Source organism: Paracoccus sp. DMF-8 (genome assembly GCF_029309835.1).
Taxonomy (GTDB): Bacteria; Pseudomonadota; Alphaproteobacteria; order Rhodobacterales; family Rhodobacteraceae; genus Paracoccus.
The window spans coordinates 403,755-459,225 of sequence record NZ_JARJHL010000003.1; the positions used below are offsets into that span (position 1 = coordinate 403,755).

General features: G+C 63.8%; 58 protein-coding genes and 7 pseudogenes (2 of these 65 only partly in view). 33 read left to right on the forward strand and 32 right to left on the reverse strand.

Annotated elements, in window-relative coordinates; translation table 11 throughout:
- Window positions 1–79: the final stretch of an ATP-binding cassette domain-containing protein gene (locus PE067_RS02615; RefSeq protein WP_276187704.1), read on the forward strand. Its footprint begins 677 nt before the window's first position; only the last 79 of its 756 coding nucleotides appear in the window; its start codon lies off the left edge, out of view; its stop codon occupies window positions 77–79.
- A gap of 33 nt (window positions 80–112) precedes the next feature.
- Here PE067_RS02615 and PE067_RS02620 read toward each other — a convergent pair whose 3' ends face one another.
- From PE067_RS02620 to PE067_RS02675, 11 genes and pseudogenes are all read right to left on the reverse strand, one after another.
- The gene (locus tag PE067_RS02620) at window positions 113–997 is read right to left on the reverse strand and encodes a ParB/RepB/Spo0J family partition protein (protein ID WP_276187705.1); all 885 of its coding nucleotides are present in this window, start codon (window positions 995–997) and stop codon (window positions 113–115) included.
- A 13-nt stretch (window positions 998–1,010) separates the two neighbouring features.
- A pseudogene (locus tag PE067_RS02625) lies at window positions 1,011–1,790 on the reverse strand (ParA family protein).
- Window positions 1,783–2,346 (reverse strand): 16S rRNA (guanine(527)-N(7))-methyltransferase RsmG, encoded by a 564-nt coding sequence (rsmG, locus tag PE067_RS02630; RefSeq protein WP_276187706.1) that lies wholly within the window; start codon window positions 2,344–2,346, stop codon window positions 1,783–1,785. Before rsmG ends, PE067_RS02625 begins: the two are co-directional and overlap by 8 nt.
- A gap of 20 nt (window positions 2,347–2,366) precedes the next feature.
- Window positions 2,367–2,867, reverse strand: a complete 501-nt coding sequence (locus PE067_RS02635; protein ID WP_276187707.1) for a hypothetical protein — start codon at window positions 2,865–2,867, stop codon at window positions 2,367–2,369.
- A 102-nt stretch (window positions 2,868–2,969) separates the two neighbouring features.
- Entirely contained in the window at window positions 2,970–3,212 is a 243-nt protein-coding gene (locus PE067_RS02645; protein ID WP_346429648.1) for an FAD-dependent oxidoreductase, read from the reverse strand.
- Window positions 3,152–3,694, reverse strand: a pseudogene (locus PE067_RS02650) (FAD-dependent oxidoreductase); the annotation flags it as partial. The pseudogene PE067_RS02650 and the gene PE067_RS02645, both read right to left, overlap by 61 nt.
- Window positions 3,630–3,872: an FAD-dependent oxidoreductase gene (locus PE067_RS02655; protein WP_276187708.1), complete on the reverse strand. Its 243-nt coding sequence runs from the start codon at window positions 3,870–3,872 to the stop codon at window positions 3,630–3,632. The gene PE067_RS02655 and the pseudogene PE067_RS02650, both read right to left, overlap by 65 nt.
- On the reverse strand, window positions 3,844–4,251 hold the full coding sequence (locus tag PE067_RS02660; protein WP_276187709.1) for an FAD-dependent oxidoreductase: 408 nt from the start codon (window positions 4,249–4,251) through the stop codon (window positions 3,844–3,846). Before PE067_RS02660 ends, PE067_RS02655 begins: the two co-directional genes overlap by 29 nt.
- A 12-nt stretch (window positions 4,252–4,263) precedes the next feature.
- A complete protein-coding gene (gene mnmE, locus PE067_RS02665) occupies window positions 4,264–5,520 on the reverse strand; it encodes a tRNA uridine-5-carboxymethylaminomethyl(34) synthesis GTPase MnmE (RefSeq protein WP_276187710.1) in 1,257 nt (418 codons plus the stop codon).
- Between the two features lie 11 nt (window positions 5,521–5,531).
- Complete coding sequence (gene rho, locus PE067_RS02670) at window positions 5,532–6,803, reverse strand: transcription termination factor Rho (protein ID WP_276187711.1); 1,272 nt, start codon at window positions 6,801–6,803, stop codon at window positions 5,532–5,534.
- A 128-nt stretch (window positions 6,804–6,931) separates the two neighbouring features.
- Window positions 6,932–7,384 (reverse strand): CopD family protein, encoded by a 453-nt coding sequence (locus PE067_RS02675; protein ID WP_276187712.1) that lies wholly within the window; start codon window positions 7,382–7,384, stop codon window positions 6,932–6,934.
- 511 nt (window positions 7,385–7,895) lie between these two features.
- On the opposite strand from PE067_RS02675, the gene PE067_RS02680 reads away from it, so the two are divergent.
- The 5 genes from PE067_RS02680 (at window position 7,896) to PE067_RS02700 (ending at window position 13,164) form a co-directional block, all read left to right on the forward strand.
- Window positions 7,896–9,134, forward strand: a complete 1,239-nt coding sequence (locus tag PE067_RS02680; protein WP_276187713.1) for an aromatic ring-hydroxylating dioxygenase subunit alpha — start codon at window positions 7,896–7,898, stop codon at window positions 9,132–9,134.
- Window positions 9,134–10,210 (forward strand): hybrid-cluster NAD(P)-dependent oxidoreductase, encoded by a 1,077-nt coding sequence (locus PE067_RS02685; RefSeq protein ID WP_276187714.1) that lies wholly within the window; start codon window positions 9,134–9,136, stop codon window positions 10,208–10,210. The genes PE067_RS02680 and PE067_RS02685 overlap by 1 nt, the downstream gene beginning before the upstream one ends.
- Window positions 10,211–10,535: 325 nt before the next feature.
- Window positions 10,536–11,588, forward strand: coding sequence for an aldo/keto reductase (locus PE067_RS02690; protein ID WP_276187715.1), 1,053 nt, complete (start codon window positions 10,536–10,538; stop codon window positions 11,586–11,588).
- A 95-nt stretch (window positions 11,589–11,683) separates the two neighbouring features.
- Window positions 11,684–12,652, forward strand: a complete 969-nt coding sequence (locus tag PE067_RS02695) for a nitronate monooxygenase family protein (protein ID WP_276187716.1) — start codon at window positions 11,684–11,686, stop codon at window positions 12,650–12,652.
- A 155-nt stretch (window positions 12,653–12,807) separates the two neighbouring features.
- Window positions 12,808–13,164, forward strand: a complete 357-nt coding sequence (locus tag PE067_RS02700; RefSeq protein ID WP_276187717.1) for a cupin domain-containing protein — start codon at window positions 12,808–12,810, stop codon at window positions 13,162–13,164.
- Here PE067_RS02700 and PE067_RS02705 read toward each other — a convergent pair.
- The 3 genes from PE067_RS02705 to PE067_RS02715 form a co-directional block, all read right to left on the reverse strand.
- Window positions 13,161–13,601: a thioesterase family protein gene (locus tag PE067_RS02705; RefSeq protein WP_276187718.1), complete on the reverse strand. Its 441-nt coding sequence runs from the start codon at window positions 13,599–13,601 to the stop codon at window positions 13,161–13,163. The genes PE067_RS02700 and PE067_RS02705 overlap by 4 nt on opposite strands.
- Window positions 13,598–14,698 (reverse strand): N-acetylglucosamine-6-phosphate deacetylase, encoded by a 1,101-nt coding sequence (locus tag PE067_RS02710; protein ID WP_276187719.1) that lies wholly within the window; start codon window positions 14,696–14,698, stop codon window positions 13,598–13,600. The genes PE067_RS02705 and PE067_RS02710 overlap by 4 nt, the downstream gene beginning before the upstream one ends.
- A gap of 61 nt (window positions 14,699–14,759) precedes the next feature.
- Window positions 14,760–15,560, reverse strand: coding sequence for a response regulator (locus tag PE067_RS02715; RefSeq protein WP_276187720.1), 801 nt, complete (start codon window positions 15,558–15,560; stop codon window positions 14,760–14,762).
- A gap of 27 nt (window positions 15,561–15,587) precedes the next feature.
- On the opposite strand from PE067_RS02715, the gene PE067_RS02720 reads away from it, so the two are divergent.
- Genes PE067_RS02720 through PE067_RS02730 form a run of 3 tightly spaced genes read left to right on the forward strand, consistent with a single transcriptional unit; the run spans window position 15,588 to window position 18,197 of the window.
- Complete coding sequence (locus PE067_RS02720) at window positions 15,588–15,806, forward strand: NepR family anti-sigma factor (protein WP_276187721.1); 219 nt, start codon at window positions 15,588–15,590, stop codon at window positions 15,804–15,806.
- Between the two features lie 32 nt (window positions 15,807–15,838).
- Window positions 15,839–16,399 (forward strand): RNA polymerase sigma factor, encoded by a 561-nt coding sequence (locus tag PE067_RS02725; protein ID WP_276187722.1) that lies wholly within the window; start codon window positions 15,839–15,841, stop codon window positions 16,397–16,399.
- Between the two features lie 4 nt (window positions 16,400–16,403).
- Window positions 16,404–18,197 (forward strand): sensor histidine kinase, encoded by a 1,794-nt coding sequence (locus PE067_RS02730; protein ID WP_276187723.1) that lies wholly within the window; start codon window positions 16,404–16,406, stop codon window positions 18,195–18,197.
- Here PE067_RS02730 and PE067_RS02735 read toward each other — a convergent pair.
- The 5 genes and pseudogenes from PE067_RS02735 to PE067_RS02755 form a co-directional block, all read right to left on the reverse strand.
- Window positions 18,194–19,228 (reverse strand): YihY/virulence factor BrkB family protein, encoded by a 1,035-nt coding sequence (locus tag PE067_RS02735; protein WP_346429641.1) that lies wholly within the window; start codon window positions 19,226–19,228, stop codon window positions 18,194–18,196. The genes PE067_RS02730 and PE067_RS02735 overlap by 4 nt on opposite strands.
- A pseudogene (gene dnaQ / locus PE067_RS02740) lies at window positions 19,140–19,876 on the reverse strand (DNA polymerase III subunit epsilon). Before dnaQ ends, PE067_RS02735 begins: the two are co-directional and overlap by 89 nt.
- Window positions 19,857–20,464 (reverse strand): annotated as a pseudogene (coaE, locus tag PE067_RS02745) (dephospho-CoA kinase). Before coaE ends, dnaQ begins: the two co-directional pseudogenes overlap by 20 nt.
- Window positions 20,465–20,474: 10 nt before the next feature.
- On the reverse strand, window positions 20,475–21,335 hold the full coding sequence (locus tag PE067_RS02750; protein ID WP_276187724.1) for a shikimate dehydrogenase: 861 nt from the start codon (window positions 21,333–21,335) through the stop codon (window positions 20,475–20,477).
- Between the two features lie 64 nt (window positions 21,336–21,399).
- On the reverse strand, window positions 21,400–21,846 hold the full coding sequence (locus PE067_RS02755; RefSeq protein WP_276187725.1) for an Rrf2 family transcriptional regulator: 447 nt from the start codon (window positions 21,844–21,846) through the stop codon (window positions 21,400–21,402).
- 221 nt (window positions 21,847–22,067) lie between these two features.
- Between PE067_RS02755 and PE067_RS02760 the strand changes: the two genes are divergently transcribed.
- From PE067_RS02760 to PE067_RS02790, 7 genes and pseudogenes are all read left to right on the forward strand, one after another.
- Entirely contained in the window at window positions 22,068–23,285 is a 1,218-nt protein-coding gene (locus PE067_RS02760) for an NAD-dependent epimerase/dehydratase family protein (RefSeq protein WP_276187726.1), read from the forward strand.
- Window positions 23,282–24,118: a glycosyltransferase gene (locus tag PE067_RS02765; RefSeq protein WP_276187727.1), complete on the forward strand. Its 837-nt coding sequence runs from the start codon at window positions 23,282–23,284 to the stop codon at window positions 24,116–24,118. Before PE067_RS02760 ends, PE067_RS02765 begins: the two co-directional genes overlap by 4 nt.
- Window positions 24,115–24,948: an SDR family oxidoreductase gene (locus PE067_RS02770; protein WP_276187728.1), complete on the forward strand. Its 834-nt coding sequence runs from the start codon at window positions 24,115–24,117 to the stop codon at window positions 24,946–24,948. The genes PE067_RS02765 and PE067_RS02770 overlap by 4 nt, the downstream gene beginning before the upstream one ends.
- Window positions 24,945–25,401 (forward strand): annotated as a pseudogene (locus PE067_RS02775) (GAF domain-containing protein). The gene PE067_RS02770 and the pseudogene PE067_RS02775 overlap by 4 nt, the downstream one beginning before the upstream one ends.
- Entirely contained in the window at window positions 25,379–25,774 is a 396-nt protein-coding gene (locus PE067_RS02780; protein WP_276187729.1) for a GFA family protein, read from the forward strand. The pseudogene PE067_RS02775 and the gene PE067_RS02780 overlap by 23 nt, the downstream one beginning before the upstream one ends.
- 61 nt (window positions 25,775–25,835) lie before the next feature.
- Window positions 25,836–26,462, forward strand: coding sequence for a LysE family translocator (locus tag PE067_RS02785; RefSeq protein ID WP_276187730.1), 627 nt, complete (start codon window positions 25,836–25,838; stop codon window positions 26,460–26,462).
- The gene (locus tag PE067_RS02790) at window positions 26,459–27,106 is read left to right on the forward strand and encodes a pseudouridine synthase (RefSeq protein WP_276187731.1); all 648 of its coding nucleotides are present in this window, start codon (window positions 26,459–26,461) and stop codon (window positions 27,104–27,106) included. The genes PE067_RS02785 and PE067_RS02790 overlap by 4 nt, the downstream gene beginning before the upstream one ends.
- Here the strand turns inward: PE067_RS02790 and truB are convergent.
- From truB to rbfA, 3 genes are read right to left on the reverse strand one after another with little or no spacing between them, the layout of a single operon-like run.
- Window positions 27,103–27,996: a tRNA pseudouridine(55) synthase TruB gene (gene truB, locus PE067_RS02795; RefSeq protein WP_276187732.1), complete on the reverse strand. Its 894-nt coding sequence runs from the start codon at window positions 27,994–27,996 to the stop codon at window positions 27,103–27,105. The genes PE067_RS02790 and truB overlap by 4 nt on opposite strands.
- Window positions 27,996–28,712 (reverse strand): phosphodiester glycosidase family protein, encoded by a 717-nt coding sequence (locus PE067_RS02800; protein ID WP_276187824.1) that lies wholly within the window; start codon window positions 28,710–28,712, stop codon window positions 27,996–27,998. The genes truB and PE067_RS02800 overlap by 1 nt, the downstream gene beginning before the upstream one ends.
- A gap of 31 nt (window positions 28,713–28,743) precedes the next feature.
- Window positions 28,744–29,175 carry a 30S ribosome-binding factor RbfA gene (rbfA, locus tag PE067_RS02805; RefSeq protein WP_276187733.1) on the reverse strand — a complete coding sequence of 144 codons (432 nt, stop codon included), beginning with the start codon at window positions 29,173–29,175 and terminating at the stop codon, window positions 28,744–28,746.
- 69 nt (window positions 29,176–29,244) lie between these two features.
- Here rbfA and dapB point away from each other — a divergent pair, with 69 nt between their 5' ends.
- From dapB to PE067_RS02820, 3 genes are all read left to right on the forward strand, one after another.
- Window positions 29,245–30,051 carry a 4-hydroxy-tetrahydrodipicolinate reductase gene (gene dapB, locus PE067_RS02810; protein ID WP_276187734.1) on the forward strand — a complete coding sequence of 269 codons (807 nt, stop codon included), beginning with the start codon at window positions 29,245–29,247 and terminating at the stop codon, window positions 30,049–30,051.
- Between the two features lie 72 nt (window positions 30,052–30,123).
- Window positions 30,124–30,636, forward strand: coding sequence for an MgtC/SapB family protein (locus PE067_RS02815; protein WP_276187735.1), 513 nt, complete (start codon window positions 30,124–30,126; stop codon window positions 30,634–30,636).
- Between the two features lie 72 nt (window positions 30,637–30,708).
- On the forward strand, window positions 30,709–31,281 hold the full coding sequence (locus tag PE067_RS02820) for a cytochrome b (protein ID WP_276187736.1): 573 nt from the start codon (window positions 30,709–30,711) through the stop codon (window positions 31,279–31,281).
- A 72-nt stretch (window positions 31,282–31,353) separates the two neighbouring features.
- On the opposite strand, the gene PE067_RS02825 is transcribed toward PE067_RS02820, so the two are convergent.
- The 4 genes from PE067_RS02825 to PE067_RS02840 form a co-directional block, all read right to left on the reverse strand.
- Window positions 31,354–31,551, reverse strand: coding sequence for a hypothetical protein (locus PE067_RS02825; RefSeq protein WP_276187737.1), 198 nt, complete (start codon window positions 31,549–31,551; stop codon window positions 31,354–31,356).
- Between the two features lie 15 nt (window positions 31,552–31,566).
- Window positions 31,567–31,848 carry a hypothetical protein gene (locus tag PE067_RS02830; protein WP_276187738.1) on the reverse strand — a complete coding sequence of 94 codons (282 nt, stop codon included), beginning with the start codon at window positions 31,846–31,848 and terminating at the stop codon, window positions 31,567–31,569.
- Window positions 31,849–31,966: 118 nt separating this feature from the next.
- On the reverse strand, window positions 31,967–33,214 hold the full coding sequence (locus tag PE067_RS02835; protein ID WP_276187739.1) for a urate hydroxylase PuuD: 1,248 nt from the start codon (window positions 33,212–33,214) through the stop codon (window positions 31,967–31,969).
- A gap of 168 nt (window positions 33,215–33,382) precedes the next feature.
- Entirely contained in the window at window positions 33,383–34,684 is a 1,302-nt protein-coding gene (locus tag PE067_RS02840) for an NCS2 family permease (protein WP_276187740.1), read from the reverse strand.
- A gap of 172 nt (window positions 34,685–34,856) precedes the next feature.
- On the opposite strand from PE067_RS02840, the gene tsaE reads away from it, so the two are divergent.
- From tsaE to trxA, 5 genes and pseudogenes are all read left to right on the forward strand, one after another.
- Window positions 34,857–36,131, forward strand: a complete 1,275-nt coding sequence (gene tsaE / locus PE067_RS02845) for a tRNA (adenosine(37)-N6)-threonylcarbamoyltransferase complex ATPase subunit type 1 TsaE (RefSeq protein WP_276187741.1) — start codon at window positions 34,857–34,859, stop codon at window positions 36,129–36,131.
- A gap of 101 nt (window positions 36,132–36,232) precedes the next feature.
- A complete protein-coding gene (locus PE067_RS02850) occupies window positions 36,233–36,916 on the forward strand; it encodes a nucleotidyltransferase family protein (RefSeq protein ID WP_276187825.1) in 684 nt (227 codons plus the stop codon).
- The gene (gene addB, locus PE067_RS02855) at window positions 36,909–39,845 is read left to right on the forward strand and encodes a double-strand break repair protein AddB (protein WP_276187742.1); all 2,937 of its coding nucleotides are present in this window, start codon (window positions 36,909–36,911) and stop codon (window positions 39,843–39,845) included. Before PE067_RS02850 ends, addB begins: the two co-directional genes overlap by 8 nt.
- Window positions 39,835–43,222: pseudogene (gene addA, locus PE067_RS02860) on the forward strand (double-strand break repair helicase AddA). The gene addB and the pseudogene addA overlap by 11 nt, the downstream one beginning before the upstream one ends.
- Before the next feature lie 61 nt (window positions 43,223–43,283).
- On the forward strand, window positions 43,284–43,604 hold the full coding sequence (gene trxA / locus PE067_RS02865) for a thioredoxin (RefSeq protein ID WP_276187743.1): 321 nt from the start codon (window positions 43,284–43,286) through the stop codon (window positions 43,602–43,604).
- A gap of 11 nt (window positions 43,605–43,615) precedes the next feature.
- On the opposite strand, the gene PE067_RS02870 is transcribed toward trxA, so the two are convergent.
- Window positions 43,616–44,536, reverse strand: a complete 921-nt coding sequence (locus PE067_RS02870) for a hypothetical protein (protein ID WP_276187744.1) — start codon at window positions 44,534–44,536, stop codon at window positions 43,616–43,618.
- 81 nt (window positions 44,537–44,617) lie between these two features.
- Between PE067_RS02870 and hslV the strand changes: the two are divergent.
- The 4 genes and pseudogenes from hslV (at window position 44,618) to PE067_RS02890 (ending at window position 47,457) form a co-directional block, all read left to right on the forward strand.
- A pseudogene (hslV, locus tag PE067_RS02875) lies at window positions 44,618–45,174 on the forward strand (ATP-dependent protease subunit HslV).
- A 7-nt stretch (window positions 45,175–45,181) separates the two neighbouring features.
- Window positions 45,182–45,916 (forward strand): hypothetical protein, encoded by a 735-nt coding sequence (locus PE067_RS02880; protein ID WP_276187745.1) that lies wholly within the window; start codon window positions 45,182–45,184, stop codon window positions 45,914–45,916.
- On the forward strand, window positions 45,913–47,217 hold the full coding sequence (gene hslU, locus PE067_RS02885; RefSeq protein WP_276187746.1) for an ATP-dependent protease ATPase subunit HslU: 1,305 nt from the start codon (window positions 45,913–45,915) through the stop codon (window positions 47,215–47,217). Before PE067_RS02880 ends, hslU begins: the two co-directional genes overlap by 4 nt.
- A gap of 63 nt (window positions 47,218–47,280) precedes the next feature.
- Window positions 47,281–47,457, forward strand: a complete 177-nt coding sequence (locus tag PE067_RS02890) for a PLDc N-terminal domain-containing protein (RefSeq protein ID WP_276187747.1) — start codon at window positions 47,281–47,283, stop codon at window positions 47,455–47,457.
- Here PE067_RS02890 and PE067_RS02895 read toward each other — a convergent pair.
- Window positions 47,454–48,119 (reverse strand): Smr/MutS family protein, encoded by a 666-nt coding sequence (locus PE067_RS02895; RefSeq protein WP_276187748.1) that lies wholly within the window; start codon window positions 48,117–48,119, stop codon window positions 47,454–47,456. The two genes, PE067_RS02890 and PE067_RS02895, sit on opposite strands and share 4 nt — an antisense overlap.
- Window positions 48,120–48,122: 3 nt before the next feature.
- Window positions 48,123–48,782 carry a Tim44/TimA family putative adaptor protein gene (locus tag PE067_RS02900; RefSeq protein WP_276187749.1) on the reverse strand — a complete coding sequence of 220 codons (660 nt, stop codon included), beginning with the start codon at window positions 48,780–48,782 and terminating at the stop codon, window positions 48,123–48,125.
- 108 nt (window positions 48,783–48,890) lie between these two features.
- Between PE067_RS02900 and PE067_RS02905 the strand changes: the two genes are divergently transcribed.
- The 3 genes from PE067_RS02905 to PE067_RS02915 all read left to right on the forward strand — a co-directional run bounded on the left by PE067_RS02905 (window position 48,891) and on the right by PE067_RS02915 (window position 50,734).
- A complete protein-coding gene (locus tag PE067_RS02905; RefSeq protein WP_276187750.1) occupies window positions 48,891–49,442 on the forward strand; it encodes an FxsA family protein in 552 nt (183 codons plus the stop codon).
- A gap of 52 nt (window positions 49,443–49,494) precedes the next feature.
- Window positions 49,495–50,010 (forward strand): protein-export chaperone SecB, encoded by a 516-nt coding sequence (gene secB / locus PE067_RS02910; RefSeq protein WP_276187751.1) that lies wholly within the window; start codon window positions 49,495–49,497, stop codon window positions 50,008–50,010.
- Window positions 50,011–50,113: 103 nt separating this feature from the next.
- Complete coding sequence (locus PE067_RS02915; protein ID WP_276187752.1) at window positions 50,114–50,734, forward strand: HD family hydrolase; 621 nt, start codon at window positions 50,114–50,116, stop codon at window positions 50,732–50,734.
- 33 nt (window positions 50,735–50,767) lie between these two features.
- Here the strand turns inward: PE067_RS02915 and PE067_RS02920 are convergent, their stop codons facing one another.
- Window positions 50,768–51,076 (reverse strand): H-NS histone family protein, encoded by a 309-nt coding sequence (locus tag PE067_RS02920; protein WP_276187753.1) that lies wholly within the window; start codon window positions 51,074–51,076, stop codon window positions 50,768–50,770.
- 74 nt (window positions 51,077–51,150) lie between these two features.
- A complete protein-coding gene (locus PE067_RS02925; RefSeq protein ID WP_276187754.1) occupies window positions 51,151–51,705 on the reverse strand; it encodes an ActR/PrrA/RegA family redox response regulator transcription factor in 555 nt (184 codons plus the stop codon).
- A gap of 501 nt (window positions 51,706–52,206) precedes the next feature.
- Here PE067_RS02925 and PE067_RS02930 point away from each other — a divergent pair.
- A complete protein-coding gene (locus tag PE067_RS02930; protein WP_276187755.1) occupies window positions 52,207–53,529 on the forward strand; it encodes an ActS/PrrB/RegB family redox-sensitive histidine kinase in 1,323 nt (440 codons plus the stop codon).
- 55 nt (window positions 53,530–53,584) lie between these two features.
- The gene (locus PE067_RS02935) at window positions 53,585–55,183 is read left to right on the forward strand and encodes a PAS-domain containing protein (RefSeq protein ID WP_276187756.1); all 1,599 of its coding nucleotides are present in this window, start codon (window positions 53,585–53,587) and stop codon (window positions 55,181–55,183) included.
- A gap of 146 nt (window positions 55,184–55,329) precedes the next feature.
- On the opposite strand, the gene PE067_RS02940 is transcribed toward PE067_RS02935, so the two are convergent.
- On the reverse strand, window positions 55,330–55,471 hold the 3' end of the coding sequence (locus PE067_RS02940; RefSeq protein WP_276187757.1) for a DUF4139 domain-containing protein. It continues 1,484 nt past the right edge of the window; the window shows 142 of its 1,626 coding nt (coding positions 1,485–1,626); the start codon falls outside the window, past its right edge; the stop codon is at window positions 55,330–55,332.

Genomic DNA, 55,471 nt, shown 5'->3' on the forward strand with positions numbered 1-55,471 from the left:
CCGGGTGGCCGAAACCCCACGGGGCTCGCCGGAACTGCTGCGCATTGAACAGGAAATTCTGGCGCGGATCATGGGCTAGAAAACGAAAAAGGCGGGCCAAGGCCCGCCCTTTTCATGCCGAAGCGTTCAGAACCTGACACAGCCGGTCCAGCTGTTCCAGATCGCGATAGGTGATGACCGCCTTGCCGCCCTCGGTTCCCGTATGATTGATGCTGACGGGCATGCGAAGCTGGGCGGAAAGATCCCCTTCGAGCGCGCGGGTATCGGCATCCTTTTCAGAACCCGCGCTGCGCCGCGCCTTGGGTTGCGCGGCGGCCTCGGATTGTTTGCGCACGAGGTCTTCGGTTTCGCGAACGGAAAGACCCTTTTCGATGATCTTGCGCGCCAGTTCGACGGCATTCGGCGCCGTGATCAGGGCGCGCGCGTGGCCGGCGGACAGCTTCCCCTCTTTCAGCCAGATCTGCACCTGTTCCGGCAGGTTCAGCAGGCGCAAGAGATCTGCGATATGACTGCGGCTTTTGTTCAGCGCCTCGGCCAGTTTTTCCTGGGTGTGGCCAAAGCGGTCCATAAGCTGCCGATAGGATGCGGCCTCCTCGATCGCGTTCAGATCGGCGCGCTGGATGTTTTCGACAATGGCGATTTCCAGCATCTCGGTATCGTCAAGATCGCTGACGACAACCGGAACTTCGTGCAATTGCGCCATCTGCGCGGCCCGCCAGCGCCGTTCCCCGGCGACGATCTGGTAAAGACCGCGATCCGTGGGATGGGGGCGCACGATCAGCGGCTGCAACATGCCGCGCGCCTTCAGTGAATCGGCAAGCTCCTGCAGCGCCTCGGGGGCGAAACTGCGGCGCGGCTGGTCAGGGTTCGGGGTCAGTTGTTCGACCGGCAGGGTCTGTCGTTGCGCAGGGCGTTCCGAAGGGATCAGATCGACATCAGCCATCAGGGCCGAAAGACCGCGACCCAGACCACGCTTTTCAGGTTTGTTTTCTGCCACGTCTTTTTCCTTATCAAGCGACTGCGAGCTGGCGGCTCAGGAATTCCCTGGCGAGGCTGCGATAAGCCCCGCTGCTCCTTGAGTGGGTATCATAGGACAGGACCGACATCGCATGCGACGGCGCCTCTGACAGGCGAACATTGCGCGGAATGACGGTTTCATAGACCAGTTTCGACAGCGTGCTGCGGGCGTCCGCCTCGACCTGCTGGGACAGGTTGTTGCGGCTGTCGGCCATGGTCAGAAGAATGCCCTCGATCCGCAGATCGGGATTTGCGGCGTTACGCACCTCGCGGAAGGTGGTCATGAGCTGGGAAAGGCCTTCCAGCGCGTAGAATTCAGCCTGCAACGGGACAAGAACGCTATGCGATGCGACCATCGCATTCAGCGTCAAAAGGCCAAGCGCGGGCGGGCAATCGATCAGGATATATTCGGCGTCCTGATAGTCATGCAGCTTTCTGCGCAGCAACTGGGTGCGCCCCGGCTTACTAGAAAGTTGCAAATCCGCCGATGCCAGATCTGGTGTCGAAGGGACGATTTTGAGGTTGGCGATCTGTGTATCCACCAGACATTGTGCCAGACTCTGCTCTGCCGCAAGCAAATCGAACGAGGTCAATTCGCGTTCTTCGACCGAAATACCCAAACCCGTCGACGCATTGCCCTGTGGATCCAGATCATATGATCACCACCGAATGGACCAAGCTCTGCCAAGAGCAGCACCAAGGTTGATGGCCGTCGTCGTTTTACCGACCCCGCCCTTTTGGTTTGCAACGGCGACGATACGCGCTTCAGTCATGACGAATCCCCGAAATTTCCAATATTGCAGCGTTGGAATCTGTGCGGCTTTGATGTGCGGTCAGGTCGAAATGCCAAGTTTCCCGTGCATCGGCAACCTCTGCCTGCCAGCTTTGCCCCTTCATCAACCAGGCCGTCCCTGTAGAGGACAGGTGCCTGTGCACATATGACATCAGCAAGGGCAGCGGTGCAAGTGCGCGGGCACTGACAATATCGGCGTTCAGCGGATCAGCGCTTTCTATGCGATTAACGATGACTTTGCTGTTCGTCAGCCCTAGTTCGCGGATCACGGTCCGGATGAACGTCGCCTTGCGCTGATCGCTTTCGACCAGCGCCACCGACAGATCAGGCCGCGAAATTGCGACGATAAGGCCGGGCAAACCGCCCCCGCTGCCCAGATCAACCCAACCACCCGCCGCCGCGCTGGCAAGATCGACAAGCTGAAGACAGTCCTGAATATGACGCTGCTGCAGATCGGGAAGCGTCGCCGGCGCGATCAGATTGATGCGCGGGTTCCACTTTCGGATCAGATCGGCATAGCCGTCCAGTCGATCCATTGTTTCACGTGAAACAAGCATCACGCTGTCTGCCGGCGCATGGATTTGATAACAGCGATCAGCAATGTCAACGCCGCCGGGGTAATTCCCTCTATCCTTGCTGCGGCTGCCAATGTCATCGGACGCGCGGCATTCAGTTTTGATTTCAACTCGTTGGACAGGCCCGAAATCGAATCGTAGTCAAGATCATCCGGGATCTGGATCGCTTCTTCTTTCTGCAACAGCTCGGCATCGCGAGTTTGGCGCTCCGCATATTGATGATACAGCGCATCAATCGCGATCTGATTGATAATTTCGGGATCAACCTCACCCAGATCATCCGAAAGCGCCAAAACTGCGCCACGGTCGATATCCTGCTGCCCCAGAAGCGAGAAAAGACTGCGCTTTACACCATCACTGCGCACCTGGATATTCTGCGCGGCAAGTTGGGTCGGCGTAAATACGTGGCTTTCCGCGATGGAACGAGCCGCCGCATATCGCCGCATCTTGTCGGCGAAAAACGTGGATCTGTCCGCCTCCACACAGCCGATCTCCGTCCAAGCGGCGTCAGGCGCTGGTCCGCATTATCCGCGCGCAGGGACAAAGCCGGAATTCCGCGCGCGAGGTAAACATCCGGATAGGGCTCACTCACCCCGCGGGTGACAAGATCGTCGATCATCACACCGATATAACTTTGCGAGCGACTGAAGACCGAAGCCGGCCGGCCGCTGCTGCACCGACAGCGCCGCGTTCAGAGCCCGCAACCAAGGCCCTGAGCTGCTGCCTCTCTCATAGCCCGTGGTTCCGTTGATCTGACCGGCGAGGATACAAGACCATTCAAGCGATTCCGCACCTCCAGCGCATGGTTGCAGCGCACGCGGATCGATATAGTCATATTCGACCGCATAGCCGTGGCTGCGCTTATCTCTGCATTCTCCATCCCGCGCATTGACCGCACATAGGCAAGCTGAACATCTTCGGGCAGCGAGGTTGAAATGCCGTTTGGATAAACCAGATCGCTGTTCAGCCCCTCGGGTTCCAGAAAGACCTGATGCGAGGATTTATCGGCAAAGCGCACGATCTTGTCTTCGATGGACGGGCAATATCGCGGTCCGACGCCATCGAAATACTGGCCACCATACATCGCCGAGCCGATTAAGATTCGCGCGGATCAGATCCGATGTGTGCCGTTCGTTCGTATGCGTGATCGTGCAATCTGATCTGCGTCGCGGTGACACCGCTGCTGAGATAGGAGATACAGCGTTGGAACATCATCCCCCGGCTGCTTATCCAGAATATCCCAGTCAATGCTGTCGCGCAGGATGCGCGGCGGCGTGCCGGTTTTCAGGCGGCCCAGAGGCAGGCCCAAGCGGTCTCAGCGAATTAGCGAGAGCGGAGGAGGATGCCCCCCACCTGCCCGCCTGTCGTCGGACATCCCCGATATGAATGATGCCGTTCAGGAAGGTCCCTGTCGTCAGAACAACAGCGGTGCGGCCAATATGCTGCCCATCAGACAGTTCAAGGCCGCGAACACGTCCGCCATCCATCACCAGCCTCGGAAACCTCTCCGGTCAGGAAGGTCAGACCACGACGCGATTTCACCTCGCTCAGGGCCGCCGCGCGATACAGATCACGATCCGCCTGCGCCCTCGGCCCCTGAACCGCCGGGCCTTTTCGACGGTTAAGCAATCGGAACTGGATGCCGGCAGCATCGGCAAATCGCCCCATGACACCGTCCAAGGCGTCAATCTCTCGGACAAGATGTCCTTTACCCAGTCCGCCGATTGCCGGATTGCACGACATCGTGCCCAGATCGGTTTCTGCCATGGATATCAGGGCGGTATCCACGCCCATGCGTGATGCCGCCATCGCAGCCTCTACGCCCGCATGACCGCCACCGATGACAATGACATCATAATGTTTCACGTGAAACACTTCCTATTTTCCGATGCAGAACGACGAGAAGATTTCGTCCAGATAGTCCTCTGCACCGATCAACCCAACCACAGAAAGCAGCGCGGTATTACCCTGGCGTATCGCCTCTGCAAGAATTTCTGGCGCCGCGATTTCATCAACATCCAGCGCCTGATACGCCCTTTCAAGTGCCTCGGCTTGCCGCTTGTGCGAGATGAGACCAGAATCAGCAGCGCGATGCCTTAGCTCATCATACAGACGATCCAAAAGGCTTTCGACTCCTTTTCCGGTCAGACCGGACACGGAATCGCCATCCGTCGCCTCATCATCCTTGGAACGCAGCACCAGATCGCCGGGCTTGAACCCATCCTGCCATGTGCCGTCCACGGACAGGTGAATCCGCAGATCGGCGTCATCTGCACGCTTCCTTGCACGCTCGACCCCCATGCGCTCCACCAGATCGGCGCTGTCGCGCAGCCCCGCCGTATCCAGCAGCGTGACGGGCAGACCGCGCAGATCCAGCCGCAGCTCGATAATGTCGCGCGTCGTTCCAGCGATATCGGAAACCAGGGCGACATCGCGCTGTGCAATCCGGTTCAGCAGCGTCGATTTTCCGGCATTCGGTGGACCGATGATGGCAACCTCGTAGCCCTGCCGCAGCCGTTCGGTTGCGGGATAGGTTTTCAGAAGCCCTGCGATTTCTGCCCGGGTCTGGCCGATCAGGTCCAGAACTTCGCCCGGCACCTCATCGGGGACCTCTTCATCCGCGAAATCGATGCTGACCTCGACCAGAGCACCGGCACGGATCAGCTTTTTCCGCATCTCATTGGCGACGCGACCAATTTCACCATCTGCGGCCTTCATGGCAAGACGCCGCTGCGCCTCTGTCTCTGCCGCCAGCAGATCGGCCAGCCCTTCCGCATCGGCCAGGCTGATCTGCCCGTTCACAAAGGCCCGCCGCGTGAATTCGCCCGCCTCTGCCCGTCGCAAACCGAGATGCAGAAATGCCTCCTCCAACCGTTTACCGATGACCGGGGCCCCATGCAGATGAAACTCCGACACTTCTTCGCCGGTAAAGCTCTGGCCTTTTTGGAACCAGACGACCAAGGCGCGATCAATCAGCTCATCCTGATCGCGTAGCCCCCTCAGGCAGGTTTCGCGGGAGCGCTCAGCAGGACCGGCCAGATCCTCCAGCACCGCGCGCGCGCGGGGACCGCTGACCCGGAAAACAGAAACCCCCCCGCGTCCGGGAGGGGTCGCCTCTGCAAAGATCGTGTCCATCGGGAACCGCGTCAGCCATTCATTGAATCGAAGAAATCGGCATTCGTCTTGGTCTGTTTCAGCTTTGAAATCAGGAATTCGATCGCATCTGTCGTGCCCATCGGGTTCAGGATGCGGCGCAGCAGATAGGTTTTCTGCAGGTCCTTGCTGTCGACCAGCAACTCTTCCTTGCGCGTGCCGGATTTCAGGATGTCCATCGCCGGGAAGACGCGTTTGTCGGCAACCTTGCGGTCCAGCACTATTTCCGAGTTGCCCGTGCCTTTGAACTCTTCAAAGATCACCTCATCCATGCGCGAGCCGGTATCGATCAGCGCGGTTGCGATAATGGTCAGCGAACCGCCCTCTTCGATATTCCGCGCCGCGCCAAAGAAACGCTTGGGGCGTTGCAGCGCGTTCGCGTCCACACCACCGGTTAGCACCTTACCAGAGCTGGGCACCACGGTATTGAAAGCACGACCAAGTCTTGTGATCGAATCCAAAAGGATCACAACATCTCGTTTATGTTCGACCAGCCGCTTGGCCTTTTCGATCACCATTTCCGACACCGCGACGTGACGGCTGGCCGGTTCGTCAAAGGTCGAGGAAATCACCTCGCCCCGGACCGAGCGCTGCATATCTGTCACCTCTTCGGGGCGTTCGTCGATCAGCAGGACGATCAGATAGACCTCGGGGTGATTCTTTTCGATCGAATGCGCGATATTTTGCAGCAACACGGTCTTGCCCGTGCGCGGCGGCGCCACGATCAGCGAACGCTGGCCCTTGCCGATCGGGGCGACCAGGTCGATGATCCGGGCCGAGCGGTCCTTGATCGTCGGATCCTCGATTTCCATCTTCAGCCGCTCATTCGGATACAGCGGCGTCAGGTTGTCGAAGGCGACCTTGTGACGGGCCTTTTCCGGGCTTTCGAAATTGATCCGTTCGACCTTGGTCAGCGCGAAGTAACGCTCATTCTCGCCCGGCGCGCGGATCACGCCCTCGACCGTGTCACCGGTGCGCAGGCTCAGCTGGCGGATCATGTCGGGGCTGACATAGATGTCATCGGGACCGGGCAGATAGTTCGCCTCGGGCGAGCGCAAAAAGCCGAAACCGTCCTGCACGACCTCCAGCACGCCATCGCCGCCGATTTCGAAACCTTCCTCGGCATGTTCCTTCAACAGCGAGAACATCATCTCGCCCTTGCGCATGGCCGAAGCGTTCTCGATCTCCCATTCCTCTGCCATGGACAGAAGATCGGCGGGGCTTTTTGCCTTGAGATCGGACAGGTTGAGACGTTCTTCGGTCATGCGATACGATACCCGATAGGCGCAACTTTCCGGACAAGGCCCGGATGCGCGCAAGATGTGTGCAGGAGAATCCCCGCCGGACGGCGATTGCCGTTCAGATAGGGGCAATGCGGGGCAAAGTCAATTCTTCAGAACTTCACGACCACGGACAGCACGATCACGACCATCAGCAGGGTCGGCACCTCGTTCATCATCCGGTAGCGGCGACCGCTGGCACCCTGCCCGGCCAGCAGTGCCTTGCGCTGCATGGCCAGCCACATGTGAAACCAGGTCATCCCAAGCACGGCTGCCGCCTTGGTCCAGGGCCACAGCGACGACCAGTCGACGATTCCCGGCGTCGCGACCAGCGCCAGCCCGGCCGCCCATGTCACGACCATCGCCGGTTTCATGATCATCCGCAGCAGCTTTTCTTCCATGATGACAAAGCTGATTGCTGGCTCTGTCCCGGCAACCCTGCCGCCACGTTCGGCGTGATAGACATAAAGACAGGGCAGATAGAACAGGCCCGCCATCCAGGCGATCACCGCCATGATGTGCAATGCCTTGATCCAGGGATAGGCGAGACTGAGCAGACCGGTCATGAGGTCCTCCTTGCCCCTCTCTCCTCTTATAAAAAAGAAAAGAAGAAAAGATTGATGATGTAGATAGGGCCTGTGTGAATCAGGAAAACCGGATACGGCCCGGATCATGAACAGGTTCGGCATGGGCCGCCCTGATCCGAAAATTCTGTCAGGATTTGCGATTCATCCATGTTTTTCAATCAGGTATCCGTATGTTTCCTGTGGGCGCCTTTGTGGACAAACAGAACTGTCCACAGATTGTGGAAATGGCGGGGCATGGTTCTGGACATGTGGATGACTCCGGCGCGTTCACGCAAGGTTCACATGGGTTATCCACGGGCTGCCGTCCGGCCTGTTTCATGCCCTGACTTGCCCCGATGCTTGCCCACGGGCTTATCCACAGGCGGCGATTCTGTCCGATTGCTGTCACATGTCCGAATCCGAACCGCGAATGTCGCATTTGAGCATTGGTCGGCGCAAAGCTGGTGCAATCTAGGGGAAATGCATTGTCCCTCAGGCAACGGATACCGCCATGTTGAACGCAGCTGAAATCCTGTCACAGATCGCTTCGCGCCCCAAGAATTTCGCGCTGAGCCATGATCTTTATTGCGACCCCGGCGTCTACCAGACCGATCTGGAACAGATCTGGTATCGCGAATGGGTCTTTGCGATTCCCGCCTGTGAAATTCCCAAGACGGGCAACCATGCGACGCTGCAGATCGGTGAGTTTCCGGTCGTCATCGTGCGCGGTGCCGATGGACAGATCCGCGCCTTTCACAACGTCTGCCGCCACCGCGGCCAGCGCCTGTGCCCCAAGCACAATGGCTCGTCGCCGAAACTGGTCTGTCCCTATCACCAGTGGACCTACGACCTTGACGGCAAGCTGCTGTTCGCCCGCGACATGGGTCCCGATTTCGACCCGTCGAAATTCAGCCTCAAGCCGGTGCATGTCCGCAGCGATGGCGGCATGGTCTTCATCTGCCTGGCCGACAACCCGCCCGCCTTCGACCGTTTCGGCGGCTTTCTGGACAGCTATGTCGGCGCCAGCGATCCCGGCAATGCCAAGGTCGCCTATAGCTCGACCATCATCGAGGAAGGTAACTGGAAGCTGGTCATCGAAAACAACCGCGAATGTTACCATTGCGGCGGCAACCACCCCTCGCTGTGCCGCAGCTATTCCGACAACCCGCTGATGACCGTGATGGAAGGGCCGAATGCGGCCTCGAACGAAATCCTGCAGCACTGGGACCGTTGCGATGCGGCTGGCCTGCCCGCGCGTTTCATCAATCAGGACGACATGCAATGGCGTTTCGCCCGCGTGCCGCTGCTGAACAATGCCGAAAGCTTCACCATGTCGACCAAGGCGGCGGTCAGCCGGCGCATGGGCAATATTCCGTGGAACGACGCGGGCAGCCTGATGCTCTATCACTTCCCCTCGACCTGGAACCATTTCCTGCCCGATCACGCCATCGTCTTCCGCATGGTGCCGATTTCGCCGATGCAGACCGAGGTGACGACGAAATGGCTGGTCCACAAGGACGCGGTCGAAGGCGTCGATTATGACGTGCAAAAGCTGACCGAGGTCTGGATCAACACCAATGACGAAGACCGCCGCGTAGTCGAGGAAAACCAGAAGGGCATCCGCTCGCCCGCCTATGAGGCAGGGCCCTATTCCCCCAATCAGGAAGAGGGCGTGATCCATTTCGTCGACTGGTATTGCCAGAAGATCCAGGACCGTCTGGCGCCGCTGCCGGCGATGGCGGCTGAATAATGGCATCTCCGGCCAAGGCATTCGGCGAAGCGCCGTGGAAGGACAGCGAACTGCTGGAATGTGCGATGGTGGTGCCCGAAACGACGGACACCGCCACCTTCACCTTCCGCGCGCCTTCGGGCGCATGGTTTGATTACAAGCCGGGGCAGTTCATCACACTGGACCTGCCGGTTCCGGGCGGTAACGTCCAGCGCACCTATACGATCAGCTCCAGCCCGTCGCGGCCGCTGTCGATTTCGGTGACGATCAAGGCGCAGCCCGGCAGCATCGGCGGGCGCTGGATGCTGGACCACCTGCGGCCGGGGATGCAGATCAAGGCCTATGGCCCGTCGGGGATTTTCCACAACCGTTGTGAAACGGATCGGAAATACCTGTTCATCTCGGCCGGATCGGGGATCACCCCGGTCATGTCGATGACGACATGGGCGTGGGATTCGGGCGAAATGCCCGATATCGCCTTTGTCCATGCCGCGCGGACGCCCAGTGACATCATCTTTCGCCAGCGTCTGGAAGGCATGGCCGACCGGGTGCCGGGGCTGAAGCTGCATTTCACGGTCGAGGAAACCGACCCGTTCAAGGCATGGCACGGCTATCGCGGACGTCTGCACCAGATCATGCTGGGTCTGATGGCGCCCGATTATCTGGAACGCGATGTCTATTGCTGCGGGCCGGAACCCTTCATGCAGGCGGTGCGCGACATGCTGGTGGCGCTTGGCTATGACATGGACCGCTATCATCAGGAAAGCTTCGGCGCCCCTGTGCGGTCCCAGGCCGATGCGCCGGTCATCGACGATGTCATTCCCGACGAAGACAGCAAGGCCAGCGTGGAATTCACCCTGTCGGGCGTCAATGCCAAATGCACCGAAACCGATACGGTTCTGGCCGTTGCCAAGGCGAACGGGCTGAATATCCCCTCTGGCTGCACCTTTGGCCTGTGCGGGACCTGCCGGATCAAGAAGGTCTCGGGCGAGGTGCATATGGTCCATAACGGCGGCATTTCCGACGAAGATATCGAAGACGGCTATATTCTGGCCTGTTGTTCGCATCCCATCGGGGCGGTGGCGGTCGAAGTCTGACCGATCAGGCCATCTGGCCCCAGAATCAGGGGCGGCGCGCCGGGACCTCCCACCCGGATCGCCGCCCCTGTCGGATTTTTTCGCGGCCGGGCGGTCCGGGTTTCGGCGGTCGGAATCCGGCCTTTGCCACCCGTCGCATCGCTGTTCACCCGGATCGGCTTTACGCCGGGGTCATCTGCGGCATATCTATCCGCACCGGGCCGGTGCCTTCACCGACCCGTCCGAGACGCGCAAGCGGAAAAGAAGCGTTCCCGATGGGCCGGACCGATCTGGCATTTGTCGCGGGGTGGGTTTCATTTCCGTCAAGACCTTGAAAGGATCGCCAGTGAAAACGACAACGCTTGGCAAAAGCGATGTGATCGTCAGTGAAATCTGCCTGGGCACGATGACCTTTGGCAATCAGACCGGCGCTGCGGATGCGTTCCGGCAGATGGACCGCGCCGTGGACGTGGGCATGACGTTTTTCGATTGTGCCGAAATGTATCCCGTCAACCCGGTCCGCCCGGAAACCAAGGGCCGCAGCGAAGCGGTGATTGGCGACTGGATCGCGCAGCGCGACCGCAGCGACGATCTGCGGATCGCGACCAAGATCTCTGGCCCCGGCAATATCCGTGAGGAAGGTTTTACCGGCGCCAATATCGCCGCTGCGATCGACGATTCGCTGCGCCGTCTGCGGGTTGATGTCATCGACCTGTATCAATTGCATTGGCCGCAGCGCGGCAGCTATGCCTTTCGCCAGAACTGGGCCTATGACCCCTCGGGTCAGGATCGCGCGCGCACCATCGCCCATATGCAGGATGTCTGTCAGGCGCTGAAAACGGCGGTGGACGCGGGCAAGATCCGCGCCTTTGGCCTGTCGAACGAATCGGCATGGGGCACGGTGCGCTGGATCGACGTCGCGCAGCAGGTCGACGGTCCGCGCGTGGTTGCGGTTCAGAATGAATATTCGCTGATGAACCGCCATTACGATCTGGACATGGCCGAGGTCGCGGTGAACGAAGATATCACCCTGCTGTCCTATTCGCCGCTGGCGGCGGGTCTGCTGACCGGGAGATATCTGGGCGGCGTCAACCCTGACGGCAGCCGCGCCGCTGTCGATGTCCTGCACGGCGGCAAGGGCGATCTGGGTGGCCGCCGCACCCTGCAGGCCGAACGCGCGGTTGCTGCGTGGAAGGCGCTGGCCGATGAAACCGGCATCGACCTGATCCATCTGGCCATCGCCTTTCAGACGACCCGGCCCTTCCATGTCGTGCCGATCATCGGCGCGACGAATATCGACCAGCTTGAACATCTGATCGCCGGGTTCGATGTGCGGCTGTCGGCCGAGGTTCTGGACCGGATCGCGCAGATCCGCCGCGACCACCCGACGCCCTACTGACCCGGCAGCACTGATCCTGCAACTACGCGACGTCAGGCTTGGCCGGGACCCTTCGGCCAAGCCAATCTGCGGCAACCAACACGCCAGAGGACCCCATGCTGCCAAAGATCCTGCAAGACCTGCGCATTCCCGTCGTCGCCTCGCCGATGTTCATCGTCTCGGGGCCGGAACTGGTGATTGCGCAACGCAAGGCCGGGATCGTCGGCAGCTTTCCCGCGCTGAACGCCCGCGAAAAGGATGGCGAACCACCCCTGCTGGACCTGTGGCTGACCCGCATCGCCGAGGAACTGGACCGCCACAATCAGGCCAATCCCGACCGTCCCGCCGCGCCCTTTGCGGTCAATCAGATCGTGCATCGCTCGAATGCGCGGCTGGAACGTGATCTGGAAATCTGCCACCGCCACAAGGTTCCGATCTGGATCACCAGCCTTGGCGCCCGCCCCGAGGTGAACCACGCCGCCCATGATTGCGGCGGCATCGTGCTGCATGACATCATCAACAACACATTCGCAAAAAAGGCCATCGACAAGGGCGCGGACGGGCTGATTGCGGTCGCTGCGGGTGCCGGGGGCCATGCCGGGCCGCTGTCGCCCTTTGCGCTGATTCAGGAAATCCGCGCATGGTTCGATGGGCCGCTGCTTTTGTCAGGGGCGATTGCCACGGGCCGCGCGGTGCTGGCCGCGCAGGTCATGGGTGCGGATCTGGCCTATATCGGCAGCCCCTTTATCGCCACGACCGAGGCCCATGCCCAACCCGAATACAAGCAGATGATCGTCGATTCGGGGGCGGCGGATATCGTGACATCCAGTCTGTTCACCGGGATTTCGGGGAATTATCTGGCGCCCTCCATCCGCAATGCCGGGCTTGACCCGGATGCTCTGGGCCATGCCGATCCCTCGACCATGGATTTCGCGGCGGCGACTTCGGGTGGCAAACCCAAGGCCCGGAGCCAGATCTGGGGCGCGGGACAGGGCATCGGTGCTGTCCGTGCCGTGCAGCCTGCGGGCGCGCTGATCGACCGGCTGGCGCAGGAATATGCGCAGGCCCGGGCGGATTTTGCCTGATTCTCGCCCTGTCGCGGGACAAATATTCTAGTGAAAATAATTTTCTTGTATGTAATACTTTTTACCCGGCTGACCCCGCCACCCGGTCGGGGCTAGGCTGCGGGTTGGCGTTCAAACCGCCCGCAACCGGAACTCTGGATATTCAGGACAGGAAAATGGCTATCAGGAAATTCGGCACCTATCAGAAACCCAATGTGGACCCGATCACCGAGGATCTGGACTGGTGGCACCCGGTCGAGGGTTCGCCCACGATGAAGACCTGGATCGAGCATCAGACCGATGACGGCAAATACCTGACCGGCTATTGGGAGGCGACCCCCGGCAGCTACCGCGTCAAGTATGAGGTCGATGAATTCATCCACATGTTCGAAGGCCGCGCGACGCTGACCCATGACGGCGAAGCGCCCCAGACCTATGTCGCCGGCGACACCTTCCTGATCGAGGCGGGTTTCGACGGCATCTGGAAGACCGAGGAAACCGTGCGCAAGGCCTTTGCCATCCGCGCGCGTTAAGGCTGATCGCCAAGCTGCGCCAGCTTTTCGCGGTAATCCGGCGGGATCGGCGTCGAATCATGGCTGCCCGCGCGGACAAAGACCATGGTGATGGCCGCCTGCGCGACGGCCTGACCCTCGCCCTTGCGAAACATCGCAAGGGCGAATGTGACCGAGGCATTGCCGATCCGCGTCAGTTTCAGCCCGATTTCCAACTGGTCGGGATAGGCGGCGGGGCGCAGATATGTGCAGGAATTTTGTGCGACCACGGCAATCGGTCGGTTGCCCTGCAGATCCTGCATCCCTTGCGCGGTGAGCCAGCCGTTGATCGCATTGTCGAACAGTTCCAGATAGGTGACGTTATACAGGTGCCCGTAACCGTCATTGTCGTTCAGGCGCGTCTGCATCGGCGTAAACTGCCGGAATTCCGCGCGGGTCATGGGCACTGGACGGGTCATGGCTGGCCGATCCGGACAGGGTTCAGATCACCGTCCAGCGCCAGAAGCTGATCGACGGGCAGGCCCGCCGCCAGTTCCCGGGGCGGCAGGCCCATGGCGCGGCGCGGGATGTCGCTGGCCATGGTCAATGCCTCGTCCAGCGGCGTGCCCGCATGTCGGTGCAGGCGCAGCACGCAGTCCAGCAGGCAGACATGCGCCCCGGCCAGCGCGCCTTCGGCATTGATCAGGCGGCCATCGGCGACGCGGATTTCAGTCCCGTAAAGGGTAAAGCGGTCGGGCCCGCCGACCGTCGGCATCGCATCCGACACCAGAAAGCTGCGCCCCGCAACCGGTCGCGCCGCCATCGCAATGCGCAGCGCCTGCCAATCGACATGGATGCCATCCGCGATCAGGCCGATATAGGCATCCGACAGGATCGCCGCGCCGACAACGCCCGGATCGCGCGACAGCATCGGCGGCATCGCGTTGAAAAGATGGGTGAACATCGTCACCCCACGCGCCAGCGCCTGCTGCGTTTCCGCGCTGGTCGCGGCGGTATGTCCTGCCGACAGCACCACGCCCATTTCAGCGGCCTGCGCCATCAGTGCCGGATCGGCCAGTTCCGGGGCCAGCGTCAGCAGGACCGGCACATCGGCATCGCGCAACCGGCGCAGGACGCTGATGGTGCGGCTGTCCAGCGGGCGGATGTGGCGCGGATCATGGGTGCCCCGGCGCGCGGGGGCGATATGGGGGCCTTCGATATGCAGCCCCTCCAGCCCCGGTTCGCCCTTGCAGGCGATGGCAGCCTCGGCGGCGGCCTCGATCACATTTGGCGCATCGGTGATGACGGTGGGCAGGATCGCCGCCGTGCCAAGGGCCAGATGCGCGGCGCGGATGGCGCGCAGCCCCTCGGGCGTCGGTGTCGTATTGACCAGCACCCCGCCCCCGCCATTCACCTGCAGATCGGTCAGCCCCGGCGCCAGCAGATGCAGATGACGTGCGCCAACCTCTTGCGGGCGCAGGCGGCGCAAGGCGGTGACGCGCCGCCCATCGGTTTCCACACCGAAACCGGGTTGAAGGCTGCCCTGAACAAGGGTGAGATCGGCTGAAATCAGCATGATATGGCAGGCGTGACCGTGCAGACGCGGGCCGCGGGTTTGACGCCGCAGCCCGCGCGGTTCAGATCTTCATCCCTTCGGTCGAGGCAAAGAACATCGCCTGACTGACGGCCGAACGGACGTTGCCCTCGGAATAGGGCTTGGAAATCAGGAAGGCCGGTTCCGGGCGGTCGCCGGTCAGCAACCGTTCGGGGAAGGCGGTGATGAAGATCACCGGCAGATCGTCCAGAGTGGCCAGCAATTCGTTGACCGCATCAATGCCCGACGAACCATCGGCCAGCTGGATATCGGCCAGGATCAGGTCGGGACGTTCCTGCCCCGCCAGATCGATCGCCGCGCCATGGGTGCGGGCGATGCCGGTCACGTCATGGCCCATCGCCTGAACGATGCCTTTCAGATCCATGGCGATGATGGTTTCATCCTCGATCACCATGACCTTGCCGGTAATGGCGCGGCTCATTTCGTCATGGGCGATGCGGACAAGGCCCTCGGCCTCGGGCAGGTCGCAATCCATGATGCGGGCGATCTGGTCGAAACGCAGACCCTCGATCGTGTGCAGCAGCAGGGCTTCGCGCGAATTCGGGGTCAGTTGTTTCAGCCGCGCCTGTGCCGCCGCTTCGCGCGGGTCGGGGGTGTCGGTCGCAACAGGCTGGCCCGAGCTTTGCCAGATCGCGTGAAAGGTGCGAAACAGCGCGATGCGGGTTTCGTCGTCGCGCATCAGGTCGCGATCGCTCAGGATCGCCTCCAGCGTGGCGGCTGCGTAATTGTCACCGGCAGCCTGATTGCCCGTCAGTGCGCGCGCATAGCGGCGCAGGAATGGCAGTTCGCGGGCGACGGATTGGGCAAGATCCGTTACGGGCATTGCATCCTCATACAAAAGTCGAGAAGAGTGGAACCATACGTTTTGTTAACGGTTGAAACGCATGGCTACAAGTTTCTCGGGATCAAGAAGATGAACAAACGGCGTGAAGAGCGCAGGCGCGCCGAAATCGAAAAGCAGATCGACGAGAATCTGAGGCGGGTTTACGACGAAGATACCCAGCAGGATGTCCCCGATCGGTTCAAGCTGCTGCTTGAACAATTGCGCGGACAGGCAACCGCTGAATGAACGCACCCACAGCGCAATCCTCAGGACAACGGATGAAACCGCACAAGGACCCGCGCGACGAGCTGGTCGACCACCTGCCCGCTTTGCGCGCCTTTGCCCTGTCGCTGTCACGCGATGGCGCGATGGCCGACGATCTGGTGCAGGACACCATCGTCAAGGCCTGGACGAATATCGAAAAATTTCAGGTCGGCACCAATCTGCGTGCCTGGCTGTTCACCATTCTGCGCAACACCTTTTATTCGGCACGTCGCAAGACCCGCCGCGAGGTGAATGACACCGATGGCGTCCATGCCGCGCGCATGAGCACCCGGCCCGATCACGATGGCCGTCTGGCGCTGAACGATTTCCGCGCCGCCTTTGAAAAGCTGCCGGATGAGCAGCGCGAGGCGCTGTTGCTGGTCGGTGCATCCGGTTTTTCCTATGAGGAAGCGGCCGAGATGACCGGCGTGGCCGTCGGCACCGTCAAGTCGCGTGCCAACCGTGGTCGCCGCCGACTGGCGGAATTGCTGCAACTGGAAGACGGCGAAGAGCTTGCCATCACCGACCAGACCACGCTGGCGGTCATGGCCCAGAACGGTCCGGTTTCGCGCTAGTGCCATGCTGAGGCGCCTGCGTGAGCGTTTCGAATTCACCCGCGGCCTTGGCTTTCGGCTGGGCAGCCTGCTGACCGTCGCCATCCTGCCGATCGGGCTGATTTCGGTCATCCAGACCCTGCACCTGTCGCGCGAATACGAACGCTCGTCGGAAATCGCGCTGTTGGGGCGGACCTCGGCCGCGGCGGCGGGGGAACGGGCGCTGTTGCAGGGCGCGCTTGGCAGCGCCGATGCGCTTGGCCCTGCGGTGCTGGAAACGCTGAACAACCCCGGCGCCTGTTCCGAAATCATGTCGCGTTTCCTGCAAAGCACCGCGATTTTCGCCTATGCCGGGTTCACGCGGCTGGACGGGCGCACCGATTGTTCGTCGGTCGGCGGCGAACATGACCTGTCGGACAGTATCGAATTTCGCGATTTCGTCGCCAATCCGGGAACTTTCGTCACATCATCGGGCAATATGCCGATCATGGGCGGTTCGATGGTCACGGTTTCGCAACCGCTGTATCAGGGCGAGGAATTGCTGGGTTTCATCGCCGTCGCCATGTCGCATGACCTGCTGCGTTCCAGCCATATGACGACCTATATCACCGAAGGCGTGCGCATCCTGACCTTCAACAACCTGGGTCAGGTGCTGTCCATAGATCAGGATTCCGCGCAGGATTTCAGCAGATATCTGCCGCAGGACTACGACCTGACCACGCTGCTGTCGCGCAACGACACCACCTTTCGCGCGCTGGCCAATAATGGCGAACATCGGGTGTTCAGCGTCGTGCCGGTGGTGCCGGGGTTGGTCTATGCGCTTGGTAGCTGGAATCAGACGCAATCGGGCGTCGCCGGTCTGGGGCTGACGCGGTTCTGGGCGGTCTTGCTGCCGATCCTGATCTGGGCGGTGTCGCTGACCGTGGCCTATTTCGCGGTCTTTCGGCTGGTCATCAGCCATATCGGCGTGCTGCGCCAGCAGATGCGGCGCTTTGCGATCGGGGACCGTTCGCGCCCGCCCCCGGTCCTGCGCAATGCGCCGCAGGAAATTCAGGACGTCAGCCAGACCTTTCACAACATGGCCCGCATCCTGATCCGGGACGAGGCCGCGCTGGAAGAGGCCGTGACCGAAAAGACCGTCCTGCTGAAAGAGGTTCATCACCGGGTCAAGAACAACCTGCAACTGATCGCCTCGATCCTGAACATGCAGATCCGCGTCATCACGGATGACGACGCGCGCCGGGTGCTGCGTTCGGTTCAGGACCGGGTGTCGTCGCTGGCGGCGATTTATCACAACCTGTATCAGGCCGAACATCTGGATCTGGTCGAGGCCGACCGGCTGATCGGCGAGATCATCAACCAGATGAGCAAGGCTTCGGTCGGGCCGGGGACGGGTCTTGCCGTCGAAACCCGGCTGGCACCGCTGACGCTGTTGCCCGATCAGGCCGTGCCGCTGTCGCTGCTGGCGACCGAAGCCTTTACCAATGCCATCAAATACGCCGGCATGGCGGCGGGTCAGGAACGCCCCTGGGTGCGGGTCATCATGGAACAGGACGAGGCGGGCATGACGCGGCTGGAAATCGCCAATTCCGTCGGTCCCGCCGAACCCGAGGCCGATGGCAGCGGTCTGGGCAGCCAGTTGATCGAGGCTTTCGCGACCCAGCTGGACGGCGAAATGACGATCACCGAAGACGCCGGGCAGTTCGCGCTGCGTCTGGTGTTCCGGGCGGAACGTGTCCAGAAAGGCGCGGGTCCTGCCCCGCAGGATCACCAGACGCTGGTTCTGACATCGACCGCGCGGGACGGTTCACAGCATTAACCCTTGTCGCTTTGCAGCTTGGCGGCGGCGCGCAGCGCGCGGGCGGCGATGACGCGGCGGCGGCGGCTCATCTCGACATTGATCAGGGCGCCTAGCAGGACGGAAAAGCCGCCCAGATAGAACCACATCAGCATGGCGATCACCGCGCCGATGGAACCGTAGATGCGGTTGTAGCTGTTGAAACTGCCCAGATACAGCGAAAACCCATAGGATGCCGCCGCCCAGACCAGCGCCGCGATCAGCGCGCCCCAGGTAAAGATCGGCGTGCGCGGCGCCTTCACGTTCGGGCCGTAGCGATACAGGATGCCGATGGCCAGCAGCACGATCAGGAACATGCCGGCCCAGGGCACGATGGAAATCAGCCAGCTTTGCAGCGGCCCCTCGGTCAGGAAATTGATCGCCAGCGGCCCGACGACGATGGTGGCCATGCCCAGCAGGACCACCCCGACCAGCGCCAGCGTCAGCACATAGGCCAGCAGGAAACCAAAGATCGTCGAATGCGACCTGACGCCGTAGGCCGCGTTCAGCCCGCGCACCAGCGCATCGACCCCGGCCCGCGCCGCGACCGTCGCCACGACGAATGAAATCGCCGTGGTCCAGCCCAGTTGCGTGCGCCCGCCCTTGACCAGCGCATCGACCTGATTGTGCAGGATGGCAGAGGCCCCGCCGGGGATGAATTCGTCGGCCATATGCGAATATTGCTGAATGGCCAGCGGGTCATACCACAGCCCCCACAGCGCAAAGATCGCGGTCAGGCCGGGAAAGACCGCGAACATGCCGTAAAAGCCCACGCCCGCGGCGATCAGGCTCATGTGGATCTTGTCCATCCGCTCCATCACGGACATGACGAACTGCCAGAGATCCCTGATGAAACTCAAACCGCCGTTCTCCTGAAACCCGTGCCGGGCAAACTCTTGCCGTAATTGCGCGATGCCGCAACCGTCAGTGCGGGCCGCCGCCCCCGTTACCGTCCTGACTGCGATACCGCAGCCACACCGCAGCTTCGCCCAGTTTTGTGACGAATGCATCATGCGCGGCCTGTTCCTCCGCCGTAAGGCGGGGGCAAGGGCGCGGGGGCGCGGTCCGCGCGGTGCCGCGCGGCCCGTCGATGTCGCTGCCGTCGCCTGCGTGGCCGATGGGCCGCTTTCCAACACCAGACCCGGCTGACGGCCACCTTTCAGCGCCAGATAGACCTCTGCCAGCAATTCGCTGTCCAGCAGCGCGCCGTGCAGCGTCCGGTTCGAGTTGTCGACGCCGAAACGCCGGCACAGCGCATCCAGCGAATTCTGCGCGCCGGGAAACTTGCGCCGGGCCAGTTCCAGCGTATCGGTGGCGCGGCTCATCGGCAGGGGGGCAAAGCCCGCGCGTTTCAGTTCATGGTTCAGGAATTTCATGTCGAAACTGGCATTGTGAATGACCAGCTGACCGTCATCGCCGATGAAATCGACGAAATCCTGCACGACGGCGGCAAAGACCGGCTTGTCTTTCAGAAATTCGTCGCCCAGCCCATGAACCTCGAACGCCGACTGGGGCATGTCGCGTTCGGGGTTGATATAGACGTGATAGGTGCGGCCCGTGGGCAGCAGGTTCACCAGCTCGATCGCGCCGATTTCGACCAGACGGTCGCCGGTTTCGGGGTCGAAGCCCGTGGTTTCGGTATCAAGAACGATTTCGCGCATTGCCGCCTTTTTCCATGATCTGCGCGCAGATGTCCACGATGGCCGCCCGCGCTTCTTCCAGCGTGACCGAAGGGATGATCCAGTCGGCCCGCGCCCGTTTGTCGGCGTCGGGCATCTGGCGCGACAGGATCAGGTCCAGCGTTTCCGGGGTCATGCCGGGACGCGCCATGACACGGGCGCGCTGGATATCGGCGGGGGCCGAGACGACCGCGACACCGTCCATCGCCCCCCGGCGCCGGTTTCGAACAGCAGGGGCATGTCCAGCACGATGATCGGCGCATCGGGGTTTGCGGCAATGAAAGCCGCGCGGTCGGCGGCGACCAGCGGATGCACGATGCGTTCCAGCCGGGTCAGGGCATCCGCATCGCGCTGCAATTCGGCCTTGAGCGCGCCGCGGTCGATGCCGCCCGATTGCAGGGCTGCGGGAAAGGCGGCGGCGACCGGCTGAACCGCCGCGCCGCCCGGCGCATACAGGCGATGCACCGCCTCATCCGCGTCCCAGACCGGGTGGCCCAGATCGCGGAACATGGCCGAGGCGGTGGATTTGCCCATGCCGATCCCGCCGGTCAGGCCCAGCAGAAAGCTCATGCCGCCCCTCTCATGCCAGGACGACCGCGCGCAACTGGTCATCCACCTCGGGGCGTTGGCCGAACCAGCGCTCGAAGCCCGGGGCGGCCTGATGCAGCAACATGCCCAGGCCATCGACGGTCTGACAGCCGCGCCGGCGCGCCTCGATCAGAAAGGGCGTGTCCAGCGGCGTATAGACCAGATCGGTCGCCAGCGTGCCGGGCGACAGCGCATCCAGCGGCACGCGCAGCGCGCCCTTGCCCTCCATCCCCAGAGAGGTCGCATTGACCACGGTCGCGATGCCTTCCAGCATATTCGCGGCCTGCCCCCAGTCATAGACGACGACGCGGGCGCCGAATTCCGACCGGATCTGTTCGGCGCGGATGCGGGTGCGGTTGGCGATGCGGACCTCGGGCACGCCCGCGTCCAGCAGCGAGGCGACGACCGCCCGCGCGGCACCGCCCGCCCCGATCACCGCCGCAGGGCCGCTGTCCGGGCGCCAGTTCGGGGCGTTCTGCCGCAGATTGGCGATGAAACCGTATCCATCCGTATTGTCGGCGTGAATTTTTCCGTCGGTCCGCAGGATCAGCGTATTCGCCGCCCCGATCAGCGCCGCGCGGTCGGTCACGACATCGGCCAGCGCCAGCACGGCTTCCTTGTGCGGGATGGTGACATTGACCCCGACAAAGCCCAGTTTCGGCAGCGACCGCAGCGCCTCGGCCAGATGTTCGGGACGCACCGGCAGCGGCACGTAATGCCCCGCGATGCCATAGCGTTTCAGCCAGTGGCCATGCAGGCGCGGGGAACGCGAATGCGCCACCGGCCAGCCCAGAACACCGGCCAGGGGGATATTCGCCAAGGGCGTATTCACGGGATCGCTGTTGTCGGACATGGCTTTGATTTCAGGATATTTTCAGGTTGCAAAAGATCCGCCCATGCGCAGCTTGCCCGCGCGTTCAGCCGGAAACCATTTCGGGCAGGCCGCCTTCGGCCACCAGATCGGAAAGGGTCAGCGATTCGATCAGCAGAAGATAGGACCAGAACACCTGCCCGAACATCTTGCGCAACCGGCAGCTTGCCTCATCCTTGCAATCTTCGCAGCGCTGATAGGATTTGCGCGACAGGCAGGGCAGGGGCGCGATCGGCCCGTCGACCCGGCGCAGCAATTCGCCGATGGAAATGTCGTCGGGACGCTTGATCAGCACATAGCCGCCCGCCCGTCCGCGCCGCGAACCGACATAGCCCGCGTTGCGCAGTTCCAGCATGATATGTTCCAGAAAACGCTTGGGCGCGCCGGAACGCTGCGCGATCTCTTCGATCGTCAGTGCCGAACCGCCTGCCGCCGTCTCATCCGCCAGTTCCATCAAGGCCTTGATGGCGTATTTCGTTTTCTGCGAGATCATGGCTTTTGCTTATCTGCCGCTTGGGTGGGTTGCAATGAAATCAGGACCGGATCGGTAAAATACATAGGGATAGTGGTGCTTTTGCCAAGCCTTGTGCCAAGTCTTGCCGGTTGCCGCATCTGGGCGGATATTGGCCTTGCCGGAACGGAGCCTATCGCATGATCGTTATCTTTCTGACACAGTCAGCGCGCATTCATGCGTTGCAACATCAGGAGTAAGCAATGCGCATAGCGGTGCTCGGAGGAGACGGTTTCGTCGGCTGGCCCACAGCCCTGCATCTTTCGGACCTTGGTCACGAGGTCCATATCATCGACAATCTGTCGCGGCGCTGGATCGACACCGAACTGGGTGTGCAGTCGCTGACGCCGATGGATTCCATTCAGGAACGCTGCCGGATCTGGCATCAGGAAACGGGTCGGCGGATCCATTTTCACCTGCTGGATCTGGCGACCGAATATGAACGGCTCAAGCTGTGGCTGGGCGAAAGCCGCCCCGATGCGGTGATCCATTTCGCCGAACAGCGCGCCGCCCCCTATTCGATGAAGACCGACCGCCACAAGGTCTATACCGTCAACAACAACACCAACGCGACGCATAACCTGTTGGCGGCATTGGTGGAAACCGGCATCGACGCGCATCTGGTCCATCTGGGCACGATGGGGGTCTATGGCTATTCGACGGTTGGCGCGCCCATTCCCGAAGGCTATCTGGACGTGGTGATCGACACGCCGAACGGCCCGCGCGAACAGCAGATCCTGTATCCGACGCGGCCCGGTTCGGTCTATCACATGACCAAAAGCCTCGATCAGATCCTGTTCCAGTTCTATGCCCAGAACGACGGGCTGCGCATCACCGACCTGCATCAGGGCATCGTCTGGGGGACCCATACCGACCAGACGCGGCGGCACGAACAGTTGATCAACCGCTTCGACTATGATGGCGATTACGGCACGGTGCTGAACCGTTTCCTGATTCAGGCGGCCATCGACTATCCGCTGACGGTGCATGGCACAGGCGGTCAGACCCGCGCCTTCATCCACATTCAGGATTGCGTGCGCTGCATCGAACTGGCGCTGTCGGATGCACCGAAATCGGGCGAAAGGGTGCGGATCTTCAACCAGATGACCGAAACCCACCGGGTGCGCGATCTGGCCGAGATGGTCTCGGGCATGACCGGGGCCAAGATCGCCTGGCTGCCCAACCCGCGCAAAGAGGCGGATGAAAACGATCTGATCGTCACCAATGACCAATTCCTGTCGCTTGGCCTGCAGCCGATCACCCTGGCCGAGGGGCTGCTGGCCGAGGTCGTCGATGTCGCAAGGAAATACGCCCATCGCATCGACCGTTCGCGCGTGCCCGCCGTGTCCGCATGGACCAAGGATCTCGCGCAGCGCGTCGAACACGACCCCGAAGGCAAAAGGCTGCGTTCGGTATCGTGAGCGGATTTCACGCCGAAAGGCCCGCCCGCGACCGGCGGGCCTATGTGACGCTGGCCACGAATGCCGATTACGCGACCGGCGCGGCGGCGCTGCTGCGATCCCTGCGCCGGACCGGCACCGGGGCCGATCTGGTCGTGATGTTCACCGATCTGGATGCCGCCTCGCAAGACATGCTGCGGGCGCTGGATGCGCGGCTGGTGCGGGTCGATCTGCTGCCGACCTCGGATCAGTTCAACCAGACCCATGCAAGGCGCGCCCTGCATGGGGCCGCCCCCTTTACCAAGGGTGAAAAACCGCCCTTTCACACGCCGCTGGACAATTTCGCCAAGCTGCGGCTGTGGCAACTGGACTACGCCCGCGTGGTCTTTATCGACGCCGATGCCATCGTGCTGCAAAACATCGACCGGCTTTTCGAATATCCCGAATTTTCCGCCGCGCCGAATGTCTATGAAAGCCTTGGCGATTTTCACCGGCTGAATTCGGGCGTCTTTACCGCGCGGCCCTCGCAGGAAACATTCGACGCGATGATGGCGCGGCTGGACCAGCCGGGTGTGTTCTGGCGCCGCACCGACCAGACCTTTCTGGAGACGTATTTTCCGAACTGGCACGGGCTGCCGGTGTTCGACAACATGCTGCAATATGTCTGGCTGAACCTGCCGCAACTGTGGAAATGGACCGATATCCGCGTGCTGCATTACCAATATGAAAAGCCGTGGCAGGATCACGCCAAGGCCGACAGTCTGCGCGTGCTGATCGAGCTGTGGCAGGCCCATGCGGGCGATGGCCCGGTGCCTGACCTGCGCGACCTGCCGCCGCCGCCCGGTGCCGCGTGAGGATCGCGCTGACCGGGGCATCGGGCCTTGTCGGGGGCTGGATCGCGCGCGGTGCGGCGCAGGCCGGCCATCAGGTCACCCCCCTGTCGCGACCCCGCTATGAGCTTGGCGACAGTCCCGATCTGGGCGGTTTCGACGCGCTGATCCATGCCGCGTTCCAGCATGTCCCCGGCCGTTACCGTGGCGGAGAGGGGGATGATCCGCAGGGTTTCGTCCGCGCGAATCTGGATGGTTCGGTCCGGCTGTTTCAGGCGGCGCGGGACGCGGGCGTCGGGCGGGTGATCTTTCTGTCCTCTCGCGCGGTGCATGACGGCCATGACCCCGGCCCTCTGGCGGACGACCTGCCGCCCGCGCCGACCAGCCTGTATGGCGAGGTCAAGGCCGCGGCCGAACAGGTTCTGGCCCAGATGACCACGCCGGAGTTCCGCACCGCCAGCCTGCGCCCGACCGGTGTTTACGGCTCTGGCCTGCCGCAGAAATGGGCGGGGCTGATCCGCGATTTCCTGAACGGCACCCCGCCGCCGCCCCGCATCGCGACCGAGGTTCACGGCGCCGATCTGGCCCATGCCACCCTGTCGGTTCTGGGCGATCCGGCAATGTCGGGCAGCTACAACATCGCCGATCTGGTGCTGGATCACCGCGACCTTTGCGCCGAAATCGCCGCACTGACCGATTGCAAGACGCTCCTGCCCGACCGCGCGGATGCCAGCGGGTTGCGCGTGCCGGTCTGCACACGGCTGCATGGGCTTGGCTGGCGCCCCGGCGGGCTGGACTTGCTGCGCCGCGACCTGCCCGCCATCGTGCGCGACGCTGAAAGGACCACCGCATGAGCCGCGTCGACTACCCCCAACTGGCTGCCAGCATCCGCGCCCTGACCCATGGCGAAACCGACCAGATCGCGCTGATGGCGACGCTGGCCTGTGAAATCCACCATGCCGACGACCGTTTCGACTGGACCGGGATTTTACCGCGTCACCGCCCCGGACCTGCTGAAGATCGGCCCCTATCAGGGTGGCCACGGCTGCCTGACCATCCCCTTTTCGCGCGGTGTTCGCGGCGCGGCGGCGCGGACCGGGCAGGTCCAGCTTGTCCCCGATGTCGATGCCTTTCCCGGTCATATCGCCTGCGCCAGCGGCACGCGGTCGGAACTGGTCATCCCGGTTTTCGCGGCCGGGCGGCTGATCGGCGTGCTTGACATCGACAGCAACCGGCCCGACGCTTTCACGCAGGACGACGCCGACCGCCTGACGGAGATCCTGCATGACAGTTTCAACCCGACATGAGCTTACCGGCCATTGCCTGTGCGGCGAGATCCGCTTTACCGGCACATGGGACGACACCAACGACCTGAAAGCCTGCCATTGCGGCCAGTGCCGCCGCTGGTCGGGCCATGTCTGGGCGGCGATCCTGCCCACATCGCTGACCATCACCGGCACGCCGAAATGGTTCCGCGCATCCGACATTGCCCGGCGCGGCTTTTGCGGCACCTGCGGGTCGTCGCTGTTCTGGCAGCGCGACGGGTCGGATATCATCGACGTCGCGGCGGGTGCCATCGACATGCCCACCGGGCTGAAGCTGCTGGGCCATATCTTTGTCGTGGACAAGGGCGATTACTACGATATCGCCGACGGCCTGCCGCAGCAGCAGACGGAATAGCCCGCACTGGCGCAATCCCGGCGATCGCGTTAGAGGGGGCCAATCGCAACGGGATATGACGATGATCTGGGATACGCTGGCCAATATTCCCCTGCCGCAGCTTCTGGCCTTCACGGGTGGGGCGCTGGTTCTGAATGTCGCGCCGGGACAGGATGTGGTCTTTGCCAGCGCCTGCGGCATCCGGTCGGGCCCGCGGGCGGGTGCACTGGCCGGGGTCGGTGTCGGCCTTGGCGTGCTGTTTCACCTGATGCTGGCCACCATCGGCCTTGGCGCGATCATCGCCGCCCACCCTGAGGCGCTGAGCGTGATCAAATATGCCGGCGCCGCCTATCTGCTGTTTCTGGCCTGGAAAAGCTGGCATGCCACGGGCGCCGCGCCCGAGGTGCGCGGTGTTTCCGGGCCCTGGCGGATCATCCGCAGCGGCATGGTGTCGAACCTTCTGAACCCCAAGCCGGTGCTGTTCCTGCTGGCCTTTCTGCCGCAATTCACCCGGCCCGAATACGGCCCGATCTGGCAGCAGATCCTGGGGCTGGGGCTGATGTTCGTGATCAGCGGCATGATCGTAACCGCATTATACGGCGTTGTTGCGGGTTATGCCGGGCAGGTGCTGGGCAAGCGCATGGGCTTTGTCAACAAGCTGGCGGCGGTGATGTTTGCGGCGCTGGCGGTCCGGCTGGTCGCCAGGTGAGCTTTACCTATGCGCCTCCGCCCGACGCGCCGCGCATCATCCATCACGACCATGAAATTCTGGTGGTGGACAAGCAGGCCGGGCTGCTGTCGGTCCCCGGCAAGGGCGAGGATCGCGCCGATTGCCTGATCGGGCGGCTGCGCGCGATCTTTCCTCAGGTGCTGCTGGTCCATCGGCTGGATCTGGACACCTCGGGCGTGATGATCTTTGCGCTGACGCCCCATGCGCAGCGCCATCTGGGGCTGCAATTCGAAAAGCGCCAGACGAAAAAGACCTATGTCGCGCGGCTGCATGGTCGGTTGCAGCCGGCGACCGGCACCGTCGATCTGCCGCTGATCGTCGATTGGCCGAACCGACCCGTGCAGATGGTCGATCACGAAAACGGACGGCCCGCACAGACCGATTGGCGCGTGGTCAAGGCCAGCGACACCGAAACCCGCGTCCGCCTGATGCCCCTGACCGGGCGCAGCCATCAGTTGCGCGTGCATATGCTGTCGCTTGGCCACCCGATCCTTGGCGATCCGCTATATGCGACGGGTGCGGCGCGGGATCATCCGCGGCTGATGCTGCATGCCGAAAGCCTGCGCATCCGCCACCCGGACGGCGGCGTGGCGCAGAGCTTTTCGTCGTCGGTTCCGTTCTAGATGTTGAAGACGCGGGTCGGCTGGACCTCTCCGCCCATGTAATTGCCGATGCACAGCGGGCGGCCCTGACGGCTGACCCAGACCTCGGTCCCGAAATCGGCATGGCCCGTCACCTGACCGGGGTTGCCGTTCAGGATGCGGATTTCCCCGATTTCCGTCGCCTGCATTTCCGGCAGATCGACCAGCGCCGATTGCAGGGGCAACAGCGCGGCTTCCAGTTCCGTCTGATTGGCGCGGTCGATGCGGTCGAATGCGATCCCGTTTGCCGCGTCGAACGGCCCCGACCAGATCCGGCGCAGGGTCTGGACATGGCCCAGACAGCCCATCGCGCGCCCCAGATCGCGGGCGATGGCGCGGACATAGCCGCCCTTGCCGCAGACCATGCGCAGATCCGCCTGACCGTCGCGAACCGCCAGCAATTCCAGCGATTCGACCCACAGGGGGCGGGCGGCCAGTTCGACCACCTCGCCCTCGCGCGCCAGATCATAGGCGCGGGCGCCATCGACCTTGACGGCGGAAACGGCGGGCGGGACCTGCATGATATCGCCGGTGAAGGCAGGCAGGGCGGCGCGGATCGCGGCCTCGTCCGGTCGTGCATCGCTGGTTTTCAACACCGCGCCGGATGCGTCGTCGGTCGCGGTTTCGGCCCCCCAGGTCGCGGTGAAATCATAGCATTTCAGCGCCTCGGTCAGATAGGGCACGGTCTTGGTCGCCTCGCCCAAAGCCACGGCCAGAACGCCGGTGGCATCGGGGTCCAGCGTGCCCGCATGGCCTGCCTTTTTCGCCTCGAACGCCCAACGGACCTTGCCGACGACATCGGTCGATCCGACCCCGGCGGGCTTGTCCACGATCAGCCAGCCCGAGATATCGCGTCCTTTTTTGCGTGCCATCAGTCCTGTCCCACCAATCCGATGATCGGCCCCATGCGCCGCCCGAAATCGGCCCGGCCCAGTTCGGGCGCGTAAAGCCGGCTGATCGAGCCGTCGAAATACAAGGCGTTCCTGACGCCCAGCTCATCGCGGAAAAACCGCCCGAATTCGTGAAAGGTCACGGCGCGGTTCGACATCACGAAAATCGCCGTCTGCCCGTCCGGCGATGTGCCGACGCCGTTCCTGATATAGCGGCTGTCGCTGTCGACCAGAAAACGCGGGTGCAATTCGCCGTCGATGACCAGCATCGGCCCCGATTGCGAGGCGATGCGGCAGGCCGGGCGCTGGCTGGCAAAGGCGCGGCTTTCGATCACCTGAAAGGGACGCGCCCCGCCCGCGCAAAAGACGCCATTCGGCAGCATCCCGAAATTGCCACGGCTGGCCGGGGTGACGATGGGCGTGACTTCGGCCCCGTCCTGGATCAGCAATCCGACCGGGCTGTAATCGGAATGAAACATCCCGGCATTCATGGCAAACGCCAGCCCTTCGCCCGGCGCCAGCGTGCCGCGAATGCTGGTGAAATCGCCCAGAACCTTGCCATCCGGCCCGTTCAGCCACAGCCGCAGGTTGCTTTCCTGCGCGGCGGGGACGGTGCAGACGGCATAGCCCTTGCCTTCGAAATCGCGGGTTTCGCAGGTGCCTTCGGCCATGACCGGCAGGGTCAGGGCGAACACCATCCCAAGGGCCAGCCCAAGGCGGCGCTTGACGTCAGAGATCATCTTTTCGGTCGTCTTCCTGATCATCGTCCAGCGCAATATCGCGGCGCACGCGTTCATCGGCGAACATGCGGCGGGTGTCGTCCATGCGGTCAAAGGTTTCGTCCAGAACGAACCGCAGTTGCGGCGCGTATTTCAGCGACATCGCCTTGGCGACATGGTGGCGCAATTCGGCCTGATTGCGGCGCAGCGCGGCCAGCGCGTCATTCGCGTCATGCCCGCCAAGCGGCATGACATAGGCCGTCGCGACTTTCAGGTCCGGCGAGGCCTTGACCTCGCCCACGGTGATCGAGTGGCGGTTGAGGTCGGGGTCATGCACCTCGGCGCGCATCAGGACGTCGGACAGGGTGCGGCGGATCAATTCGCCCACGCGAAGCTGCCGCTGCGAGGGTCCGGACCCGGTATGAAAACGGTTCTGTGCCATGGGCTACCATCTAGGGGGTCGCGGGCCGTGCCGCAACGGGATAGACAAGCCCTAAAGCAGGAGTGTCGCATGGAAAAGCCGGGAATCGTCATCACGGGTGCATCGGGCCGGATGGGCCAGATGCTGGTCAGGCTGGTCGGCGCATCGGATCAGATGCGGCTGGTGGGCGCGGTCGAACGCGCGGGCAGCGACTGGATCGGCCGCGATGTCGGGACCGCGATGGGTGGTGCGCCGCTTGGCGTCACCGTGACGGATGACGCGGTGGCAGCGATTGCCAAGGCGCAGGCGGTGATCGATTTCACGACGCCCGCCGCGACGGTGGCATTCGCCGAACTGACCGCGCAGGCCCGCGCGGTCCATGTCATCGGCACGACCGGGTTCAAGCCTGCGGATCTGGCCGGGCTGAAAGCCGCCGCCCGCCATGCCCTGATCATCCGCGCCGGGAACATGAGCCTTGGGGTCAACCTGCTGACCGCGCTGGCCCGGCGTGTCGCCGCCGCGCTGGATGAGGATTGGGATATCGAGATCGTCGAATCCCATCACCGCCACAAGGTCGATGCGCCCTCCGGCACCGCGCTGATGCTGGCCGAGGCCGCCGCCGAAGGGCGCGGCGCGCCGCTGGACGAATTGCGCACCCCCGCCCGCGAAGGCATCACCGGCGCCCGCGCGCGCGGCACCATCGGTTTTTCGGCGCTGCGCGGCGGCGATGTCGTCGGCGAACATGACCTGATGTTTCTGGCCGATGGCGAGCGCGTCATCCTGCGCCATGTCGCGACCGATCGCGCGATCTTTGCCCGTGGCGCGCTGAAGGCCGCGCTGTGGGGGCAGGACAAGGGGCCGGGCGAATATGACATGCTGGACGTGCTGGGGCTGTAATGTTCCGCGCCTGCGCATCGAACCATTTCGCCTCGCGTGTGTTTTCCCTGATATTCGCCAAGGGGATCGCGCATGGAACAGCTTGACGCCATCTGGTCAGAGATTGTCCGGTCACTGACCGCGACCCCGCCGCTGGTCGCGACGGCCCGGTTGCTGATCGCCGCCTGCCTTGGTGGGCTGATCGGGTTCGAGCGCGAAATCAACGCCCGTTCCGCCGGGTTGCGCACCCATATCCTGATCGCGATGGGGGCCTGCCTGTTTGCCCTTGTCAGCTTTGAAATCATCGAGATTTCGCAATCCGATCCCCAGATCCAGCGCGTAGACCCCCTGCGCCTGATCGAGGCGGTAACCTCGGGCGTGGCCTTTCTGGCCGCAGGGTCGATCATCGTGTCGGGGGGCAAGGTGCGGGGGCTGACGACCGGGGCGGGCATGTGGATCGCGGGGGCCATCGGGCTGGCTTGCGGAATCGGGCAGATCGGCCTGGCGATCATCGCGACCGGGATGCTGGTCCCGATCCTGTGGCTGCTGCGCGGCATGAAACCCGCAGCCGCCGACCGGAACGAACAGGATTCGGATCACGATTGAGGGCCGGCGCTTCACAGACTCGTGTCCTGGGTTGTCGTGCTATTCCTGATATGTCCGCGCGAGGCTAGGACCATGGAAAACCTGAGAGGTCATCACATGCAGCTTGGCGATACGCCCGAACGCTACGGAACGATTTCACGTCTCTTGCACTGGTCCATGGCCGCCCTGATCCTGTGGCAGCTGACCGGCATGGTGCTGAAGGTCACGCTTGGCCGCGATCACCAGATCACCAGCACCTTCTTCATGCCCTATCACAGCGCCATCGGGACGGTGCTGTTCTGTCTGATCGTGTTGCGCGTGGTCTGGCTGATCCTGAACCGCGCCAACCGCCCCGGCCATCCTGCGGGCATGATGGGTCTTGCGGCGCGGCTTGGCCATTTCGGGCTTTATGCGCTGATGTTCATCGTGCCCTTTGCCGCGCTGCTGCGGGCCTGGGGTGGCGAAAGGGCCTTTGCGCTCTTTGGCTTTGAAATCTTTCCTGCCCGCACCCCCGAGGATGTGGTGGCCCCCGCCGTCGCCATCGGCAATGCCCTGCACGGAGAGCTGGCCTGGGTCATGGGGGCGCTGATTCTGGGCCATGTCGCCATGTCGCTGTTCCACCAGTTCGTCCTGCGTGACCGGCTGTTCAAACGCATCGCGCATTAAACCATCCCGCCCGGACGTAAAAAAGGCAGCCCAAGGGCTGCCTTTTTCGTCAAATCTGCCTGCGTGGCTGGCTTATTCGGCTGCGAAGACGGTGGCGAATTTACCGCACCAGTCATCGTTGCTGACCACCGGCCAGTAGCCGCGGCTGTCCGCGTCTTTCTGGGTGACCGGGGGATTTGCGCGGCAAAGACCTGCGTTGGCGAGTTCGGCGTTCGAATTGGCTGCGTGGTCTTCGTAGAAGGCGCAAGAGTTGCAAGCGGCGTGGGCCATGACATGTTCCTTTTCTCAATTGATCGCTGGCTGGCATGTGATGCTGGCTGGCTGTCTTGAGGTGAAACTAGGCACGCCCGCCGCAAAGGTCAAGAAAAAATCGTTATGAATCAAATAGTTCACAGGTTTAGTCGGGTGTTGGTGCCCTAGTGTTTTTCTACGGAAAGCAAAAATTGCTGCAAAATGCGAGGCTTGGCCAATCGCCGCTTTCCTGCCCCTGAAACCCAAGAAAAACGCTTGTTTCGTCAAACCGGCCCGGACCGGAGAAACAAGAAAATCAGTCAGATTTCGCGCCACGGCCCGCGCCATCGAAAACCGGCGAATCACCTGCCCCTGATTCGCCGACATGCCAAAAAGAAGACCCCCGAAGGAGCCTGCGGGGCAGCAAGGGACGTCGCGCCCCAGTGCTGGATGTTCAGTTGAAGGCGAAGGTCCTGGGCGTCGCGCGATACCAGTCGATGATCGCCTGACGTTCCTGCGGCTCCATGAAGGACACGTTGGCCGGGGGCATCGCATCCGTGACCCCGGCCTGAATGTAGATCTCGCGCGCGGCGCGGGTGATGTCGTCGGGGGTTTCCAGCAGGACGCCCTTGGGCGCGTAATGGATGCCTTCATAGGACGGCTCGCGGGCGTGGCACATCGAACAGCGGCCCATCACGGCGCTATAGGCGTCGTCCCAGCCCGGTGTTTCGATCATCGCGGTCTGGGTCGGGGTGAGGGGCCGGGCTTCGGCCTCCTCCAGCGTCTGGCGGCCCATCGGGGCGGTCGACAGCCACATGATGATGACGAACAGCATCGCGGTCACGGCCCAGCACCACCACGGCTCTTTCTTGCGGGCGTGCATGGTGTTGAAGAAATGCCGGATGGTGACGCCCATCAGGAACACCAGCGATGCGATGATCCAGTTGTATTCCGTGGCAAAGGCCAACGGATAGTGGTTCGACAGCATCAGGAAGATGACGGGCAGCGTCAGGTAGTTGTTATGCGTCGAACGCAGCTTGGCGATCTTGCCATATTTCGGATCGGCGGGGCGGCCCGCCTTCAGGTCGGCGACGACGATGCGCTGGTTCGGCATGATGATCAGGAACACATTGGCGGTCATGATCGTCGCCGTAAAGGCGCCCAGATGCAGCAGGACGGCGCGGCCGGTAAAGACCTGATTATAGGCCCAGCCCATGACGACCAGCAGCACGAACAGCAGCAGCATCAGCACCGTCGGGCGTTCGCCAAGCGGCGATTTGCACAGCCGGTCATAGACCAGCCAGCCGATCGACAGCGAGGCGGCGGAAATCAGGATGGCCTGCCAGGGCGCCAGCTCCATCTTGGCGGGGTCGATCAGGAACAGTTCCGATCCGGCCCAATAGGTCACCATCAGCAGCGCCGCCCCCGAAAGCCAGGTCATATAGCTTTCCCATTTGAACCAGGTCAGATGCTCGGGCATCCGGGCGGGTGCGACCAGATATTTCTGGATGTGGTAGAAACCGCCCCCGTGGACCTGCCATTCTTCGCCATGCGCGCCTTCGGGCAGACCGGGGGCCTTTTGCAGGCCAAGGTCCAGCGCGATGAAGTAGAAAGACGACCCGATCCAGGCGATGGCGGTCACGACATGGGTCCAGCGGATGGCAAAGGCCAGCCAGTCCCAGATTATGGCAAAGTCACTCATGGCTTAATCTCCGGCTATGGCTGCGAAGCTAGATCAGGTTCGGGGCGGCGACTATGTATTCAGGAAACCGTGCTGTCTTAAGAAATCGTTGAAAATCCTTCTTTGCGAAAAAAGGGGGCAAGGTCGCCCCTGCCCCCTTTTTCGTTGTCACAAGACCGGATCCCGGTCCTATTCGCCGCCAAAGAAGGCAAAGCGGATCACGAACAGGCCCGCGATCACCCAGGTCGCGGGATGCACGTCGCGCACCCGGCCCGTCGCCAGCTTGATCACCGCATAGCTGATGAAGCCGAAGGCCAGACCATTCGCGATGGAATAGGTGAAGGGCATCATCACGGCCGTCAGCATGGCCGGGGTCGATTCGGTGATGTCCTGCCAGTCGATGTCCGAAAACTCGCGCATCATCAGGCCCGCGACGAACAGCAGCGCGGGCGCCGTGGCATGGGCCGGAACCGAACCGGCCAGCGGCGAAAAGAAGGTGGCCAGCAGGAACAGGCAGGCGACGACGACCGCCGTCAGGCCCGTCCGGCCGCCCGCCGCCACGCCCGAGGCGCTTTCGACATAGGCCGTGGTCGAACTGGTGCCGATCATCGAACCCGCGACGATGGCGGTCGAATCGGCCAGCAGCGCCTTGCCCAGACCGGGGTTCTTGTGAACCGGACCGTCCTTGAGCAGACCGGCGCGCTTGGCGACGCCGACCAGCGTGCCGGTGGCGTCAAAGACCTCGACCAGCACCAGCACCAGAATGACGTGGAAGATGCCCGCCGTCAGCGCGCCCATGATATCCAGTTGCAGGAATGTCGGCGCGATGGACGGCGGCGTCGACATGATGCCGCCGAACTGGCTGATGCCAAGGGCGATGGAAATCGCGGTGATGACCAGAATCCCGATCAGGATCGCGCCGCGCACCTTCAGCGCATCCAGCGCCGCGATCATGAACAGGCCCAGCAGCGTCAGCAGCGCAGGCGCCGCCGTCATATCGCCCAGACCCACCAGCGTTGCCGGATTGTCGACGACCAGCCCCGCGTTTTTCAGCGCGATCAGCCCTAGGAACATCCCGATACCGGCGGCAATCGCGCTGCGCATCGAATGCGGAATGCCCGCGACCAGCCATGTCCGGATCCCCGACACGGTCAGCAGCAGAAAGATGACACCGGAAATAAAGACCGCGCCCAACGCCTGTTGCCAGGTGAATCCCATGGCGCCGACGACGGTAAAGGCAAAAAAGGCGTTCAGCCCCATGCCCGGCGCCATGCCGATCGGCCAGTTGGCCAAGAGGCCCATGACCAGCGACCCCAGTGCCGCCGCCAGACAGGTCGCGACAAAGACCGCATTCCTGTCCATTCCCGTCGTCGACAGGATGTCGGGGTTCACGAAAATGATATAGGCCATCGTCAGGAAGGTGGTGATCCCGGCGATCACCTCGGTCCTGACGGTCGTGCCGTTCTGTTGGAGTTTGAAGAAGTTTTCCATCCCTGCTCCTGCTTGCGCATTTTGATAATGCTGCGATGTTGCCATGAATCTTGCCACGACGGGTTAATCCATACAACGATCCTTCGGGACAGGGTTTTGCGTTTCTGTATAAACAGTTTCATAAATATCATCGATGACCTTGCTATCGACAATAGATGCCGCAGATGAGGCAATGACCGCAGCGATTGCCCGCGCGCTGGCGGCATTCCTGCGGCCGGGCGACACGCTGGCCCTGCGCGGTCAGGTCGGCGCGGGCAAGACCCATTTCGCGCGGGCCCTGATTCGCGCCCGTCAGGGCGATCTGGCCGAGGATGTGCCCAGCCCCACCTTTACGCTGGTCCAGACCTATCCCGACCCGATGGGAACGGAAATCTGGCATGCCGATCTGTATCGGCTTGGCGATCATGGCGAAATCGTCGAGCTGGGTCTGGAGGATGCGATGGCCGATGCCATCGTCCTGATCGAATGGCCCGAACGCGGCGGCGATCTGCCCCAGGCCCTGACCATCGCGTTGGAGCCGGTGCCGGACGATCCCGACCTGCGCCGCATCACCCTGACCGGCGATCCCGCGCGATGGGGGATCGTCGATCGTGTCGTGACGATTGCGCGGCTCGTGCATCGCGCGGGCTGGGCGGGCGCGCGGATGCTGCCGCTGGCGGGCGATGCCTCGGCCCGGCGCTATTACCGGCTGTTCGATGGCGATGTTCGGGCGGTGCTGATGGATGCCGCGCCGGGGTCCTGCGGGCCCTATGTCGGGATGACGCAATGGCTGCGCGCGCGGGGCTTTGCCGCGCCTGAAATTCTTGCCGCCGACGAACATCACGGCCTGTTGCTGCTGCAGGATATGGGCGACGATCTGGTGGCGCGGGTCTTGCAGGACCAGCCGGATCTGGCCCCGCGCATCTATGGCCGGATGACCGATCTGCTGGTCGATCTGCATGGGCATCCGCCGCCCGATCATGTGCTGCGGCTGGACGGGCCGGAACTGGCCCATCAGGTCGGGCTGTTCGCCGAATACTACCCCACCGCCGCAGGCACGCCCGGTCTGGGCGCGCAGGTGGCGCAGGTCGTGCAGGATCTGCACGCCCTTTATTGCGCCGATCTGCCCCCGGTTCTGGGCCTGCGCGATTTCCATGCCGAAAACCTGATCTGGCGCGGCGATGCGCCGCTTGGCCTGCTGGATTTTCAGGACGCGGTGGCGGTCCATCCCGCCTATGATCTGGTGTCGGGCCTGCAGGACGCCCGCCGCGACATCGCCCCCGATATCGAAACCGCCGAAATCGCCCGTTATATCGCGGCAACCGGGGTCGATGAGGCGGCTTTCCGTGCCGCCTATGCCCTGCTGGGGCGCAGCGCAGCCTGCGGATCATGGGGATTTTCACCCGGCTGTGCAGTCGTGATCACAAACGGCGCTATCTGGCCTTCATGCCGCGCGTCTGGTCGATGATCCAGCGCAATATCGCCCATCCGGCGCTTGCACCTCTGGCCGCTGCGCTGCAATCCGTCCCCGCCCCCACGCCCGAGGTTATCGAAAAGGATCGCCAGCCAATGTCCGACGCCCCGCGACAGGTGATGGTCTTTGCTGCCGGTCGCGGCACCCGCATGGCGCCCCTGACCGACACCCTGCCGAAACCCCTGATCCCGGTCGCGGGACAGACGCTTCTGGATCGCGCGCTGGATCTGGCGCGGCAGGGCGGGGCTGACCGGTTCGTCGTGAACACCCATTATCTGGGCGGGCAGATCATCGACCATCTGGCGGGCAACGACGTGGCGATTTCCGATGAATCCGACATGCTTCTGGAAACCGGCGGCGGCTTGCGCAAGGCGCTGCCCCTGCTGGATACGGGCCCTGTGATCACAATCAATCCGGACGTGGTCTGGACCGGCCCGAACCCGGTCGCGGCGCTGCGCGCGGCACGGGATCCGGTGCGAATGGATGCGCTGCTGATGCTGGTCCCGCTGGACGCCGCGCAGGGGCGGCAGGGGGGGGGCGACTTCAGCCTTGACGGCGCGGGGCGCATTGGCCGCAAGGGCGATCTGGTCTATGGCGGCACCCAGATCATCCGCCCCGATCTGCTGCAAGAGATTGAAGAATCGGTCTTTTCCCTGAACCGGCTGTGGGATCTGCAGATTGCGCAGGGCCGCGCCTTTGGCATCACCCATCCCGGCGGCTGGTGCGATGTCGGCCGTCCCGATTGCATCCCGCTGGCACAGGCGCTGCTGCATGGCTGAGTGGCAACCGGGTCTGTTCGCCCTGCCCTGCGGGGCGGATTTCGCCGCAGGCATTGCCGAGGGGCTGATCGCCCGCATGGCCGGGCACCCGCCCGAGGCGATGGCCCGCGTCACCGTCTATGCCAATGCCAGCCGCACCCTGACCGCGCTGCGCGACGCGCTGATTGCGCGCGGTCCGATGCTGCTGCCGCGCCTGCGGCTGGTCGACCATCTGGGCGGCGGCGCGCTGGTCGCGCCGCTGGCGCGCAGGCTGGAGCTGGGCCGTCTGGTCGCTGCCGCGCTGGCCCGCCAGCCCGATCTGGCGCAGGGCCAATCCGTGCCGCGCCTTGCCGCCTCGCTTGCCGATCTGATGGGCGAGATGCAGGAAGAAGGGCTGACCCCGCAATCGCTGGACCGGATCGACGTGTCGGAACATGCCCAGCACTGGGGCCGCGCGCTGGCCTTTCTCAAGATCGCGGCGGATTACTACCTGACCGATCCGCCGGTCGATCCCGCCGCGCGGCTGCGCCATGCGGTGGACCGGATTTCGGCGGATTGGGCGCAGGGGGTGAACCTGCCCGATGGGCCGGTGGTCGTTGCCGGTTCGACCGGGTCGCGCGGGGCGACGCGGGATTTCATGCGCGCGGTGGCGCGGCTGCCGATGGGCGCGGTGATCCTGCCCGGCTTTGATTTCCACCAGCCCGCGCCGGTCTGGCACAGCATCGACACAAGGGCCGAGGATCACCCGCAATCCCGCTATGCCCCCCTGATCGCGGAATTCGGTCAGCCGGCCCGGTGGGTCGGGGATGAGCCCGCATCCCTTCGCAACCGATTGATATCGCTTGCCTTGCGTCCCGCCCCGGTCACCGATCAATGGATCGCGGACGGCCCCGGTCTGGGCGATCTGATCCCCGCGACCCAAGGCCTGACCCTGATCGAGGCCGACCAGCCCGGACAAGAGGCCGAGGCCGTGGCCCTGCTGATCCGCGACGCCGCCGAAAAGAGGCAGGAGGTGACGCTGATCGCTGCCGACCGGATGCTGCCGCGCCGGGTTTCGGCCGCGCTGGATCGCTGGCGCATCATCCCCGATGATTCTGCCGGCCAGCCGCTGCCGCTGACGCCTCAGGGCCTGTTTCTGAGCCATGTCGCGGGGCTGGTCGGGCAGGCGCTGACCATCGACGCGCTGGTGACGCTGCTGAAACATCCGGTCACCAATACCGGCAGCGGTGCGGAACAGCGCCGTCAGCACCAGATCCACACCCGCGATCTGGAACTGGACCTGCGTCGTCGTGGCCCGGCCTTTCCCGATGGCGCGGCGCTGCGGGACTGGGGCATGAAACGCGGCAGATCGCGCAAGATCTGGGCCGGCTGGCTGGCCGATGTGCTGGACCGCGCCGCCCCTCTGGCGCTGGATCGCGGGCCGCGTCCTCTGGCCGACCGCCTGTCGGAACTGATTGATCTGGCTCAGCTTTGGGCCGCCGGTCCGGGCGGCGATGTGCAGGTGTCGGAACTGTGGCGCGGCGAGGCGGGGCCGAATGTCGCGGCCAGCATCGCCCATATCCGCGACCACGCCCATCTTGGCCATGCCATGCGCCCCGCCGAATTCTGCGACCTGCTGCAAGAGGAAATGCAGCGTCAGGCCGTGCGCGAGGATGTCATCGCCCATCACCTGATCCATATTCGCGGCCCGCGAGAGGCGCGGACGGAAAACGCCCCTCTGGTCATTCTGGCCGGGTTGAACGAAGGCGGCTGGCCGCAGGGGCTGGCGCCCGATCCGTGGCTGTCGCGTCCGATGCGGGCGGCGGCGGGGCTGACCCTGCCCGAGCGCCGGATCGGCCTGTCGGCCCATGACTTTCAGCAGGCGGTCGGGCGGCCCCATGTCGTGCTGACCCGGGCCAGACGCGATGCCGAGGCGGAAACCATCCCCTCGCGCTGGCTGAACCGGCTGACGAACCTGCTGGGCGGGCTGCCCGACCAGAACGGCAAGGCCGCGCTGGCACAGATGCGGGCGCGTGGGCGGCACTGGCTGGATCTGGTGGCGCTGCAGGCAACGCCATCTGCGGTGATACCGCCCGCGCCCCGCCCCTCGCCCATTCCGCCCGCGCCTGCGCTGTCGGAAATGTCGGTGACGGATGTGGCGCGGCTGATCCGCGATCCCTATGCGGTTTATGCGCGTCGCGTGCTGGGCCTGTCGCCCTTGCCGCCGATGCGGGTCGAACCGGACCCGGCGGCGCGCGGCACGGTCCTGCACCGGATCGTGCAGGTCTTTCTGGGGGCGAAGCCCTCGGCCAGTGACAGACCGGAACGGCTGCGCCAGATGCTGATGGGGGCGACCGATCAGGTGCTGGAACAGGACGTGCCATGGCCCTCGGCCCGGCTGTTCTGGCGGGCGCGGATCGCCGGTATCGCGGATCAACTGATGGCGGACGAAGCCGCGCGGCTGGCCGCCGGCAGCCAGCCGGTTGTCGTGGAAAATCAGGGGCGTGTCGGTGTCGCGGGGATGGATTTCACCCTGACCGCGCGTCCCGACCGCATCGACCTGCTGCCAGACGGGCGGGCGCAGATCTATGATTACAAATCCGGCAAGCCGCCCACCGACAAGCAGATCGCCCTGTTCGACAAGCAACTGCCGCTGGAGGCCGCGATGGTCGCGCGCGGCGGTTTTGACGCCATCGGCCCGGTCGAGGCTGCGGGCATCGCCTTTATCCAGCTGGGCGGCGAAGGCCGGACCGAGGATCGCGCCTTTGACCCCGCATTCGCCGCCGAAACATGGGATGGTTTCGTCGCCCTGATCGGGAAATACCTGCGCGGGGAACGCGGCTTTACCGCGCGTCTGACGATGGAACAGACCGGTCATGGCAGCGATTACGATCACCTCTCGCGGCTTGGCGAATGGTCGATGACCGAACCCGCCGTGGCGCAACCGCTGAAAGGGCGCGATGATGGATGATGCGACCCGCGCACAGGTGACGGCGGCGGACCCTGCGCGTTCGACATGGCTGACGGCCAATGCGGGTTCCGGCAAGACCCGCGTGCTGACCGACCGCGTCGCGCGTTTGCTGCTGAAAGGCACCGCGCCCGAACGCATCCTGTGCCTGACCTATACCAAGGCCGCCGCGACCGAAATGCAGAACCGCCTGCTGAAGCGGCTTGGCGAATGGGCGATGCTGCCGGAACCCGAATTGCGCGCCCAACTGGCCCAGCTTGGCGAAGGCGGCGACCCCGACCTGCCCGCCGCGCGGCGCCTGTTCGCCCGCGCCATCGAGACGCCGGGGGGTCTCAAGGTCCAGACGATCCACAGCTTTTGCGCGGGCGTCTTACGCCGCTTTCCGCTGGAGGCGGGCGTGCCGCATGGTTTCGTCGAACTGGACGACCGCAGCGCGGCGCTGATCCGGTCCGACATCATCGAGGACATGGCCCGGAACGACGCCCCTGAACTGGCCGATCTGCTGGCGCTGCAATCGGGCGACAGCATCGACGGCTTTCTGGCCAGCCTGCGCGGCTTCCACGCCCCCGCCGATCCGGCCGAGATCTGGCGCAGATCCGGTCTGCGCCCCGGTCAGGGTTGGGACGACCTGCTGCGCGACCTGTTTCCGGGCGGCAAGGCGGATGTGATCACAGAACATCATTCCCCATCTGGCGCGCAGCGGCGCGAATGACGGCAAGGCTGCGGCCAAGCTGTCGGGCGGGGATTGGGACAGCCCCGGCGCGGACGAAATCGCCATTATGGAAGGCGTGCTGTTGACCGGGCCCTCGGCCAAGATCCCCTATGCGCCCAAGACCGGCAGCTTTCCGACCAAGGGGCTGCAGACCGGCGCCTGCGCGCCCTATATCGACGACCTGAACGAGCTGATGGAGCGCGTGGCCGAGGCCCGCGCCACCCGCCTGGCGCTGATCCATGCCGAACGCACGCTGGCCCTGCGCCGCTTTGGCCATGCCTTTACCCTGCGCTACGAGGCCGCCAAACGCGATGGCGGTTGGCTGGATTTCGACGATCTGATCGGCAGGACGGCGGCGCTGTTGTCCGAGGGGACGATGGCGCAATGGGTGCTGTTCCGACTGGATGGCGGGATCGACCATATTCTGGTCGATGAGGCGCAGGACACCAGCCCCGCGCAATGGCAGGTGATCCAGCGCCTGACCGACGAATTCACCGCAGGCGACGGCGCGCGCGACGGCGAACGCACGCTGTTCGTCGTCGGCGACCCGAAACAGTCGATCTATTCCTTTCAGGGTGCCGATATCGCCGTGTTCGAGGAACGCCGCCGTGGGTTCTCGCAGGCGTTTGCCGCCGTCGAACGTCCGATGCAGGTGCTGGAACTGCTGCATTCCTTCCGATCATCCTCTGCGATCCTGCGCGCCGTGGACGCGGTTTTCGCGGGCGATGCCGCGCAGGGGCTGGGCGAAGATCCGCCCCGGCATATCGCCTTTCGCACCACCCTGCCCGGCCGCGTCGATCTGTGGCCAGCGATCCCGAAACCGGACAGGCCCGAACCCGGCGACTGGACCAATCCGGTCGATCAGGCGGCGGAAAATTCGGAAACCAGCGTGCTGGCGCGGGCGATTGCCGACGGGGTCCGCGACATGCTGGGCCAACCCATCCTGGACGCGAAATCGGGCAAGATCCGCAGGGTGCGCGCGGGCGATGTGCTGGTGCTGGTCCAGCGCCGCGCCGATCTGTTCGCCGAAATCATCGGCGCGCTGAAGGCGGCGGGCCTGCCCGTCGCGGGTGCCGACCGGCTGAAGCTGATCGCGGAACTGGCGGTGCGCGATATCCGCTCGACGCTGGCCACCGTCGCCACGCCCGAGGACGATCTGGCGCTGGCCGAGGCGCTGCGTTCGCCCATCTTCGGCTTTTCGGAACAGGAACTTTACTGGCTGGCCGCCGGGCGCGAACGCGGGACCTTTCTGATCCAGCGGCTGCGCGACAGCGGGGATCCGAAATGCGTCGCGGCCATGGCGCTGTTGCAGGATCTGATGGCGCAGACCGGCTATCTGCGCCCCTATGACCTGATCGCCCGCCTGCTGACCCGCCACGATGGCCGCGCGCGCCTGATCGCCCGCCTTGGCCCCGAGGCAGAGGACGGCATCGACGAATTGCTGTCGCAATCGCTGATCTATGAAGGGGCAGAGGTGCCCTCGCTGACCGGGTTCCTTGTCTGGCTGGAAGGCGACGATGTCGAGGTCAAGCGGCAGGTCGGCAATGCCTCCGAAGGTGAAGGGCTGATCCGGGTGATGACGGTTCACGGGTCCAAGGGGCTGGAAAGCCCGATCGTCATCCTGCCCGACACCGCCAAGCGCCGCCCCCCGCAGGAAGGCCGCATCCTGACCCCGCCCGGCGCCGCCCCGATCTGGCGCGGGCGCAAGGGCGAACGGCCGGACCATGTGTCCGAACTGGCCGATGAACAGACCGAACGCCAGATGCTGGAACGCAAGCGCCTGCTGTATGTCGGCCTGACCCGCGCGGAAAGCTGGCTGATCGTCGCGGCGGCGGGCGACACCGGCGCGGGCGCGGAAAGCTGGCACGGGCAGGTCGCCGAAGGTCTGGCCCGCATCACCGACAGCACGCTGGAACGTATCCCTGCGGCATGGGGGGGCGATATCCTGCGGCTGTCGCATGGCGACTGGCCCGACAGCGCGCCGGACGCGGAACGGGTCGCGAAAACGGCGATCTCTGCCCCCGACTGGCTGCACCGCCATGCGCCGAAACCCGCGCCGCCGCCGCAACCCATTCCGGCGACGGCGCTCGGCGGGGCCAAGGTGATCGGGGCGCCGGTGGTCGATGCCGATCCGCAGGCGGCGATGCTGTATGGCACGCGGCTGCATCTGCTCCTGGAACACCTGCCCGGCCGCGACTCGGCCGAATGGCCGCGCATCGCCCGCGATCTGCTGGCCGATGGCGAAGGCGGCCTGCCCGATCCCGCCATTCTGCAGGGCCTGCTGGCCGAGGTGACAGAGGTCATTCAGGCCCCCGATCTGGCGCAGGTCTTTGTCCTGCCCGGTGATGCGCAGGTTCTGGCAGAAGTCGCCCTGACTGCGACCCTGCCCGGTATTGGTGTGATCACGGGCGCCATCGACCGGCTGATCGTGACGCCCGAACGGCTGCTGGCGGTCGATTACAAGTCGAACACCGAAATTCCCGCCACGCCGCAGGACACGCCGCTTGGCATCCGGCGCCAGATGACCGCCTATCGCGATGCCTTGCGCCGGATTTATCCGGGACGCGAGGTTCAGGCCGCCGTTCTGTGGACGCGGGCGCGCAGCCTGATGATCCTGCCCGACGCGCTTCTTGATCATGCACTTGACCGGCAGGGCGGGGGTGCATAGCTGTTGTTCAAGTCAGATCCCAATCCCTCCGGTCCATGCCGGAACCAATCAGGAGAATTCCATGGGGACGAAAGCCGTAACCGACGCCAGTTTTGACGCCGAAGTCCGCCAGTCCGCGACCCCGGTCGTGGTCGATTTCTGGGCCGAATGGTGCGGTCCCTGCCGCCAGATCGGCCCCTCGCTGGAGGAACTGGCCAGCGAATATGGCGACAAGGTCAAGATCGTAAAGGTGAATGTCGACGAAAACCCCGAAAGCCCGGCGGCTTTGGGCGTGCGCGGCATCCCGGCGCTGTTCCTGTTCAAGGATGGCGAGGTTGTCTCGAACAAGATCGGCGCCGCGCCGAAAGCCGCGCTGAAAGCCTGGATCGACAGCGAGATCTGATCCGGTCCCGACTATCCCGGGGGCGGTTGGTCGATGGGCCAGCCGCCCCTTTTCATGGCGGCGCGGATCTGGCCGCGCGCATCCCCTGCCGTGGCATTCACCGCCATGATCCGCAGAAACCAGTAGATATAGCGGATATGATCGGGCCGGCTGTCGGCGGCAATGCGCAGCGCCTGTTCAGCCCCCAGATCGGCGACGTTCAGCGCGATATGGTGAAAATCCGACTGGCCGAACAGCACGGCGGGCTTGCCCAGGATCAGCCCGTCAAAGGCAACCGCGCTGTTTTGGGTCACGACAAAATCGCAGGCGCGCAGCAGGGTCTGCGTCTGGCCGCCGATCACCAGATTGGGAAAACGCGCGGCCAGACGGTCCAGCGCGGCCATGTCCTTGTCGTCATAGGTCTCGGACGGGTGCAGGGTGGCGACGGCGGGGCGGCCGGTGCGGGCGACCTCTTTGACCATGTCGAGGGGGCGCATGGTCTGGAATGACCGCTGCTTGCGCAGATGGCCCTGCAGCGCGACCAGCGCGAAACCCTCGCGCGTCGGGTCCGGGCCGGGCAGGACGCGGTTGCGCAGCTTGTCCACGAAAGCCGCCGCAGGTTGCGGATCAATGCTGTCGGGGTCAAAGATGCTTGCCGCGACGTGAAAGCGCCAGCGTTGCTGGACCGGCTCGATCTGCCAGAAGGGGTAGTGATAGGCGCGGCGGAATGTCAGCGCGCGGTCATGGGTCGGGGCCTCGGCATGAAACAGCGCATAGCCGGGCAGATCGGGCGCGCGGCGGCGGGCCTCGCTGCCGGTTTCCCGCCATTCGACCTGCCAGCCCGCCGTTTCCACCGCATCGCGCAGGACGTTCAGGAAATTGAACGTCCCGGCCCGCGCCGTGGCCAGCATGGGCGGTTCCAGATAGATGCGCAGCGTGGTGGTTTTCGACATGGCCGCAGGCTAACCGCGCGGCGGTGCTTGCGAAAGCCCCGGCCGGGCCATATCTCAGGCCCGAGACAAGCGGAGATGACGATGGCAGAAGACAGGTTCCCCGGCTGGCATGGCACCACCATTCTTGCGGTGCGCAAGGGCGGGCGCGTGGTCGTGGCGGGTGACGGACAGGTCAGCGTCGGCCAGACCGTGATGAAGGGCACCGCCCGCAAGGTCCGGCGGCTGTCGCCGGGCGGCAAGGATGTCGTCGTGGGCTTTGCCGGATCGACGGCGGACGCCTTTACCCTGCTGGAACGGCTGGAAAAAAGCTGGAGGCCATGCCCGGCCAACTGGGCCGCGCCTGCGTCGATCTGGCCAAGGACTGGCGCATGGACAAATATCTGCGCAATCTGGAAGCCATGCTGATCGTCACCGACGGGCGCGAGCTTTATGTCGTCACCGGCGCGGGCGACGTGCTGGAACCCGAACATGACATTGCCGCCATCGGCTCGGGCGGGAATTACGCGCTGGCCGCCGCGCGCGGGCTGATGGAAACCGACCATGACGCCGAAACCGTCGCGCGCAAGGCGATGCAGATCGCGGCCGATATCTGCGTCTATACCAATGGCAACCTGACCGTGGAAACCGTCCTTGGCTGACGCCAGCATGTCCCCCGACGATTTGCGCGCCGCCGTGGCCAGCGGCATCCTGAGCGAACAGCAGGCCGCATCGCTTGGCGCGCTGGTCACCAGTGCGATCTCGCTGGTTGCTCTGCTGGGCTGGTATCGCATCTATCGCCTGCCCTTTACCATGTTCCTGATCGGTGTGGCTGGTCTGGCGGTGGTGCTGTCGATCAGCGGAACGCTGGATCCTTCGGTTCTGGACGGCAGACAGGGCTGGCGCGACCTGTTCGATCTGCGCGGTGGCTCGGGGCTGGCGATCGGCACGCTGGTCTTTGGCGTGCTGGCCGCGGCGGCGGGCCTGTGGTTCGACATGCGCGACCCGCATCGGCTTGGCCGCGCCTCTGCCTCGGCCTTCTGGCTGCATCTGCTGGCCGCACCCGCCATCGTCAACACGCTTGGCCTGACCGCGATGAGCCTGCATGGCGGCGCGCAACTGCTGGCCGTTGCTCTGACGCTGGCCGTGATGACCGTTTTCGCGCTGATCATCGACCGGCGCAGCTTTCTGACCGCGGGCCTTGGCTATCTGGCCTGGCTGATCTGGTCGCTTTCTTACCAAAGCGGGCAGGGGCTGGAATGGCCCGTTGTCCTGATCCTGATCGGCGGCGCCGTCACCGCGCTTGGCGCGTGGTGGATCCCGCTGCGTTCCGTCCTGATGCGTGCCTTGCCCGGCTTTCCCGGCAAGGACCGCCTGCCCCCCTATGCGAAAGGCACCCCATGACCGACCTGACCCCGCGCGAGATCGTTTCCGAACTGGATCGTTTCATCATCGGCCAGAAGGACGCGAAACGCGCCGTTGCCGTGGCGCTGCGCAACCGCTGGCGCCGCAAGCAGTTGGGCGATGATCTGAGGGATGAGGTCTATCCGAAAAACATCCTGATGATCGGCCCGACCGGCGTCGGCAAGACCGAAATCAGCCGCCGTCTGGCGAAACTGGCCCGCGCGCCTTTCCTCAAGGTCGAGGCGACGAAATTCACCGAGGTCGGCTATGTCGGGCGCGATGTCGAACAGATCATCCGCGACCTGACCGATGCCGCGATCATCGAAACCCGCGAACGCATGCGCGACGAGGTCAAGGCCCGTGCCGTCAAGGCCGCCGAGGATCGCGTGGTCGAGGCTCTGGCCGGTGAAAACGCCCGCGAACAGACCCGCCAGATGTTCCGCGACAAGCTGAAGCGCGGCGAGTTGGACGATACCGTCATCGAACTGGAGGTCACGGACAATTCCAGCCCCTTTGGCGCGATGGAAATCCCCGGTCAGCCCGGCGCGATCGGCGGCATGATGGATCTGTCGGGGCTGATGAAGGCCTTCGGCGGGCGCCGTGTCCGCCGCAAGGTCACTGTCGCCGAAAGCTATGATCTGCTGATGGCGGAGGAGGCCGACAAGCTGCTGGACGACGAGGCCGTCAAGGCCGCCGCGCTGGAGGCCGTGCAGCAGGCGGGCATCGTCTTTATCGACGAAATCGACAAGGTCGCGGCGCGTTCCGATGCGCGGGGCGGCGATGTCTCGCGCGAAGGCGTGCAGCGCGATCTGCTGCCCCTGATCGAAGGCACGACGGTTTCGACCAAATACGGCCCGGTGAAAACCGACCATATCCTGTTCATCGCCAGCGGTGCATTCCATATCGCGAAACCTTCGGATCTGCTGCCGGAATTGCAGGGCCGTCTGCCGATCCGCGTCGAATTGCGCGCCCTGACCGAAGAAGATTTCATCCGCATCCTGACCGAAACCGACAATGCCCTGACGCGCCAATATACCGAGCTGATGGCCACCGAAGGGGTCGAGGTCACATTCACCGATGACGGCATCGCCGCGCTGGCCCGCATCGCGGCCGAGGTCAACGGCTCGGTCGAAAACATCGGCGCGCGGCGGCTGTATACCGTGATCGAGCGGGTTTTCGAAGAACTGTCCTTTACCGCGCCCGACCGTTCCGGCGACAAGGTGCAGGTCGATGCCGCTTTCGTGGACAGATATCTGGGCGATCTGACCCGTTCGACCGACCTGTCGCGCTACGTTCTGTAGCGCGCGGGAACCCCCGGCCCATGGCAGCGGTTGACCCTTGCAATTCCAAGCAAGAGGACCGTCATGGGCTGGATTTTCGGGGTTATCATCTTTGCGCTGGATGTCTGGGCGATCGCCTCGATCATCAACACGAATGAATCGACCAAGGTCAAGGTGATCTGGGTCCTGCTGGTCGCCATCCTGCCGGTGGTGGGCCTGATCGTCTGGTGGCTGGCCGGGCCCAAGGCGAATTACGGCTAGGCCGTTCCCGGCTTGCGCAGATAGACGTAATAGGCGCCGTCGCCCCCGTGGCGGCGGTGCGCGGGCGTGACCTGCAGGATGATGCGGCCCAAGGGCGGCATATGCAGCCAATGCGGCACGTTATGGCGCAGCGCGCCGGGCCTGACCGGCAGCGGCGCATCCGGCCCGCCTGCCCGGCCCTTGCCGGTGATCACCAGCACCAGCCGATGGCCCCGCGCATGGGCGCCGATCACGAAATTCATCAGCGCGGGCTGCGCCTCGGACAGGGTCATGCCGTGCAGGTCGATGCGGCTGTCGGGCGCCAGCTTGCCCTGCGTCATCTGGCGGTGCTTTTTGTGATCCATGCGCAGGGCACCGGCGCGCAACCGTTCCGAAGGGCTGGGGGCCAGATCGACGCGGGTCGTCGGCTTGCCCGCCGCGCCAAAGGAAAATCCGCCGAAACCGGGGTCTGCGGCGGGGATCTGGTCGGGTTGTCGGGCCAGAGCGGATTTTTTCCAGGGCAGCGCCTTGTCAGGCGGCAACTTGTCGGGCGGCAGCGCGGTCGGCGTATCGGCCAGCGGGTCCGTGGCCTTGCGCCGCGCGGGGTGCATGGGCGCGACCGTATCGGTCACCCGCGTCCAAAGCGCCCTGTCCTCGGGGGACAGGCCCCGCCGCCGCGCCATCGTTCACGCCGTGGCGACAAGACGCCAGTTCGGGTCGTCCTGACCCATCTGGCGTGCAAAGGTCCATGTATCGCGCTGCTTGCGCGCGGCCTTGGGATCGCCCTCGACCAGTTCGCCCTGCGCGTCATAGACGGCCAGCATCAGTTCCGACACGAAGCGCACCGAAATTTCCGCAAGACCGGTCGCCTGATCGAATTGCGCGCCGGCCAGCGTGGTTTCGCGGGTGCCCAGATAGCTTGCCTCGGTCCGTAGCTGGCGGGCGTTGCGGTCGGCGATCACACCGTCAAAGGCATTCGCGACCTCGGGTGCCAGAAAATCGCGGACCTGGCTGATGTCGCCATGTTCGAAAGCCATCAGGATCATCTCATAGGCCTGTTTCGCGCCCGACAGGAACGGCCCGACCTCGAACGAGGGCTCGGTGCGTTTCATCTGGCCAAGCGCCGCCGCCGCCGGGCTGCCCGGTTCGACATGGTCGGCGATGTCGTTTTCGGCCTGATCGCCGCGCCGGTCGGTGGCATCGGGCACCGGGCGCAGGTTGCCTTCCTGCGGGGCGCGCGGCGGTTCGTATCCGTCGCGAGAGCCCAGCACATTGCGCAGACGCACGATCAGAAAGACAGCGATCGCGGCCAGCGCGATGAGTTGCAGAAGGGCGTCCATCGTCATGAAGGGTCCTGAGGGCAGTTGGTTTCAGCGGATCGTCTACTTATGTAGGGTTTAGACGGGCTCAAGTCCAGTTTCGGCCCAAGGAAGTTGACCCAGGGAGAGGGGCAGATGGTGTTTCTGTGGATATTCGTGCTGTTGCCGGTCATCGAGATCGCGCTGTTCGTGACGATCGGCGGCGAAATCGGGGTCTGGGCGACGCTTGCCTGGGTGCTGCTGGCAGCCATGGCAGGGGTGGCGCTGATCCGCTGGCAGGGCGCACGGGCGGCGCTGGATCTGCAGCAATCGCTGAACGATCTGCGCGATCCCTCGGCCAGCGTGGCCCATCGCACGCTGCTGGTTCTGGCCGGTTTCCTGCTGATCGTCCCCGGTTTCTTCACCGATGTGCTGGCCGGGTTTTTGCTGATTCCGGCCGTGCGCAATCTGGTGCTGAGGCAAATCGCCTCACGCGCAAAGGCGGGCATGAATCAGGCGGGCGTGCGCTTTACCTATGGCTATCCGGCGGGTCAGGGCGGGTCGCGGGATCCGGGGGTGATCGACGGCGAATATGTCGTGCAGGACGACCCCTATCCGGCCCAGACCGGCCTGCCCCGCGCGGATGACGGCAATGGCGATGCGAAAGGCCCTGAAAATCGCGGCAAATCGGGCTGGACGCGGCATTGAGGGCCGCGCCATGCGGTGCTAGAACCCTTGCAAATCCAAGGAGGATACACCGATGAGCGACGACACCGCCAACGGCATGGCGAACCCGGAAGCGGGGCAGCAGCCCGCCGTCCGCATGCAGATTCTGGCGCAATATATCCGCGACCTGTCCTTTGAAAACGCGGTGGCGCAAAAGGGCCTGCCGGGTGGCGAGGTTCAGCCCGAAATCAACGTGCAGGTCAGTCTGGACGCGCGCAAGCGCACCCCCGATCATCAATTCGAGGTGATCATGAAATTCCGCGTCAGCTCGAACAACGCGGCGGACAAATCGCCCCTGTTCCTGTGCGAACTGGATTACGGCGGGGTGTTCCATGTCGAGGGCATCCCCGAAGACCAGATGCACCCCTTCCTGCTGATCGAATGCCCGCGCATGCTGTTCCCCTTTGTGCGCCGCATCATCTCGGACGTGACGCGCGACGGTGGTTTTCCGCCGTTCAACATGGATCCGGTCGATTTCGTGGCGCTGTATCGTCAGGAACTGGCACGCCGCCAGCAGGCCGAAAAGCCTGCGGATGTGCCGCTGTCCTGATTTCAGGCCAATCATCGGCAATCGGGCTGCGCGGGGCAATGCGCGGCCCTTTTCTTTTTTGGGCCCCCTATTTCAGGACGGCCCCAATTTCAGGACAGACAGCATGGCCGTAAAATCCAAACGTGCATGGCAAAGGATGTTGTCGGGGCGTCGGCTGGATCTGCTGGACCCCACCCCCGTCGATATCGAGATCGAGGATATCGCCCACGGCCTTGCCTTTGTCGCGCGCTGGAACGGGCAGACGATGGGCGATTGGGCCTATAGCGTCGCCGAACATTCGATTCTGGTCGAGGAAATCTTTTCCCGCCGTCAGCCCGATTGCGACCCGCGCTGGCGTCTGGCCGCGCTGCTGCATGACGCGCCGGAATATGTGATCGGCGACATGATTTCTCCGGTCAAGGCGGCGCTTGGCGTGGAATATGGCCAGATGGATGAACGTATCGCGGCGGCCATCCACCAGCGTTTTGGCCTGCCCGCGCGCATCCCCGCGCCGATCAAGCGCGCGATCAAATCGGCGGACAGGCTGTCGGCCTGGCTGGAAGCCGTTCAGATCGCCGGGTTTTCCCGGACCGAGGCCGACCGGTTGTTTTCATCCCCCGGCCCCGACGCCCTGCGGGATCTGTCGATCCGCCTGCGCCCGCCGCGGGAAACCCGGCAGGCCTATCTGGACCGCTTTGCCCGGATCCTGTCGCTGATCGACGCGGATCGCAGATCGGGCAAATGAAAAACCCCGCCGGTGGCGGGGTCAATGCTGATGTCAGATCGCCAGATCGTCCAGCGAACCGCCATTGTCCAGGTGTTCCTGCGCCCAACGCGGCTTGCGGCCACGACCGCTCCAGGTTTGTGTGGCATCGGCGGGATTGGCATATTTGGCGGCGACGCGGCTGCGGGTCACCTTGACACCGGTCAGTTCGGCAAGGTTGAAACCATGCTCGCGCGCGGCCAATTCAACGGCAGCCAGAGCCTCTTTCCTGCGGCGCTCTTCGTAAGAGTTGATCGCGCGCTCGACTTTATTGCGCAGGTCGCGCAATTCGCTCAGCTGCATCGCGTCAAGGTCAATGTTCATTGGGGTTCCTTATGGAAACTTGAATTTGTGAATTAAGTTATTTCTATGGATCCGGAAATTTCAAGCTGAATTGATTATTTCGGACTGCGCTTGGCTAAAATCCGCTGCAATGTCCGGCGATGCATATGCAGGCGGCGGGCGGTTTCGCTGACATTGCGGTCGCATTGTTCGAAAACCCGTTGAATATGTTCCCAACGGACACGGTCGGCCGACATCGGCGCCTCGGGCGGCGGGGGCAGCGTATCGCCCTTGGCCAAAAGCGCGCGGGTCACGTCATCGGCGTCAGCCGGCTTTGACAGATAATCCGAAGCGCCCATTTTTACGGCAGCAACCGCCGTGGCAATCGCGCCATAGCCGGTCAGGACGACAATCCGCAGATCTGCCCGCGCTTCGCGCAGGGCATCGACAACATCCAGGCCATTGCCATCTTCAAGCCGCAGGTCGACGACGGCAAAGGCCGGGGGTTTGCTGGCAACGGCCAGCTTGGCCGCCGCCACCGATTCCGCCCGCGTCACAACGAAACCTCGCTTTTCCATCGCGCGGGAAAGCCTGTTCAGGAAGATTTCGTCATCATCGACGAGAAGAAGGCTGGGATCAGGTCCGATGTCGGTCTGGGTCACGAAAAACAACCTGCGAATTATGGTTTGACGGACTTTAGGCGCCTTCGCGGGCAGCGTCAAATGATGCGCGACCGCTGCGATCAGATGGCGGACCGCGCCGCTTTGGCCACGGCAGGCCCGATGATAATCCGAGATTTGACGCTACGGCATTTCGCGCCATTCCGGGGGACGGCGATACGGCTTCTGCCCGTGATGGGTCGGGGCTTTGGTCTTTGATCGTCCTGTTTCGTAACTCCGATTACGAAAACAGACCAATCCGATGGCCGGGATTTTGAGGCGCCAATACATACATATAAGATGAATAATGGTGGTCGATCTTTATCGGCGAAAATTCGCGCAATTCAATGTGAATGATGTTAACAATGAACAAATCAATCTTTTGGAAAAGCTGTTTGCAATCGTCCTGACCGGGAAAGTTGATCCCGGCCACCCGCGCAGATATCAACACGGGGCATTCATACCTGATCGGAGCAGCTCATGCCTTTCGGATTCGTGAACCGCAGGATTCCGATGCTGCCGGGACAGCCCGCGCCCGAACCCATCCGCCTGCGCACGCTGATCCTGCTGCGGTGGTTCGCGATCTTTGGTCAGCTGACGACGGTTGCGGCGGCGTGGATGATGGATGTGCGGATGCCACTGGCTGCGGTGCTGGGGGTGATCGGACTTGCGGTCGTGCTGAACCTGCGGCTGACGCTGCGCCCCGTCGGGCGGGTTTCGGATACCGGGGCGGTGTTCCAGCTGGGCTTTGACCTCTGGCAGATCTCGACCCTGCTGGCGCTGACCGGGGGGATGACCAACCCCTTTGCGCTGCTGGTGCTGGCGCCGGTGACGATTGCCGCGACATCTTTGCCGACGCGCTACATGATGGCGCTTGGCGCGGCGACGCTGATCATGGTGACGATCGCCAGCCTGTTTTCGATCCCGTTGTCGTTCAACAATGGCGCGCGGATGGCGCTGGACCAGCCCTATCAATTCGGCCATTGGGCGGCTATCGTGATCGGCGTGGCCTTTCTGTCGGCCTATGTCCACCGCGTCGCTTCGGATCTGGTGGCGACCTCGGACGCGCTGTTCGCCGCGCGCATGGCGTTGGAGCGGGAACAGAAGCTGCAGCATCTGGGCGGCGTCGTCGCCGCCGCCGCGCATGAGATGGGCACCCCGCTGGCGACGATCAAGCTGGTCGTGGCCGAGCTTGCCGACGAACTGGCCGAGCTTTTGCCCGACCGCCCCGATCTGGCCGAGGACCCGGCGATTCTGCGCCAGTCCGCGGATCGCTGCGCCGGGATCCTGAAATCCATGGGTCGCGCGGGCAAGGATGATCTGATGATCCGCACCACCGATCTGGAAAACCTGCTGAATGAGGCTGCGGCACCGCACAAGTCGCGCGGCGCGCGCATCCATATCGCGGTCGAGGGGCAGGCCGATCACGTCCACCGCGACGCCGCGATCCTGCACGGCCTGCGCAATCTGATCCAGAATGCCGTCGATTTCGCGCGTGAACGGGTCGAGGTGCAGGCCATATGGCTGCCCGACAGCCTGCGGCTGACGATCCGCGACGATGGGCCGGGCTATCCCCCCGCGTTGCTGCCCCGGCTTGGCAGCCCCTTCGTGACCACCCGCCCCAGGGCCGAGGATGGCCGTGGCTACGAAGGCATGGGGCTGGGCCTGTTCATCGCCAAGGCGCTGCTGGAAGGGTCGGGGGCGACCGTCAGCTTTGCCAATGCCGAACCGGGTGCCACGGCGACGCTGGTCTGGCCCCGCGCGGTGATCGAGGCGGATTCGCGGCGTGCCTTGGGCGAAAACCCCGCGATAGACCCGGGACCCATGGAGCATTAACCATATTTTAACCGCTGATGGCTAAGGCTTGGCGGGTCCAAGCGCGGAATCTGATATGGCGATCAACCTTCTTCTGGCCTTCGTGGTGGCGGTGCTGGCCGTGGCCGCCGCGATTTTGCTGATCGGCCGCCTGTCGCCGGATGGGCAGGGCGGGCGTCGGCAGGAAACGGGTGCGCTGACCGATCAGCAGATCGAACCGCTGGCCTTTCTGTTTCGCGACGGGGTGCTGGTTGATGCGACGACCCTGGCCCGCGCGCTGCTGGATGTGCTGCCCGGCGATGGCGAATGGCAGCGTCTGCTGGCGTGGATCGCCATGCGCATGCCCGAAAGCGGCGCCGGCCTGATCCGCGAATTGCAGGAAACGGGGCGGGCCGAACTGGTTTCGCAATCCGGCAGCGCCCGCCTGCGCGCGCTGTTCGAGGATCTGGGCGATGGGCTGGTGCGGGTGGCGCTGACCGATCCGGCCTCTGAACATTCGGGGGTGATGGTCGATCTGCTGACCCTTGCCGCGATGGAAGAGGAAATCGAGATGCTGCGCAGCACCGTCGATGGCTCGCCCATGCTGGCATGGCGCGAAGATCGGGAAGGCGCGATCACATGGGCCAATTCGGCCTATCTGAATCTGGTGGAAAAACAGGCGCAGGGGCAGGTCATGTGGCCCTTGCCGCGCCTGATCGACTTGCCGAAACGCGGGGTGCAGCCGCTGGCCCCGCGCCGCGCCCAGATCGACGACGCCGGAGAGACGCGGTGGTATGAATGCCATGCCGGGGAAAAGGGCGACCAGACCGTTGCCATCGCCCTGCCCGCCGATGCCGCCGTTCGGGCCGAAAGATCCCTGCGCGAGTTCGTTCAGACCCTGACCAAGACCTTTGCCGATCTGCCCATCGGCATGGCGATCTTTGACCGCGACCGCAACCTGCAGCTTTTCAACCCCGCGCTGATCGACCTGACCGGCCTTTCGGCGGGTTTCCTGACGGCGCGGCCGACGCTTTACGCCTTTCTTGACCGTCTGCGCGAAGGCCGCATGGTGCCGGAGCCCAAGGATTACCGTAGCTGGCGCAACCACATGAGCACGCTGGAATCCGCGGCGGCGTCGGGGCATCACGTCGAACAATGGTCCCTGCCCGGCGGTCAGACCTATCGTGTCACCGGCCGCCCGCATCCGGATGGCGCGGTGGCCTTTCTGTTCGAGGATATCACCTCGGAAGTCTCTCTGACGCGCAAGTTCCGCGCCGATCTTTCCCTGGGGCGCGAGGTTCTGAACGGGCTGGACGATGCCCTGGCGGTCTTTGCCGGGAACGGGCGCATCGCCATGACCAACCGCGCCTATGACGAGATGTGGGGCGAAATGGATCAGGGTTCCATCGGGGACCATCTGCGGCGCTGGAGCAGGGCGGCAGGCGAAAGCCCCGGTCTGACCGCGCTTCGCGATGCGATGAACCACTCCGGTTCCGGTGCGCAGGCTTTGGTTCAGGGGGCGATGGCGGGGCCGTCAGGACGGCTGCTGTCATGGTCGCTGCGTTTTCTGTCGGGCGGGCGGGTGATGGTGCGCTTCGAGACGGCACTGAACGTCACCCCGGCAGAGGCCGCGCCCGGCGACGTTGCCCCGGCTGACGAGGATCGTGGCAACCGTTCCCGGGTGGCCGCATCCTGACGGGTTTTATCGTGACGGGCTTTCGGGGCGTCCGGTCCCTTGTCGTCCGGCGGGCATCGCATAGCGCAATCCGGGCTGGCGGCGGTGGACGGAGGCCATGCCAATGAGGGCCTTGCGAACGGGGACGCTGTTTCCCGGATGACGGCTCAGTTGGTTTCGCCGATCAGCACCTTGCCATCGGGCCAGCGCATGTCGATGTCCAACTCGATCTCTTGATCGGTGCCCGCGGCAAGGTTGGAATCCCAATGCAGCAGACCGCGCTGACCTTCGGGGTTTTCGGCGGTCGGG

Bases quoted from the DNA above. Each gene is read 5' to 3' on its own strand.
- PE067_RS02820 (WP_276187736.1), top strand. From the start codon at position 30,709: ATGGAAAACCTGAGAGGTCATCACATGCAGCTTGGCGATACGCCCGAA.
- PE067_RS02800 (WP_276187824.1), bottom strand. From the start codon at position 28,712: ATGGTGTTCGCCCTGACCCTGCCGGTCATGGCCGAAGGCACCTGCGAA.
- PE067_RS02685 (WP_276187714.1), top strand. From the start codon at position 9,134: ATGGCATCTCCGGCCAAGGCATTCGGCGAAGCGCCGTGGAAGGACAGC.
- PE067_RS02750 (WP_276187724.1), bottom strand. From the start codon at position 21,335: ATGTCCGACAACAGCGATCCCGTGAATACGCCCTTGGCGAATATCCCC.
- PE067_RS02935 (WP_276187756.1), top strand. From the start codon at position 53,585: ATGGCGATCAACCTTCTTCTGGCCTTCGTGGTGGCGGTGCTGGCCGTG.
- PE067_RS02905 (WP_276187750.1), top strand. From the start codon at position 48,891: ATGGTGTTTCTGTGGATATTCGTGCTGTTGCCGGTCATCGAGATCGCG.
- PE067_RS02700 (WP_276187717.1), top strand. From the start codon at position 12,808: ATGGCTATCAGGAAATTCGGCACCTATCAGAAACCCAATGTGGACCCG.
- PE067_RS02815 (WP_276187735.1), top strand. From the start codon at position 30,124: ATGGAACAGCTTGACGCCATCTGGTCAGAGATTGTCCGGTCACTGACC.
- PE067_RS02725 (WP_276187722.1), top strand. From the start codon at position 15,839: ATGAAACCGCACAAGGACCCGCGCGACGAGCTGGTCGACCACCTGCCC.
- trxA (WP_276187743.1), top strand. From the start codon at position 43,284: ATGGGGACGAAAGCCGTAACCGACGCCAGTTTTGACGCCGAAGTCCGC.
- PE067_RS02850 (WP_276187825.1), top strand. From the start codon at position 36,233: ATGTCCGACGCCCCGCGACAGGTGATGGTCTTTGCTGCCGGTCGCGGC.
- PE067_RS02930 (WP_276187755.1), top strand. From the start codon at position 52,207: ATGCTGCCGGGACAGCCCGCGCCCGAACCCATCCGCCTGCGCACGCTG.
- PE067_RS02825 (WP_276187737.1), bottom strand. From the start codon at position 31,551: ATGGCCCACGCCGCTTGCAACTCTTGCGCCTTCTACGAAGACCACGCA.
- PE067_RS02730 (WP_276187723.1), top strand. From the start codon at position 16,404: ATGCTGAGGCGCCTGCGTGAGCGTTTCGAATTCACCCGCGGCCTTGGC.
- mnmE (WP_276187710.1), bottom strand. From the start codon at position 5,520: ATGGACACGATCTTTGCAGAGGCGACCCCTCCCGGACGCGGGGGGGTT.
- PE067_RS02780 (WP_276187729.1), top strand. From the start codon at position 25,379: ATGACAGTTTCAACCCGACATGAGCTTACCGGCCATTGCCTGTGCGGC.
- rho (WP_276187711.1), bottom strand. From the start codon at position 6,803: ATGACCGAAGAACGTCTCAACCTGTCCGATCTCAAGGCAAAAAGCCCC.
- PE067_RS02680 (WP_276187713.1), top strand. From the start codon at position 7,896: ATGTTGAACGCAGCTGAAATCCTGTCACAGATCGCTTCGCGCCCCAAG.
- dapB (WP_276187734.1), top strand. From the start codon at position 29,245: ATGGAAAAGCCGGGAATCGTCATCACGGGTGCATCGGGCCGGATGGGC.
- PE067_RS02915 (WP_276187752.1), top strand. From the start codon at position 50,114: ATGGCCGTAAAATCCAAACGTGCATGGCAAAGGATGTTGTCGGGGCGT.
- PE067_RS02890 (WP_276187747.1), top strand. From the start codon at position 47,281: ATGGGCTGGATTTTCGGGGTTATCATCTTTGCGCTGGATGTCTGGGCG.
- PE067_RS02710 (WP_276187719.1), bottom strand. From the start codon at position 14,698: ATGCTGATTTCAGCCGATCTCACCCTTGTTCAGGGCAGCCTTCAACCC.
- PE067_RS02835 (WP_276187739.1), bottom strand. From the start codon at position 33,214: ATGAGTGACTTTGCCATAATCTGGGACTGGCTGGCCTTTGCCATCCGC.
- rsmG (WP_276187706.1), bottom strand. From the start codon at position 2,346: ATGGATCGACTGGACGGCTATGCCGATCTGATCCGAAAGTGGAACCCG.
- PE067_RS02755 (WP_276187725.1), bottom strand. From the start codon at position 21,846: ATGATCTCGCAGAAAACGAAATACGCCATCAAGGCCTTGATGGAACTG.
- truB (WP_276187732.1), bottom strand. From the start codon at position 27,996: ATGGCACGCAAAAAAGGACGCGATATCTCGGGCTGGCTGATCGTGGAC.
- PE067_RS02715 (WP_276187720.1), bottom strand. From the start codon at position 15,560: ATGCCCGTAACGGATCTTGCCCAATCCGTCGCCCGCGAACTGCCATTC.
- rbfA (WP_276187733.1), bottom strand. From the start codon at position 29,175: ATGGCACAGAACCGTTTTCATACCGGGTCCGGACCCTCGCAGCGGCAG.
- PE067_RS02880 (WP_276187745.1), top strand. From the start codon at position 45,182: ATGTCCCCCGACGATTTGCGCGCCGCCGTGGCCAGCGGCATCCTGAGC.
- PE067_RS02675 (WP_276187712.1), bottom strand. From the start codon at position 7,384: ATGACCGGTCTGCTCAGTCTCGCCTATCCCTGGATCAAGGCATTGCAC.
- PE067_RS02760 (WP_276187726.1), top strand. From the start codon at position 22,068: ATGCGCATAGCGGTGCTCGGAGGAGACGGTTTCGTCGGCTGGCCCACA.
- PE067_RS02920 (WP_276187753.1), bottom strand. From the start codon at position 51,076: ATGAACATTGACCTTGACGCGATGCAGCTGAGCGAATTGCGCGACCTG.
- hslU (WP_276187746.1), top strand. From the start codon at position 45,913: ATGACCGACCTGACCCCGCGCGAGATCGTTTCCGAACTGGATCGTTTC.
- PE067_RS02785 (WP_276187730.1), top strand. From the start codon at position 25,836: ATGATCTGGGATACGCTGGCCAATATTCCCCTGCCGCAGCTTCTGGCC.
- PE067_RS02900 (WP_276187749.1), bottom strand. From the start codon at position 48,782: ATGACGATGGACGCCCTTCTGCAACTCATCGCGCTGGCCGCGATCGCT.
- PE067_RS02655 (WP_276187708.1), bottom strand. From the start codon at position 3,872: ATGGATGGCGGACGTGTTCGCGGCCTTGAACTGTCTGATGGGCAGCAT.
- PE067_RS02895 (WP_276187748.1), bottom strand. From the start codon at position 48,119: ATGGCGCGGCGGCGGGGCCTGTCCCCCGAGGACAGGGCGCTTTGGACG.
- secB (WP_276187751.1), top strand. From the start codon at position 49,495: ATGAGCGACGACACCGCCAACGGCATGGCGAACCCGGAAGCGGGGCAG.
- PE067_RS02705 (WP_276187718.1), bottom strand. From the start codon at position 13,601: ATGACCCGTCCAGTGCCCATGACCCGCGCGGAATTCCGGCAGTTTACG.
- PE067_RS02735 (WP_346429641.1), bottom strand. From the start codon at position 19,228: ATGATGCATTCGTCACAAAACTGGGCGAAGCTGCGGTGTGGCTGCGGT.
- addB (WP_276187742.1), top strand. From the start codon at position 36,909: ATGGCTGAGTGGCAACCGGGTCTGTTCGCCCTGCCCTGCGGGGCGGAT.
- PE067_RS02840 (WP_276187740.1), bottom strand. From the start codon at position 34,684: ATGGAAAACTTCTTCAAACTCCAACAGAACGGCACGACCGTCAGGACC.
- tsaE (WP_276187741.1), top strand. From the start codon at position 34,857: ATGACCGCAGCGATTGCCCGCGCGCTGGCGGCATTCCTGCGGCCGGGC.
- PE067_RS02870 (WP_276187744.1), bottom strand. From the start codon at position 44,536: ATGTCGAAAACCACCACGCTGCGCATCTATCTGGAACCGCCCATGCTG.
- PE067_RS02695 (WP_276187716.1), top strand. From the start codon at position 11,684: ATGCTGCCAAAGATCCTGCAAGACCTGCGCATTCCCGTCGTCGCCTCG.